Source organism: Roseibium sp. AWQ4_254 (genome assembly GCF_056161025.1).
This window is the reverse complement of the sequence record NZ_JBSWYH010000034.1, coordinates 1-51,862: the sequence shown is the minus strand read 5'-3', so window position 1 is coordinate 51,862 and position 51,862 is coordinate 1. Positions and strand designations below refer to the sequence as shown.

The 51,862-nt window shown below is 59.4% G+C and carries 50 protein-coding genes and 3 tRNA genes; 26 read left to right on the top strand and 27 right to left on the bottom strand.

Going from position 1 to position 51,862, the window contains the following annotated elements:
• Nucleotides 1-274 precede the first annotated feature (274 nt).
• The 4 genes from gpt to ACXAIC_RS21335 all read right to left on the bottom strand — a co-directional run bounded on the left by gpt (nucleotide 275) and on the right by ACXAIC_RS21335 (nucleotide 3,112).
• Complete coding sequence (gene gpt / locus ACXAIC_RS21350) at nucleotides 275-784, bottom strand: xanthine phosphoribosyltransferase (protein ID WP_475185254.1); 510 nt, start codon at nucleotides 782-784, stop codon at nucleotides 275-277.
• Nucleotides 785-797: 13 nt separating this feature from the next.
• Nucleotides 798-1,544: a competence/damage-inducible protein A gene (locus ACXAIC_RS21345; protein ID WP_475185249.1), complete on the bottom strand. Its 747-nt coding sequence runs from the start codon at nucleotides 1,542-1,544 to the stop codon at nucleotides 798-800.
• Between the two features lie 73 nt (nucleotides 1,545-1,617).
• Nucleotides 1,618-2,820, bottom strand: a complete 1,203-nt coding sequence (locus ACXAIC_RS21340; RefSeq protein WP_475185246.1) for an FAD-dependent monooxygenase — start codon at nucleotides 2,818-2,820, stop codon at nucleotides 1,618-1,620.
• 46 nt (nucleotides 2,821-2,866) lie between these two features.
• Nucleotides 2,867-3,112 carry a zinc-finger domain-containing protein gene (locus ACXAIC_RS21335; protein ID WP_475185241.1) on the bottom strand — a complete coding sequence of 82 codons (246 nt, stop codon included), beginning with the start codon at nucleotides 3,110-3,112 and terminating at the stop codon, nucleotides 2,867-2,869.
• A gap of 221 nt (nucleotides 3,113-3,333) precedes the next feature.
• Here ACXAIC_RS21335 and ACXAIC_RS21330 point away from each other — a divergent pair, with 221 nt between their 5' ends.
• Together ACXAIC_RS21330 and ACXAIC_RS21325 are read left to right on the top strand one after the other, a co-directional pair.
• Nucleotides 3,334-4,080, top strand: a complete 747-nt coding sequence (locus ACXAIC_RS21330) for an alpha/beta fold hydrolase (protein ID WP_475185237.1) — start codon at nucleotides 3,334-3,336, stop codon at nucleotides 4,078-4,080.
• 83 nt (nucleotides 4,081-4,163) lie between these two features.
• On the top strand, nucleotides 4,164-5,048 hold the full coding sequence (locus ACXAIC_RS21325; RefSeq protein WP_475185234.1) for an alpha/beta fold hydrolase: 885 nt from the start codon (nucleotides 4,164-4,166) through the stop codon (nucleotides 5,046-5,048).
• A 170-nt stretch (nucleotides 5,049-5,218) separates the two neighbouring features.
• On the opposite strand, the gene ACXAIC_RS21320 is transcribed toward ACXAIC_RS21325, so the two are convergent.
• A complete protein-coding gene (locus ACXAIC_RS21320; protein ID WP_475185228.1) occupies nucleotides 5,219-5,851 on the bottom strand; it encodes an enoyl-CoA hydratase-related protein in 633 nt (210 codons plus the stop codon).
• Nucleotides 5,852-6,181: 330 nt separating this feature from the next.
• Between ACXAIC_RS21320 and cysE the strand changes: the two genes are divergently transcribed.
• Nucleotides 6,182-7,003, top strand: coding sequence for a serine O-acetyltransferase (gene cysE / locus ACXAIC_RS21315; RefSeq protein WP_475185225.1), 822 nt, complete (start codon nucleotides 6,182-6,184; stop codon nucleotides 7,001-7,003).
• Nucleotides 7,004-7,172: 169 nt separating this feature from the next.
• Nucleotides 7,173-7,388: a DUF3126 family protein gene (locus ACXAIC_RS21310; protein WP_475185223.1), complete on the top strand. Its 216-nt coding sequence runs from the start codon at nucleotides 7,173-7,175 to the stop codon at nucleotides 7,386-7,388.
• A gap of 79 nt (nucleotides 7,389-7,467) precedes the next feature.
• Here the strand turns inward: ACXAIC_RS21310 and ACXAIC_RS21305 are convergent, their stop codons facing one another.
• Entirely contained in the window at nucleotides 7,468-8,178 is a 711-nt protein-coding gene (locus tag ACXAIC_RS21305; protein WP_475185219.1) for a hypothetical protein, read from the bottom strand.
• Nucleotides 8,179-8,391: 213 nt separating this feature from the next.
• Here ACXAIC_RS21305 and ACXAIC_RS21300 point away from each other — a divergent pair, with 213 nt between their 5' ends.
• Both ACXAIC_RS21300 and ACXAIC_RS21295 read left to right on the top strand, forming a co-directional pair.
• Entirely contained in the window at nucleotides 8,392-8,718 is a 327-nt protein-coding gene (locus ACXAIC_RS21300; protein ID WP_475185215.1) for a DUF6949 family protein, read from the top strand.
• Between the two features lie 161 nt (nucleotides 8,719-8,879).
• Nucleotides 8,880-9,416: a gamma carbonic anhydrase family protein gene (locus ACXAIC_RS21295; RefSeq protein ID WP_475185210.1), complete on the top strand. Its 537-nt coding sequence runs from the start codon at nucleotides 8,880-8,882 to the stop codon at nucleotides 9,414-9,416.
• A gap of 170 nt (nucleotides 9,417-9,586) precedes the next feature.
• Here ACXAIC_RS21295 and ACXAIC_RS21290 read toward each other — a convergent pair whose 3' ends face one another.
• From ACXAIC_RS21290 to ACXAIC_RS21280, 3 genes are all read right to left on the bottom strand, one after another.
• The gene (locus tag ACXAIC_RS21290) at nucleotides 9,587-10,201 is read right to left on the bottom strand and encodes a transglutaminase-like cysteine peptidase (RefSeq protein ID WP_475185206.1); all 615 of its coding nucleotides are present in this window, start codon (nucleotides 10,199-10,201) and stop codon (nucleotides 9,587-9,589) included.
• A 551-nt stretch (nucleotides 10,202-10,752) separates the two neighbouring features.
• Nucleotides 10,753-11,379, bottom strand: coding sequence for a PilZ domain-containing protein (locus ACXAIC_RS21285; RefSeq protein WP_475185204.1), 627 nt, complete (start codon nucleotides 11,377-11,379; stop codon nucleotides 10,753-10,755).
• Between the two features lie 356 nt (nucleotides 11,380-11,735).
• Nucleotides 11,736-12,380: a PAS domain-containing protein gene (locus ACXAIC_RS21280; RefSeq protein ID WP_475185199.1), complete on the bottom strand. Its 645-nt coding sequence runs from the start codon at nucleotides 12,378-12,380 to the stop codon at nucleotides 11,736-11,738.
• Nucleotides 12,381-13,048: 668 nt separating this feature from the next.
• Between ACXAIC_RS21280 and ACXAIC_RS21275 the strand changes: the two genes are divergently transcribed.
• Nucleotides 13,049-13,831: a rhomboid family intramembrane serine protease gene (locus ACXAIC_RS21275; RefSeq protein WP_475185196.1), complete on the top strand. Its 783-nt coding sequence runs from the start codon at nucleotides 13,049-13,051 to the stop codon at nucleotides 13,829-13,831.
• Nucleotides 13,832-13,957: 126 nt separating this feature from the next.
• Nucleotides 13,958-14,389: a CBS domain-containing protein gene (locus ACXAIC_RS21270; protein ID WP_475185192.1), complete on the top strand. Its 432-nt coding sequence runs from the start codon at nucleotides 13,958-13,960 to the stop codon at nucleotides 14,387-14,389.
• Nucleotides 14,390-14,468: 79 nt separating this feature from the next.
• Here ACXAIC_RS21270 and hisI read toward each other — a convergent pair whose 3' ends face one another.
• Together hisI and folE are read right to left on the bottom strand one after the other, a co-directional pair.
• Entirely contained in the window at nucleotides 14,469-14,921 is a 453-nt protein-coding gene (hisI, locus tag ACXAIC_RS21265; RefSeq protein ID WP_475185188.1) for a phosphoribosyl-AMP cyclohydrolase, read from the bottom strand.
• 46 nt (nucleotides 14,922-14,967) lie between these two features.
• On the bottom strand, nucleotides 14,968-15,603 hold the full coding sequence (gene folE / locus ACXAIC_RS21260; RefSeq protein WP_475185183.1) for a GTP cyclohydrolase I FolE: 636 nt from the start codon (nucleotides 15,601-15,603) through the stop codon (nucleotides 14,968-14,970).
• 283 nt (nucleotides 15,604-15,886) lie between these two features.
• Between folE and ACXAIC_RS21255 the strand changes: the two genes are divergently transcribed.
• The 5 genes from ACXAIC_RS21255 (at nucleotide 15,887) to ACXAIC_RS21235 (ending at nucleotide 21,993) form a co-directional block, all read left to right on the top strand.
• Nucleotides 15,887-16,351, top strand: a complete 465-nt coding sequence (locus ACXAIC_RS21255; protein WP_475185178.1) for an iron-sulfur cluster assembly scaffold protein — start codon at nucleotides 15,887-15,889, stop codon at nucleotides 16,349-16,351.
• A gap of 32 nt (nucleotides 16,352-16,383) precedes the next feature.
• On the top strand, nucleotides 16,384-16,743 hold the full coding sequence (yidD, locus tag ACXAIC_RS21250; RefSeq protein WP_475185173.1) for a membrane protein insertion efficiency factor YidD: 360 nt from the start codon (nucleotides 16,384-16,386) through the stop codon (nucleotides 16,741-16,743).
• A gap of 89 nt (nucleotides 16,744-16,832) precedes the next feature.
• Nucleotides 16,833-18,614, top strand: a complete 1,782-nt coding sequence (locus ACXAIC_RS21245) for a B12-binding domain-containing radical SAM protein (protein ID WP_475185170.1) — start codon at nucleotides 16,833-16,835, stop codon at nucleotides 18,612-18,614.
• A gap of 313 nt (nucleotides 18,615-18,927) precedes the next feature.
• Complete coding sequence (gene thrS / locus ACXAIC_RS21240) at nucleotides 18,928-20,904, top strand: threonine--tRNA ligase (protein ID WP_475185165.1); 1,977 nt, start codon at nucleotides 18,928-18,930, stop codon at nucleotides 20,902-20,904.
• A 240-nt stretch (nucleotides 20,905-21,144) separates the two neighbouring features.
• Entirely contained in the window at nucleotides 21,145-21,993 is an 849-nt protein-coding gene (locus ACXAIC_RS21235; protein WP_475185260.1) for a lysophospholipid acyltransferase family protein, read from the top strand.
• A 79-nt stretch (nucleotides 21,994-22,072) separates the two neighbouring features.
• Here ACXAIC_RS21235 and ACXAIC_RS21230 read toward each other — a convergent pair whose 3' ends face one another.
• Nucleotides 22,073-23,131 carry a hypothetical protein gene (locus ACXAIC_RS21230; protein WP_475185162.1) on the bottom strand — a complete coding sequence of 353 codons (1,059 nt, stop codon included), beginning with the start codon at nucleotides 23,129-23,131 and terminating at the stop codon, nucleotides 22,073-22,075.
• A gap of 379 nt (nucleotides 23,132-23,510) precedes the next feature.
• On the opposite strand from ACXAIC_RS21230, the gene ACXAIC_RS21225 reads away from it, so the two are divergent.
• From ACXAIC_RS21225 to ACXAIC_RS21210, 4 genes are all read left to right on the top strand, one after another.
• Nucleotides 23,511-24,107 carry a nitroreductase family protein gene (locus tag ACXAIC_RS21225; RefSeq protein ID WP_475185158.1) on the top strand — a complete coding sequence of 199 codons (597 nt, stop codon included), beginning with the start codon at nucleotides 23,511-23,513 and terminating at the stop codon, nucleotides 24,105-24,107.
• Between the two features lies 1 nt (nucleotide 24,108).
• Nucleotides 24,109-24,711 carry a flavin reductase family protein gene (locus ACXAIC_RS21220; protein ID WP_475185152.1) on the top strand — a complete coding sequence of 201 codons (603 nt, stop codon included), beginning with the start codon at nucleotides 24,109-24,111 and terminating at the stop codon, nucleotides 24,709-24,711.
• Nucleotides 24,712-25,023: 312 nt separating this feature from the next.
• Nucleotides 25,024-26,325, top strand: coding sequence for a transglycosylase SLT domain-containing protein (locus ACXAIC_RS21215; protein ID WP_475185147.1), 1,302 nt, complete (start codon nucleotides 25,024-25,026; stop codon nucleotides 26,323-26,325).
• Between the two features lie 100 nt (nucleotides 26,326-26,425).
• Complete coding sequence (locus tag ACXAIC_RS21210; RefSeq protein WP_475185141.1) at nucleotides 26,426-27,580, top strand: DUF2336 domain-containing protein; 1,155 nt, start codon at nucleotides 26,426-26,428, stop codon at nucleotides 27,578-27,580.
• Between the two features lie 91 nt (nucleotides 27,581-27,671).
• Here ACXAIC_RS21210 and ACXAIC_RS21205 read toward each other — a convergent pair whose 3' ends face one another.
• The 12 genes from ACXAIC_RS21205 to ACXAIC_RS21150 all read right to left on the bottom strand — a co-directional run bounded on the left by ACXAIC_RS21205 (nucleotide 27,672) and on the right by ACXAIC_RS21150 (nucleotide 41,287).
• A complete protein-coding gene (locus ACXAIC_RS21205) occupies nucleotides 27,672-28,205 on the bottom strand; it encodes an Hpt domain-containing protein (protein ID WP_475185134.1) in 534 nt (177 codons plus the stop codon).
• A 131-nt stretch (nucleotides 28,206-28,336) separates the two neighbouring features.
• On the bottom strand, nucleotides 28,337-29,149 hold the full coding sequence (locus tag ACXAIC_RS21200; RefSeq protein WP_475185127.1) for an NAD kinase: 813 nt from the start codon (nucleotides 29,147-29,149) through the stop codon (nucleotides 28,337-28,339).
• A gap of 145 nt (nucleotides 29,150-29,294) precedes the next feature.
• Nucleotides 29,295-30,074, bottom strand: coding sequence for a trypsin-like serine peptidase (locus ACXAIC_RS21195; RefSeq protein ID WP_475185121.1), 780 nt, complete (start codon nucleotides 30,072-30,074; stop codon nucleotides 29,295-29,297).
• A gap of 139 nt (nucleotides 30,075-30,213) precedes the next feature.
• Nucleotides 30,214-31,737: a sulfatase-like hydrolase/transferase gene (locus ACXAIC_RS21190; protein ID WP_475185116.1), complete on the bottom strand. Its 1,524-nt coding sequence runs from the start codon at nucleotides 31,735-31,737 to the stop codon at nucleotides 30,214-30,216.
• A complete protein-coding gene (phnX, locus tag ACXAIC_RS21185; RefSeq protein WP_475185112.1) occupies nucleotides 31,734-32,516 on the bottom strand; it encodes a phosphonoacetaldehyde hydrolase in 783 nt (260 codons plus the stop codon). The genes ACXAIC_RS21190 and phnX overlap by 4 nt, the downstream gene beginning before the upstream one ends.
• Before the next feature lie 9 nt (nucleotides 32,517-32,525).
• Nucleotides 32,526-33,653: a TIGR03364 family FAD-dependent oxidoreductase gene (locus ACXAIC_RS21180; protein WP_475185106.1), complete on the bottom strand. Its 1,128-nt coding sequence runs from the start codon at nucleotides 33,651-33,653 to the stop codon at nucleotides 32,526-32,528.
• Between the two features lie 12 nt (nucleotides 33,654-33,665).
• Nucleotides 33,666-34,769: an ABC transporter ATP-binding protein gene (locus ACXAIC_RS21175; RefSeq protein WP_475185103.1), complete on the bottom strand. Its 1,104-nt coding sequence runs from the start codon at nucleotides 34,767-34,769 to the stop codon at nucleotides 33,666-33,668.
• Nucleotides 34,766-35,773: an ABC transporter ATP-binding protein gene (locus ACXAIC_RS21170; RefSeq protein ID WP_475185098.1), complete on the bottom strand. Its 1,008-nt coding sequence runs from the start codon at nucleotides 35,771-35,773 to the stop codon at nucleotides 34,766-34,768. Before ACXAIC_RS21170 ends, ACXAIC_RS21175 begins: the two co-directional genes overlap by 4 nt.
• Before the next feature lie 10 nt (nucleotides 35,774-35,783).
• Nucleotides 35,784-36,935, bottom strand: coding sequence for an ABC transporter permease (locus ACXAIC_RS21165; protein WP_475185091.1), 1,152 nt, complete (start codon nucleotides 36,933-36,935; stop codon nucleotides 35,784-35,786).
• A gap of 3 nt (nucleotides 36,936-36,938) precedes the next feature.
• Nucleotides 36,939-37,931 (bottom strand): ABC transporter permease, encoded by a 993-nt coding sequence (locus ACXAIC_RS21160; RefSeq protein WP_475185085.1) that lies wholly within the window; start codon nucleotides 37,929-37,931, stop codon nucleotides 36,939-36,941.
• A gap of 290 nt (nucleotides 37,932-38,221) precedes the next feature.
• Nucleotides 38,222-40,276 carry an ABC transporter substrate-binding protein gene (locus ACXAIC_RS21155; protein ID WP_475185080.1) on the bottom strand — a complete coding sequence of 685 codons (2,055 nt, stop codon included), beginning with the start codon at nucleotides 40,274-40,276 and terminating at the stop codon, nucleotides 38,222-38,224.
• 117 nt (nucleotides 40,277-40,393) lie between these two features.
• Complete coding sequence (locus ACXAIC_RS21150; RefSeq protein ID WP_475185076.1) at nucleotides 40,394-41,287, bottom strand: LysR family transcriptional regulator; 894 nt, start codon at nucleotides 41,285-41,287, stop codon at nucleotides 40,394-40,396.
• Between the two features lie 304 nt (nucleotides 41,288-41,591).
• On the opposite strand from ACXAIC_RS21150, the gene cyoA reads away from it, so the two are divergent.
• The 6 genes from cyoA (at nucleotide 41,592) to ACXAIC_RS21120 (ending at nucleotide 48,709) form a co-directional block, all read left to right on the top strand.
• Nucleotides 41,592-42,509 (top strand): ubiquinol oxidase subunit II, encoded by a 918-nt coding sequence (gene cyoA, locus ACXAIC_RS21145; protein ID WP_475185072.1) that lies wholly within the window; start codon nucleotides 41,592-41,594, stop codon nucleotides 42,507-42,509.
• Nucleotides 42,509-44,551: a cbb3-type cytochrome c oxidase subunit I gene (locus tag ACXAIC_RS21140; RefSeq protein WP_475185068.1), complete on the top strand. Its 2,043-nt coding sequence runs from the start codon at nucleotides 42,509-42,511 to the stop codon at nucleotides 44,549-44,551. The genes cyoA and ACXAIC_RS21140 overlap by 1 nt, the downstream gene beginning before the upstream one ends.
• On the top strand, nucleotides 44,548-45,153 hold the full coding sequence (gene cyoC / locus ACXAIC_RS21135) for a cytochrome o ubiquinol oxidase subunit III (protein WP_475185064.1): 606 nt from the start codon (nucleotides 44,548-44,550) through the stop codon (nucleotides 45,151-45,153). Before ACXAIC_RS21140 ends, cyoC begins: the two co-directional genes overlap by 4 nt.
• A gap of 10 nt (nucleotides 45,154-45,163) precedes the next feature.
• Nucleotides 45,164-45,469: a cytochrome o ubiquinol oxidase subunit IV gene (gene cyoD, locus ACXAIC_RS21130; RefSeq protein ID WP_475185060.1), complete on the top strand. Its 306-nt coding sequence runs from the start codon at nucleotides 45,164-45,166 to the stop codon at nucleotides 45,467-45,469.
• Between the two features lie 120 nt (nucleotides 45,470-45,589).
• On the top strand, nucleotides 45,590-46,606 hold the full coding sequence (gene adhP, locus ACXAIC_RS21125) for an alcohol dehydrogenase AdhP (protein ID WP_475185058.1): 1,017 nt from the start codon (nucleotides 45,590-45,592) through the stop codon (nucleotides 46,604-46,606).
• Between the two features lie 624 nt (nucleotides 46,607-47,230).
• Complete coding sequence (locus ACXAIC_RS21120) at nucleotides 47,231-48,709, top strand: methyl-accepting chemotaxis protein (protein WP_475185052.1); 1,479 nt, start codon at nucleotides 47,231-47,233, stop codon at nucleotides 48,707-48,709.
• A 219-nt stretch (nucleotides 48,710-48,928) separates the two neighbouring features.
• On the opposite strand, the gene ACXAIC_RS21115 is transcribed toward ACXAIC_RS21120, so the two are convergent.
• The 3 genes from ACXAIC_RS21115 to ACXAIC_RS21105 all read right to left on the bottom strand — a co-directional run bounded on the left by ACXAIC_RS21115 (nucleotide 48,929) and on the right by ACXAIC_RS21105 (nucleotide 50,635).
• Entirely contained in the window at nucleotides 48,929-49,288 is a 360-nt protein-coding gene (locus ACXAIC_RS21115) for a hypothetical protein (protein WP_475185050.1), read from the bottom strand.
• Between the two features lie 229 nt (nucleotides 49,289-49,517).
• Nucleotides 49,518-49,593: transfer RNA gene (locus tag ACXAIC_RS21110), tRNA-Thr, on the bottom strand.
• 205 nt (nucleotides 49,594-49,798) lie between these two features.
• Nucleotides 49,799-50,635, bottom strand: coding sequence for a TrmH family RNA methyltransferase (locus ACXAIC_RS21105; protein WP_475185044.1), 837 nt, complete (start codon nucleotides 50,633-50,635; stop codon nucleotides 49,799-49,801).
• 788 nt (nucleotides 50,636-51,423) lie between these two features.
• On the opposite strand from ACXAIC_RS21105, the gene ACXAIC_RS21100 reads away from it, so the two are divergent.
• The 3 genes from ACXAIC_RS21100 to ACXAIC_RS21090 all read left to right on the top strand — a co-directional run.
• Nucleotides 51,424-51,508: transfer RNA gene (locus tag ACXAIC_RS21100), tRNA-Tyr, on the top strand.
• Between the two features lie 22 nt (nucleotides 51,509-51,530).
• Nucleotides 51,531-51,604 (top strand) — tRNA-Gly (locus ACXAIC_RS21095).
• A gap of 170 nt (nucleotides 51,605-51,774) precedes the next feature.
• On the top strand, nucleotides 51,775-51,862 hold an 88-nt coding region (locus tag ACXAIC_RS21090; RefSeq protein ID WP_177938619.1), incomplete at its 3' end, for a GTP-binding protein.

Sequence of the window (51,862 nt, the reverse complement as noted above, 5' to 3'; positions counted from 1 at the left end):
CTGCTGGCAGCGACTTCGAAGACAACCGTGGACCTGGTGAGGAGGCAACAGGGCTTGGGACTTGACTGTGAGGCCGGAATTAGACAACCAACCTGAATAGATAGAAACCCATCTGATGGCGCTGGTCCGGCCCGCCGGACTGCGTTGCGCCGCTTGAACGGCCAAAAAGGCCGTGCTGCGCAACGCGCCTTGCCGGCCAATCCGGACCAGCGCCATCAGATGGGTTTCTATCTATTCAGGTTGGTATCAGAGCAGGCTGGGGGGCTTTGGCGCCTCAGCCGGCCGTGTCGTTTGAGAGCGGTGGCTGGAACTGCCAGCCCATGTCCCAGGGAAAATAGATCCAGGTGTCCTGGGAGACTTCGGTGATGAACGTGTCGACCATCGGAACACCGACCGGCTTGGCATAGACGGTTGCGAAATGCGCCTTGGGCAGCATTTCGCGCACGACCTTCATGGTTTTGCCGGTGTCGACCAGATCATCAATCACCAGGACGCCGCTGCCGTCTCCGTCTTCCAGATCGACCACTTTCGGGTCTATCGGCTTGATGACCTTCAACTGGCCCTGATTTTCATAATCATGATAGGAGGCGATGCACACGGTCTCGATGGTGCGGATGCCCAGTTCCCGGGCCACGATACCGGCTGGAACCAGTCCGCCTCTGGTGATGCAGACGATGGCTTTCCATTCGCCTTCACTGGACAAGCGCCAGGCCAGGGCGCGGGAGTCGCGGTGAAACATGTCCCAGGATACGGGGAACGCTTTGTTTTGTGCGGGATTTTCCATTTTTGTCTCGCTTTTAAGATCCCAGTAGCTCTGCAACGGCTGCAGCCACATCCTGCGCTGTGGCCTTCAATTCGGCTGCGTCGCGGCACCGGATAACAATCTGTGTCGTGAATTTTCCATCGGTTGCATTCGGGTAGGACCCGATGAGGGTGTCCGGATGCGCGTCCTGAATGGCGGCCAGTCTGTCGGCAATCCGGCTTTCCGGCAGTTCCGCCGGTACGGTTTCGGAGAGCATTTTCCGGCCCGTTTTCAGCGTCGGCGCGATGGCGTCCATCATGGCCTGCATGATGGAGGGCACACCGGCCATGACATGCACATTGCCAATCCGGAACCCGGGCGCCTTGGAGACCTTGTTCTCGATCAGGTCCGCGCCTTCGGGAATACGCGCCATACGCTGACGGGCCGGTGTGAACTGTCCCGGAGCATAATGCTGTTCCAGGATTGCAACGGCACGCGGGTCCAGATTAAGCGGTACCTGAAAGGCTGCCGCGATGCTCTCGGCTGTGATGTCATCATGGGTGGGGCCGATCCCGCCGGAGGTGAAGACATAGTCATAGCGGGTGCGCAAGGTGTTGACCGCTGCCACGATGTCGTCCTGATCGTCCGCAACCACCCGGACTTCCTTCAGGTCGATCCCAAGCGCGGTCAGATAATCGGCGGCAAAGCCGACATTCTTGTCCTTGGTCCGGCCGGACAGGATTTCATCGCCGATGACCAGAAACGCAGCGGTTACAACGTCATCTGCCTTCTGTCCGGTCATCGTAGCGCTCCTTGAAAACGGGATGGGGATTGGCTTTATCCCAGCTTTCCGTTCAGCTCAAGCAAAAGAGGGCTCACGCGCCGGGCGTCCAGCCATAAATGTCGTCAAAGCGGGCGGCCAGCTGCTCAGGCGATGACAGGCGCAAAACCGTGTCCCGGGCAAAGGCCATTGGGCCCGAATAATGGAAGACCTTCGCGTTGCGGTGCGAGATCCCCTGCACAAAGCTGGCCCTTGGTTTGCGCTCGCGTTCATAGGCTCTGAGCGCGGAGGCAATGTTGCTGACGTTCCTGGGCAGGTGGCGGGCCAGAATGGCGGCATCTTCAATCGCCATGGCCGCGCCCTGAGCCATGAAGGGCAGCATCGCGTGGGCAGCATCGCCCAGAACGGCCACATGCCCGTGGGACCAGGGGCCCGAGGCGTCCACGCCGCACAGTGCCCATTTCAGCCACTGGTCCGGCGTGTTCAGAAGGTTCCGGACAGCGGCAGGCCAGGCGCGGAAGCTTTTCAAGAGGTCTTCCTTATCCGCCTCAGCGGACCATGTCTCCTCGGCCCAGTCTTCCCTGGCCAGCGCGACAATGTTAAACGCCTGGCCGCCCTTAATCGGGTAATGCACAAGATGGCTGTCCCTGTGCAGCCAGAGGCCGCTGTCCCCATGGAACATCTTGTCCACCTGATCGATGGGCACGGTTGCCCGGTAGGCGGCCAGACCGCTGAAGCGGGCATTGGTGTGTCCGGGGATCTGGCGTCTTGTCTTTGACCAGACCCCATCGGCCCCGATGAGCGCCTTTGCCGGCTGTGTCCGTGTGTCTTTACCCTGCCGGTAGACGCAGACCAGATCGTCATAGGGCGAGGCGGTCAGGTCCTGAACCTCACTTGCCAGCCGGATGCTGATCCTCTCGGTCTCAAGGGCCGTTTCAAGCAATTCCCTTTGCAGATCCGCCCGGTGGATGACCCAGAACGGGTACCCGTGCCGCTCCCTGATATAAGAGCCGAACGCCACCCGGGCGAGTTTCCCTCCCGTATGGCCAGACCAGATCTGCAGATTGTCCGGCGCATAGGCGTGGGGTTCCAGCCTGTCCAGCACGCCGAGCTCCGCCAAAATGGCGCAGGCATTGGGAGAGAGCTGAAGCCCTGCGCCGACTTCCGAGATCTCGTTAGCGCGTTCCAAAAGCAGGATTTCATGTCCCTCATGCGCCAGGGCGAGGGCTGCGGTCAAGCCGCCAATACCGCCCCCGGCAATGACGATGGGGCGGTCGGTCTCAGTGTGGTCAGCCATGAAAGGGCTCTTGCGGGAAGGCTTTTGGGGAGGTCCGGCGTCAGGCTCAAGCCGCTTCCGGGGTCCAGGCGCAATCGTCCGGCGACGATTCCGTGGCCTTCAGGGTTGAGTCGAATTTGTAGAGGGTGGAGCAATACGGGCAGACGATCTCATTTTCCGTCCCCATGTCCAGAAAGATATGTGGATGATCGAACGGAGGCCGTGCGCCGATGCACATGAATTCCCGCGCACCGACCGCGACAGAATCGTGTCCGCTCGTGTTTTGGAAATGCGGGACAACCTGATCCGCCATGGTCTCATACCTCTTTGAGCGAAGGAGAACGGGAAGGCTTTTGCGATAGCAAATTTCGCGCCTGTGATCCATGAGGAAATTGAGCCGCGCCGCCAAATACCCTGCGGTTCTCCGCCGCATGGGCGCCGGCGCTCAGGCTTTTCGGCTTTGCCAAGCCCGGCCAAACCTTTTACTGTGATACAGAACTTATATTCCCTTTACGTAAAGGTTATCTCCTTTCCATGCCATATGCAGACATTGAAGGCGTCAAAATCGCGTATCTCGACGAGGGGCAGGGCGATCCGGTCCTGCTCATTCACGGCTTCGCCTCCAACAAACAGGTCAATTGGGTCAATACCGGCTGGGTCGATCTTCTGGTCAAGGATGGCCGGCGCGTGATTGCACTGGACAATAGGGGGCATGGAGAGAGCCAGGCCTTTCATGACCCGGCCGCCTATGGAGCGCCGGTGATGGCCGAAGATGCACGCGGCTTGCTGGATCATCTGGAAATCGGAACGGCGGATGTCATGGGCTATTCCATGGGTGCCCGGATCTCCGCGTTTCTGACGCTGAACCACCCGGGCCGGGTGCGCAAGGCGGTCTATAGCGGGCTGGGCTATGGCATGATTTCAGGCGTGGGCGATCCAGAGCCGATTGCCGCAGCTCTGGAGGCCGAGCGGCTGCAGGATGTGACGGATCGCACCGGCCGGGCGTTCCGCGCGTTTGCCGAGCAGACCGGCTCCGACCGGCTCGCGCTGGCTGCCTGTATGCGCTCCTCCCGCCAGAAAATCAGCGAAGAGGATGTGGCCCGGATCACGCGGCCGGTTCTGGTGGCGGTCGGCACCAAGGACGATATTGCCGGATCGCCTCAGAAATTGGCCGATCTGATCCCGGGGGCCGAAGTGCTCGACATTCCGGGCCGGGATCACATGGTTGCGGTGGGTGACAAGGTTCACAAACAGGGGGTCCTGGCGTTTTTGAACGCCTGAGGGTCAGCGCTGAAAAGGCCGGGGCGCCTGCCGCGTCCCGGTCCTGCGAAGGAGAGCCTGCGCAGGAGTTTTCGGGAGGGTGCATGGAGCCGAAACGGGTTAATTTTGAAGGGGCGGAACAGAACCGGCTGATTGCGGACCGGTATGGGCAGGGCACGCAGCCGGTGGTTTTGCTCCATGGCGGTGGCCAGACCCGCCATTCCTGGGAGATGGCCGCCCGCCGGATCGCAGCCCTCGGGCATCCCGTCTATGCCATCGACCAGCGCGGTCATGGGGAAAGCAGTTGGGTGCCGTCCGGCAATTACGGGTTTGAAGCCTTTGCGGCGGATCTGTGCGCCGTCACCCGGCAAGTGGTTGCGCTTCACCGGGCAAAGCCGGTTGTTGTCGGTGCGTCTCTTGGCGGGTTTGCCGGGATGCTGGCGGAAGGGCGCCATCAGCCCGGTGGCTTTGCCGCTCTGGTCCTGGTGGACATAACCCCCCGTGTCGACATGGGCGGGGTTGGCAAAATCATCGGCTTCATGGGCGACCGGGTGGAAGAGGGCTTTGCCGATGTGGAAGAGGCTGCCGACGCCATTTCCCGGTATCTGCCGGGCCGGGCCCGGCCAAAGGACCTGTCAGGCCTGACGAAAAACCTGCGTCTGCACGAGGATGGCCGCTACCGCTGGCATTGGGACCCGGCGTTTTTAAAGTCGCGCCAGCACCGGGAGCCGGCCGTTGCCGAGGCGGTGCAGCAAGACCTTCTGGCCGCTGCGGCCCGCCTTGCCCTGCCGGTGATGCTGATCAGGGGGCGGAATTCGGAACTTGTCTCCATGGACCATGTGGAGGAGTTTCTGAGCCTCGTTCCAACGGCGCAGTTCACCGATATTCAGGATGCCGGGCATATGGTTGCGGGAGACCGAAATGATGTGTTTGCGGACGCCGTCGAGACGTTTCTGGCTAGATTGCCTGCCGCTGCTGAAGGGGTCTAGAGAAAGGCGCGTTTCAGTCAATTTTCCTTTCGCTGCCTGTCATCAGAGCTTTCCGCGCAAAAGACACGCTGATTTGAAACCGGATCAGCGTGCCGCGATTTAATTCATTTAAACAATATCTTTTCTCTGATTTTTGAGAAGTAAGTTTAATCTCGGCGGTGGAGCAGCCTTCACTGGCCGGTGAAGACCGGGGGTCTTTTGTCCAGAAAGGCCCGGCAGCCCTCCCGATAGTCAGAGCTGTCAATGCATTGTGTGGCGGCCTCACGGTGCTGGCTGAGATCCTTTTCCGCTGCAGGCCCGCTCAGGTCGTTCACGCAGGCTTTGGCCGCGCGGATGGACAGGGGCGCGTTGGCGCTGATCGCGCCGCACAGGGACTGAAGACGGCTGGCAAGGGTGTCCGGCTCGCTGATCTCGTCAACCAGGCCCATCTGGATGGCTGCCTCAGCGGTGATCCGCCCGGCTGTGAACAAAAGGCGTTTGGCGGCTGAGGGCGACACGGTTTCAAGAAGATCGGACAAGGCTTCAGGCGGATAGGCCAGGCCCAGCCGTGCCGCCGGAATGCCGAAAACGGCCGTCCGTGATGCAAGGCGGATGTCGCAGGCCAGGGCGACGCCAAGCCCACCGCCCAGGCAGGGACCTTCAATGGCCGCAATCACCGGCATGGGCAGAGATTTCAGGGCGGCAAAGGCCTGCACATTGATAGCATCATAGGCCGCGGCTGCGTCCGGGGTTGCCCGGGTGTCCTCAAATTCGGCAATGTCGGCTCCGGCGCAAAAGCTCTCCCCGCCGGAGCCCCTGACCACGCAGACGCGGATCTGCGGATCTGCGGATCTGCAGCGATCTGCGCAGCGAGGCCCGGAAGGCGCTTCCAGGCGGCCAGGGAAAGAGCGTTTTTCCGCTTCGGCGCGTTCAGGATCACTTCGGCAACGGGGCCGGTTTTCCTCAGAAGCGGATTGTCCTGGAGCATATCCGTGTCACCGGACTGGGGCATGGGGGAAAACTTTCGGCTGGTATTAACGTTTCAGCTTTCATAACAGGCCTTCATATCTGATATCAGCAAGTTTTATTTGGGAATGTAAGGCGGTCGTCCTATTTTAGGGAAACGTTTTGACGGCTTGAAAAGGAGACAGGCCATGTCGGCACCGAAGACACAACCCGGTGTGGAGCGCGTTCCGACCCATGATCCGGTCTGGACCAAGCTGCGCGAGGAAGCACAGCAGATGGTGACACAGGAACCGGCACTGTCGTCCTTTGTCTATGAGACCGTTCTCAACCACGACAGTCTGGAAGAGGCGGTGCTGCACAGGCTGGGCGACCGGCTCGGCCGGGATGTCGTCTCGGCCTCGCTGATCCGGCAGACCTATCTTGAGGCTCTGGCCGACGAGCCGGAGCTGGCCAAGATCTTCCGGGTTGATATTGTGGCCGTCTATGATCGTGATCCGGCTTGCTTCCGTTACCTGGAGCCGGTGCTCTATTTCAAGGGATTTCATGGGCTTCAGACCCACCGGCTGGCCCATTGGCTGTGGCGCAAAGGGCGCAAGGATTTTGCCCTTTATCTGCAAAGCCGGGCCTCGGAAGTGTTCCAGATCGATATTCATCCGGCCGTTCCGGTCGGACGCGGCATTTTCATTGACCATGGCACCGGCATTGTTGTTGGCGGCACTGCCGTGATCGGGGATGATGTGTCGATCCTGCAGGGCGTCACGCTTGGCGGCACCGGCAAGGAAGACGGTGACCGGCATCCGAAGATCCGCCATGGTGTTCTGATCGGGGCGGGGGCGAAAGTGCTTGGTAATCTGGAGATCGGCCATTGCTCACGCATCGCCGCCGGTTCCGTTGTGCTGTCCGACGTTCCAGTCAATACCACCGTTGCCGGGGTTCCGGCCAAGATTGTCGGCAAAGCCGGGTGTTCGGAACCGGCCCGCAGCATGAACCAGTTGCTTGGTCAGGAGTGAGGCCTGACCGGCAAATATGTCTTTATTCGGTCAAACCGCGCGCTCCTGCGGCTTTTGCAGGGGCACTGAGGAAGCCGGGGAAAGCCTTCCGAAAGGGTTTTGGCATTTGGGGCTGGTCTTATAGGGTCCGCGCGACTAAATAGCAGACGGCATAGACAAGGAGAGCGCCGTGAACCCTGATGAAATCCGCAAGATCGAAGCTTACTTGCGTTCGAAATTCGAGCTGCAGAGCCTTCAGGTGCGCGCACGTCCGCGCAAGGATGATTCCGCTGAAGTCTATATCGGTGAAGAATTTATCGGTGTGATTTTCCGCGACGATGAGGACGAGGACCTGAGCTGGAATTTCCAGATGGCCATTCTGGAAATCGACCTCGACGACGTCTGAGCCTTAAGGACAGATTGAAAACGCGTCAGGCGGCTTCTTCCGAGGCCGCCTTTTTGCTGTGCGCTGGATTGTGGCTCAGTCAGCTTTTGCGGAACGAGGCGATCTTGTGCAGGACCGCCTTGTCGATGGTCCGCCATTCTGCAAGCAGGGCTTGGTCGAACCGGTATCGGAGTTCTAGCCCGGATGCCAGAACGATGGCCCTGTGGCAGAGTGTCTGTCTGCTGGTCCGGTCTTTCCGGCACCGGGCGATAAAGCCGTTATTGTGCGCAGGGTCATAGACAATCAGATCCCTGTTTCGGGCCCCCTTGCCGGACAGGCGCAGCATTTTCAGTCCGTTCGGTCCGCTCAAGACGCCGCTGCGCGCCAGCCGCCGGTAAAACGGGTCGAGCCGTGCCCGCATGCTTTCCCGCCCGGGGCTGAATTCCAGCTCCACAACAACAGGCAGGGCGGCTTTGCCAGTGGCTTCTGCATCGCTGCCGGGCCCCGCAGGCATCAGATTGGGCCAGGTCATGGCAAGTGTTACTGCTGAGAAGGCGGCACGGTCCTGGAGGACCTTGGCCCTTTGGCGCTCAGTGGACAGATAAGCTGGCGGCAGTTCAAAGGCGGTGCGGCCCACGGTCAGCGAAACAGGACCGTTTCGTTGGCTGGCGGCCGCATAGGCCTGCCAGGAGCTGTTCCAGTGGCTGGTGCGCTCGGCGATATGGGCCGCGCCCAATGCCAGCATGGCCAGGGACAGGATCGTGAACCGGCGGGTGTTGATACTGGTGGTTGGCAGGGACAGGGGGATCATGGCGTCCCCTTCTGCAGCGCAAATGCGCAGAATTGGGACCCGCTGTGCCGAAACGGGACATGTGTTCCGTTCAAGGAGACCCATGAAGACAGCAAATCTGGCGCGAATCTTAAGTTTTTGCCCATTAGCCCATCCGGCACAGTCTTTGCGTAGGACTGTTTAAAGATTGTTAATCACTTTCTCAGTGTGATCGTTAATAAGAGGTTAACAGCCGTGGTCTTCGATCTACTTCTCGTTGGATATATTGCGAGCGCAGGCTTCGTTGCCGCAGGCGTTCTTGGCAGCCTTTACCAGCTTGTCACCAAGCAGCCTCCGAAATTTTCCTTTTCAGGAGAAAACCTTCTGGCGTTTCTGGCCGAAATATTCCTGTGCGTGTTTGCCGGGCCGTTCATCATCATGCGCAATGCTATCCGGGGGCGCCGGATCGAAGGGCGCCCGCTGGGCTGGCTGGTTGCTTCGTCCACGATCGCGGGCATGTGGAGCATGTGTTCCGGCATTCTGGTGATGAATGTCGCTCTGGTTGTTGCCGGATATTCCTGACAGGCACGAGCGTTTTCAGGTCATTAAGGGGGCGTTGCCGGTGGCCTTGGCGGGCAGTGCACCCGTTTTCGTCTGTCAGAACCAAACGAGCGTTTCACCGGGCGGACGGAATGGGTCATCATGGAAGGCAGAATCAAGTCTCCTTGCCATGAGGGATCTCCATGCCGATTTTTTCGCTTGAAGGCCGCAAGGCCGTTTTTCCAGACAGCGGTGCTTTCTGGGTCGCTCCGACTGCCACTTTGATCGGAGATGTCCGGTTGGAAGAAGAGGCAAGTGTCTGGTTCGGAGCGGTTTTGAGAGGGGACAATGAGCCCCTGATCATCGGCGCCCGTTCAAATGTCCAGGATGGCTGCGTCTTTCACACGGATATGGGGTTCCCGCTGACCATCGGGGCTGATTGCACCATCGGGCACAAGGCGATTTTGCACGGCTGCACCATCAAGGCGAATTCCCTGATCGGCATGGGGGCGACGGTGTTGAATGGGGCGGTGATCGGCTCAAACTGCATCATCGGGGCGAACGCCCTTATTCCTGAGGGCAAGGCTATTCCGGACAATTCCCTTGTGGTTGGTGTGCCTGGCAAGGTTGTGCGCAGCCTGCCGCCGGAATCGGCCGAAACGATCCGCAAGTCCGCTGAAGGATATGTGCGCAATTGGCACCGCTACGCTGCTGGGCTGGCAGAGGGTGGCCCGGCTTGAAGGCAGGTCTTCAAAGCTGCCCACCGGAACAGCTCACAGTTCGGGAAAAGTCGGGAACCGGCCCATGCGGGGGGCAGGACCGGTTCCCTGGATCCGGCCGTGGTAGGGATGGGGAGGGTGGGGACGCGACCGGATCGTCCTGACGGCCCCCGAAGGGACCGATCCCTATCCTAGTGGGACACGCTGCTGACAGTTGTAACGCGCGTGTCGGAAATCCCCGTCCACTTGACGGGAGAGGTGGCGGACTGGCGTTTGATGTAGCGGTACGGGGTGGAGTACCAGGGCAGGACCGCCTGAATCTGATTGTCCAGGATCATGTCGCCGAGATCCGTGCGGACCGTCAGGACAGCATGGCCGGAATTTTGAACATCCTTGGCAACGGTGATCAAAAGGGCGCTGCGCGGCCAGCCTGCTTCCATCAGGACACGCTGCTTTTCAAGGACATATTCTTCGCAATCGCCATAACCGTTGACCGGGTAGGTCCAGTGTTCGACCTTGCCGAAGAGATCATCGTCGGTCATCGGACGGATCCGCCGGTTCACTTCCGCGTTGATCGCGATCAACTGGTTCCAGCGGTCTTCGTTCAACTTCACCACCACCGGCTGATACTGGTCATGCGGACAGGCCCAGGCATAGTCGTGGCAGAATTGCTTGTAGCCGATCGGCGCTTTGACAGCTTTATTCATGTCCATGAACCGGCCGGTATCGGCCAAGGCGGACGCAGCTGTGAAAGTGCCGCTTATGGCGATAACTGATGCGAAGAGAAGCTTTTCAAGTAGTTTCATCGTAACGCCCTCCCCAAGGCTGAGGCTACGATGACGTATTGCTTTTTACTTCCTGAAAATCTTCGAAGTAAAAAACTATTTATACTTTAATCTAATTCGATTTTTATTTTAGTAAAATGAAATTCTCTTTTTAGGAAATCTTGAATCGAATTTTCCTAAAATTTTATCGATCCTCTGGAAGGTGTTGACATCATTGCTGAAATGGTTGGTTTGGGGCGCTTTTACAGGTGGCCGCGCAGAGGCCGCTCGGTGGTTTGGGGGGGGGGAATCACGTGGTCTTTGCCGGATTCAAGGGGCAAGAAAAATGCAAGATCAGGCAAAAAAAGAATGGGAATGGGGTGTCTTGAGAAGACTGCGGGAGCGGGCCCCGCTCTCAGGCCGAAACCCGTTGCCGGACGCCATTGTGTCTTTTGACAGAGGTGCTGTTGCTTTCTTTCCTGGCAGCTTTCTGAAGGGGATGCCGGAAGAAGCGTGGCTCAGGCATGGCCGCGTTTAACCGCTCAGGGGCGGGGTCCTGGTGGCTGACTGGAATGGGAAAGAAAGGCGTGATGTCAGGGAGCTGAGATATGCGCCTCGAGCAGCTCGCGGTTCTGGACTGCGGCAAACTCGACCGCGATCCCTCCTTCGATGCGGCGGATCACACGAGCCTGCATCTTGCCGAGCGTGATTGGGGCGCCCATTTCCGGGATGATGTCGGTTGCAAGCGCGGCGCCAGACAGGGACACGTCGATAATGCGGCAGACATGTTCCGACCCGTCGGGCAGAACCATCCGGGTCATCGGGTTCTTCGGCACAAAACGGTCGTGGCGGCGGTCTTCAGGAAGGTTCAGCTCATCCCGGTTGGCAAGCCAGGTCAGTACATTGGCGATTTTGTCCCGCTTGCGCGCGGTGTTGCGAAGCTCCACCGCAAAGCCGCCGTCAATCGCGCGGGAGATGCGGCCTTCCACACGGCTGAGGTGGTCCAGATAAGCAACCACACGTTCACCGACCCGGCCCTCGACGGGCGTGATCATGGCCATGCCGCCCGGGGACATGTCGATCACCTGGCAGGGATATTCCCTCCGGTCTTCCAGCATGAAGCGGCCCAGTATATCCACCTGAACACGCTGGTGTTTCCGGCGGTCCGTGACTTGAAGCGGCTTGCTTCCTTCTGGTGCTGTTGCCAATCCGGCGTCCATGCCTGCTCTATCCAAACAGTGTGTCTCGCACCACCCCTGGCCGAAACCGAATCCCTAACATCTGCGTCCACTCTAGGGAGCTGGGGTTAACGATGTGTAAGAATAGCTGTGCAGAAAAGATCTTTCTGCCACAAAAAAACAGTTTGCACTTTATTGAGGCACAGAAACAGCCAGCATGGCCGGCCCGTTCTACAAAGTGGAACGGCAGAAACGGGATGCTTTGTTTGACGGAAGAAGTTTCACACCGATGAATTTATTACGCGAAAACAAACTCCTAAAGAAAAAAGACCCGGGCGGACCCGGGTCTTTTGTGTGAAGCAAAACGGAGACTTTCAGCGGTGGTCCAGGCTGCTGGTTCAGGCCTTGCCGCCGCTATAGACGGTCAGGTGGCCGACCTTGCGTTCCGCCCCCTGGGGCAGCGGCGGGGTCGGCATGGCCATGCCTTCCGCAGTGTAGCGGGGCAGAACAGGGTTAACCGCTACGCCTGTGTCGGCAAATGCGGGCCGCTCGTCCGGCCAGACCAGACGCAGGCTGGTAATGGACTGGTTCAGGATGGGATGGAGCCCTAGCCAATAGGGTTTGTCCATGGGGGTGCAGCAGCCGAGAATCCGGATGCGGCCTTCGCCCGGCACGTTCAACGGGACCAGAAGCATTTCCATGGGCAGAAGCTGGCCCCGCTCGGTATGGCCGTTCACACCGATCACAGCGGCGGCCGCATCTTCGGAAATGGCAGCGATCAGGCTTTCCAGCGCTTCCCGGTCTTTGGTGCTCCAGCCGCGCAAAAAATTGCGCCCTTTCAGTTCCCGGCAATGGGCCGAGCAGAGCCGCGTGCCGGCCAGGCGGTAGCGGACATCCTGCGGCCCGTTGGTCTCCAGAATGAACGTGTCGCCCAGGAGACCCCGGATTTCGCCGGGGTCAACTTCACTGCGGTTGGGGGCCGGGCGGGCACCGCGCAGGTTGTCCCAGTAAGAATAAAGAGTTTGCGTTACACCATGTTTCATCTTGCTTCGCCTCGTCGCCTTCAAGCGTCCCTTGTTCCGTCTCAAGACAGAAGCTGTATCAATTCGGGACGTTTATCCGTTTCAGCTTCTTTTTGCCCTTAGCAAAGCAGGGGGCGTGCCAACCCCTTGAAGTCACCGGCAGATTAATTTCTGCAGTTTGTTAGGGTTAACGAAAGGTGAGGCTTGTTTTGTTGCGCCTTGGCTGGCAGCTTAACATTCTGTTCACGATGTTTGGGTGGCGCGGGGGCGTCAGACCACTGGGCAGCAGAAGAAAAGGCTGAAACGCCTGATGTGCTGCCTTTTGAGCCCGGATATCACCGGAGGGGACCCGAGACGGACGTGTGGGGACGCGGCTGGAAACCGGGGGGCAAAAGGCGCCGGTATCGCTACGATACCGGCGCTTTTTTTGGAGTATGACGAGTGTGTCCAGACCGACATCCCGGCCGCAGAGAGGGCCGATGATGCGTTCTTCGGTTGGGGGGGAGACAGCTTTCTCTTGTCTTTACGTTCCTGGCTCACCAGTTCTTTTACGAATTGCTCCTTAAAGTGTCCACGCGGGCTGTCTTCCGGCTGTCCACCCTTGTTTTGTCCGATAGCTGGCTTAGAAGAGGGGGACTGTCTGCCGGACCAGAGCGGTCCGGGAGGGGCTGGGAAAAGGCCGAGGGCTCATGAACGTCTATAAATTCGATGAAGAACGCAGCCGGCGTGAGCAGGCCGAAAAACAGCAGGCCCGCAAGCAAAGCGGTCCACCCGCGCTCAATCTGCCGGATGTCATCGTCTGGCTGGGCGGCGTGCTGATTGCCATTCACCTTGTCAGGACCTTCCTGTTGCCGGTGGCTTGGGACAATCAGATCCTGTTCCAGTTTGGCTTCTGGCCGGTGAAATACACGGTTTTCGGCAGTCTGCCCCTGTCTCAAATGGCGTCAAGCCTCTGGGCGTTCCTGACCTATTCGCTGCTTCATGGCGGGGCGGCCCACATTATTTTCAACCTGCTCTGGATGGCGATTTTCGGAAGTGCGGTGGCACGCCGGTTCGGGGCGGCCCGGTTTCTGGTTTTTTCGGCCCTGTGTTCGGTGGGCGGGGCCTTTGCCCATCTGGCCACCCATTGGGGGGAAACCACGCCGATGATCGGCGCGTCGGCGGCCATTTCCGGCCAGATGGCAGCCGCCATCCGCTTTGTCTTTGAGCTGGGAGGGCCGCTCGGTGCGTTCCGCCGGTCAGATCAGGGGGCGTATATGGTTCCCGCGCAGCCCCTTGCGGAATGTTTCCGCAATCAGCAGGTGCTTGTCTTTGTCGCGGTCTGGTTTGGTCTCAATCTCTTTTTCGGCCTGATGAGCGGGCCGGTTGCCGGTCAGCCGGCCAGTGTGGCCTGGCAGGCCCATATCGGCGGCTTTGTCGCAGGCCTCGCCCTGTTTCCCCTCCTGGACCCGGTGCCTCAGCGCAGGCCCTGAGGCGCTGGTATACCAGAGACGCATGCAAGACGTGTTGGGCGGGGAGTTTGCGGCACCGGCTTTTAATGCCATGATGCGGATTGCCCGCAGATGCGGGTTTCATGATGCCATGGGAGGAGTTGGTACATGACCGTTGCAGCCATTTTGCATGGGAAGGGCCACGAGACGATCACAGCGCGCAGCGACACCGTTCTGAGCGATGTGTGCGAAACTTTGGCGAAATACAAGATCGGAGCTGTCGTGGTGTGTTCACCCGACAGAGCCATTGAAGGGATCGTGTCGGAGCGGGATATTGTCCGGGCGATCGGCACCCAGGGGCCGTCTTCCCTGCAACTGCCTGTCTCCAGCGTAATGACGCGGGAGGTGGTCACCTGCAGCGAGACTAACAGTGTCAATGAAGTCATGGCGCGCATGACCCAGGGGCGCTTCCGTCACATGCCGGTGGTGATGGATGACAAGCTGGTCGGGGTCATCTCCATCGGCGATGTGGTGAAACACAAGATCGCCCAGGTCGAACTGGAAGCCGAGCAGATGCGAAATTACATCTCCATGACCTGAGACTCCATGACCTGAGACTTGGACACTTCAGAAATTTTTCTCACGCGCAGGGGCGCTGCCGGGTCCGGCCCTTGGGGCTTTATTGTCCGTAGACCTCAACCGGGTCATAGACTTTTTCCGCTTCGACCCTTTCCAGACGGACGGGGCCGCCGTCCGTGCTGACGACTTTGCGGAAAAAACAGGACCGGTAGCCCACATGGCAGGTGGCGCCGTTTCCGGACACCGAAACTTTCAGGACAATGGCGTCCTGATCGCAATCGGTCAGGATTTCATGCACGGTCTGAACCTGTCCGGAAGTCTCGCCCTTTTTCCAGAAGCCCTTGCGCGAACGGCTCCAGTACCAGGCTTCCCCGGTCTCGATTGTCCGTTTCAAGGCTTCCTCATTCATGTAACCGACCATCAGGACCTCACCGGTGGCGTGATCGGTTACCACGGCCACAATCAATCCGTCCCGGTCATATTTCGGCATCAACAGAGCGCCGGTCTCAACCGCCGCCTTGTCGCCGCGTTCGGAAAGAAGGGGAGTGCACATGGAAAAAAGAGCCCTTGCCTTTGTGTTGGGAGGCAAGGGCGTGGTGTTAGTTGCCCTTGCCGCGCACCAGGGACATGAATTTGGCCTGCTCGGCCGGATCATCCTGGAAAACGCCGGTGAACTGGGTGGTGATCGTGGAGACCCCGGGTTTTTGTACGCCGCGCATGGTCATGCATTGATGCTCAGCTTCGATCATCACGGCAAGGCCGCGCGGCGCAAGCGTATCGTCAATGACCGAAGTGATCTGCGACGTCAAGTTTTCCTGGGTCTGCAACCGCTTGGCATAGATATCCACGACACGCGCAATTTTAGAAAGGCCCACGACCCCGTCTGCCGGATAGTAGGCCACATGCGCTTCGCCGATAAAGGGAAGCATATGATGTTCGCAATGGGAATGGAACGGAATGCCACGCACCAGAACTATATCCTGATAGCCGCCGACATCTTCAAAAGTGCGCTTCAAATGTTTGATTGGATCTTCAAAATATCCGCCATAAAGCTGGCTCAAGGCTTTGACGACCCGCTTTGGGGTCTCAACCAGACCTTCCCGGTCCGGATCATCTCCGGTCCAGGCGAGGAGGGTGCGAACGGCAGCTTCGGCTTCTTCTCGGCTGGGCCTGGTTAATTGATCCGGCGACTTTCTCTCGAACTTCTTTTCAACCGGATTCAGGACAGCATCCATCGGGAACCTCGCAAATTTACCCTTATCACTTGTCATACGGCGCCCGTGTGTGCACAGATCAAGAAGTCCCAGCGCGGAAGCTGGGGACCCTTAACATACTCCACACAAAAAGCGAACGCGCAGTTACGAGGCGAGTGGAACCGGTCTCCGGCCCCTTGGAACGGCCGGATAACGGCTGCGGCACTCTACCCCTTGCGAATTTGCCGTGGCGTCTGATCTATATATAAGAACGCAAAGCGCCATCAATGTGTCGCGCTTCAAAGGCTTTCACGAAGAGGCGAGAATGCTGGACGACATCTATAATGCAAAGATCCTGGAGCTCGCCGGGAACATTCCAAGGATCGGCCGCCTGGAACAGCCGGATGCCACGGCCAAGGCCCACTCGAAACTGTGCGGGTCCACGGTTCAGGTGGATCTGAGCCTGCGCGACGGGGTCGTGAGCGATTTTGCCCATGACGTGAAGGCCTGCGCTTTGGGACAGGCGTCTTCCTCCGTCATGGCCCGCAACGTGATTGGCGCGAGCCCGGACGAATTGCGGCAGGTGCGGGACACAATGCGCGCGATGCTGAAAGAGGGCGGCAGCCCGCCGGAGGGACGGTTCGCGGATTTAAAATATCTGGAGCCGGTACGCGATTATAAGGCGCGTCATGCATCGACGCTGCTCACCTTCGACGCTGTCGTCGACGCCCTGGAGCAGATCGAGGCCAAGGAAAAAGCAAAGGAGAAGGAGGGCGGTGCGGCTGCTTGATCTCTTCAGCCCGCCGGACCTGATGTTGCCCCATGTGTTCCCGCTGCCCGTCAAAGTCTGCCTCTGACAAACCTCTCTCCCTTCCTGGGCGGGGGGCTGTCGCCCTGATCTGGCTGTACCGGCATTCCCTCTCTCTGGTAATGGGCCGGGGCTGCCGCTATGCGCCGAGCTGCTCGGACTATACCGAACAAGCCATCCGCACCTTTGGTTTTTGGGCGGGCGGCTGGATCGGGCTGGCGCGGATCTTGAGATGCAACCCGTTTGGTGCTTCCGGTTTTGACCCGGTCCCGGACACGCTGCCGGAAGGGGCCCGCTGGTACAGGCCCTGGCGCTATGGCCGCTGGACAGGCCGGCACATTCCGGAAAAATTTCGCCTCGACGAGGCCGGTTAAGAGCTTTGGCCCCCTTTTCCGGGTTTTGGTTGACCTAAGGTAAATTGAGTGCGACGGTCCCTCGTTAGCCAGACGGCCGGGGAGGGGACATGGACGCGCACGCATTCCACTTCGTGATGATCAAGCCGACCCATTACGACGATGACGGCTATCCGATCCAATGGCTCAGATCCGCTATTCCGTCGAACACCCTGGCCAGTCTCAACGGGCTGGCGGAAGCGGCCCGGGCGCGCAAGGCGCTTGGGTCTGATGTCCGCGTTCACCTTCACACCTTTGACGAAACCAACAAACGTGTCCCGCCAGCCAGGATCGCGCGGGACATCCGGCGGCGTGGCGGCAAGGCTCTGATTGCGCTGGTCGGGGTGCAATCGAACCAGTTTCCCAGAGCAGCAGATCTCGCCCGCCAATTCCTGCGCGAGGGGCTGCCCACAGCCATGGGCGGGTTCCATGTGTCCGGTTGCATCTCCATGCTGGAGCAAATGCCTGAGGAGATGGTGGCGCTACAGGCCGAGGGCGTCAGCTATTTTGCCGGAGAAGCGGAAGACCGCCGGCTTGACCAGGTTTTCCGGGATGCTTGGGCCGATGACCTGAAACCACTCTACAATTTCATGGCAGATCTGCCGTCGCTGGAAGGGGAGCCGACTCCGATCCTGCCAACGCACCATATCCGGTTTACTGCAGGATCGCATTCCAGCTTTGATCTGGGGCGGGGCTGTCCGTTCCAATGTTCTTTCTGCACAATCATCAATGTGCAGGGGCGCAAGAGCCGGTTCCGCTCCGCAGACGATCTGGAGCAGATCATCCGGGACAACTACAGCCAGGGCATCAACCGGTTTTTCATTACGGACGACAACTTCGCCCGCAATCGGGAATGGGAACCCCTCTTTGACCGGCTGATTGCTCTGCGCGAAGGGGAAAAATTCGACATCAAATTCATCATTCAGGTGGATACGCTGTGCCACCGGATCGAAAATTTCATTGAAAAGGCCACCCGGGCCGGGGTGAACCGGGTGTTTATTGGCCTTGAAAACATCAATCCCGACAATCTCCTGGCGGCCAAGAAACGGCAGAACAAGATCACCGAGTACCGGGAGATGCTGCAGAAATGGCGGGCGCATGGGGCAACCACCTATGCGGGCTACATTATCGGCTTTCCGGGGGATACCAAGGAATCGGTCCTGCGCGACGTCGAAATCATCAAGTCAGAATTGCCCCTCGATCTCCTGGAATTCTTCTACCTGACCCCTTTGCCTGGTTCCGAGGACCACAAGGTCTTGCTGTCGAAAGGCGCCTGGATGGACCCGGACCTCAACAAATATGATCTCAACCATCGGGTTTCTCATCATCCAAAGATGAGCGATGCGGAATGGGAGGAAGCCTATCGGGAGGCCTGGGAGAGCTATTATTCGGAGGCTCATATCGAAACACTGCTGCGCCGGGCCGCCGCGCATAAGAAGGGCCGCCCTGGCAACAAGCTGTTCCTGATGATGTGGTTCAAGCTGATGGTCCAGCACGAAGGTGTCCATCCCCTGGAAGGTGGTTATTTCCGCCTGAAATTCAGGACAGACCGGCGCAGCGGCCTTCCGGTGGAAGGGGTCTTTGCCTTCTATTCAAGATATGTGCGCGAGATCGCCGCCAAACATTGGGCCTATCTGTCCGCGGCCTTTCGGGCCTACCGGATCTACCGGACCGTGAAAGCCTCTCCTGCGCGCTATGCCTATTCCGATCTTGCTATCAAGGAGATGGCCAAGGAGAGCGAGGACGCTCTTGCCATGATCCAGGAAACGCGCGGTGGGGTGGAAGCTGCTGCAAAGACCGCGCGGGATGCGTCCCTTGTCCGGGGTGCCAAGGACAGGGCGGCCGCGTCTTAAAACGATTCTATCCGGGTGCTGTGCCTGTCTCCTCAAAGGGAGAGGCCGCCACCGGGGCCGGGTGAGGGCTATAGGCGGTCGTTTGGCAAATTGCGCTGCCGATTGCTCAAGAAAGATGCGGCCCACGGACTCCTTGGCAAAACGTCTTTGGTGTGACCGGCAATTGTTGCATGCGGGCGCCGCCCCGCCCTTCATACGCTGGTCACGAGGGCGTAAGGGTTGCCGTTTCCCGCCGAATACCCTATCAGCAGGCGGTCCATAGCCAATGAACAGCTTACCTGCCTTGTCTGCAGGAGTGAGCAGGAGACAGACGATGATTCAACTGACTTTCCCCGACAATTCCGTGCGCGAATACGAGGCTGGCACCACCGGCCTTGCCGTTGCCGAAGGCATTTCCAAGTCGCTGGCCAAAAAGGCCGTGGCGATGACGCTGGACGGGGAGCTGCAAGATCTCACCGATCCGATCAAGACCAGCCACAAGATTGAGATCGTCACCCGGGACGATCCGCGCGCTCTGGAGCTTATCCGCCACGACGCTGCGCATGTGATGGCTGAAGCCGTGCAGGAATTGTGGCCAGGCACCCAGGTCACCATTGGTCCGGTGATCGAGAACGGTTTTTATTACGACTTCAAGCGCGTCCATCCGGACAGCGGCGGCGACTGGCCGTTCACGCCGGAAGAACTGCCGGCGATCGAGAAGAAGATGCGTGAGATCATTGGCCGTGGCGCACAATTCACTAAGGAATTGTGGAGCCGAGAAGAGGCCAAGACCTATTTTGCCGCAAAAGGCGAAACCTACAAGGTCGAGCTGGTCGACGCGATCCCGGAAGATCAGGACCTGAAGATCTACAAGCAGGGCCAGTGGCTCGACCTGTGCCGGGGGCCGCATATGGTCTCCACCAGGCAGATCGGTGATGCCTTCAAGCTGATGAAGGTGGCCGGCGCCTATTGGCGCGGGGATTCCAACAACGAGATGCTAACCCGCATCTATGCGACCGCCTGGCAGAATGAAAAAGATCTGAAAGCCTATCTCCATATGCTGGAAGAGGCGGAAAAGCGCGATCACCGCAAGCTGGGCCGGGAGATGGACCTTTTCCATTTCCAGGAAGAGGGGCCGGGGGTTGTCTTCTGGCACCCAAAGGGCTGGGACATGTTCCAGAACCTGATTGCCTATAAGCGGCGGCGCCTGAAGGACGACTATAAGGAAGTGAACGCACCGCAGGTGCTGCACACGTCCTTGTGGGAGACTTCCGGCCACTGGACCTGGTACAAGGAGAACATGTTCTCCGTTCAATGTGCTGACCCGGAGGCGGAAGACGACCGGGTTTATGCACTCAAGCCGATGAACTGTCCCGGCCATGTTCAGATCTTCAAGCATGGTCTTAAAAGTTACCGGGATCTTCCTATGCGCCTTGCCGAATTCGGGATGGTGCACCGCTATGAGCCCTCCGGCGCTCTTCATGGTCTGATGCGCGTGCGCGGCTTCACCCAGGACGATGCCCATGTCTTTTGCACCGAAGAGCAGCTTGCCGAGGAATGCCTGAAGATCAATGAGCTGATCCTGTCGGTCTACAAGGATTTCGGCTTTGACGAGGTGGTGGTCAAACTCTCCACCCGGCCGGAAAAACGGGTCGGGTCCGACGAGATGTGGGACCATGCCGAGGCGGTCATGGGCGATGTGCTCAAGCAGATTGAAGCTGAGTCCGGCGGGCGGGTCAAAACGGACATCTTGCCGGGCGAGGGCGCGTTTTACGGGCCGAAATTCGAATACACCCTGCGCGACGCCATCGGCCGGGAGTGGCAATGCGGCACGACCCAGGTTGATTTCGCCCTCCCGGAACGGTTCGGCGCGTTCTATGTCGACAAGGACGGGGAAAAGAAGACCCCGGTTATGGTCCACCGGGCCATTTGCGGTTCGATGGAGCGGTTCCTCGGCATTCTCATTGAGAACTTTGCCGGGCATTTTCCGCTCTGGTTCTCACCGCTCCAGATCGTGGTGGCCACCATCACCTCCGAGGCGGATGCGTATGGTCAGGAAGTGGCTGATCTTTTGAAGTCCAAGGGGCTGAAGGTGGAAACGGATTTCCGCAATGAGAAGATCAACTACAAGGTTCGCGAGCATTCGCTGGCCAAGGTTCCGGTGATCATCGTTTGTGGAATGCGCGAAGCGGAAGAACGCACGGTGAATGTGCGCCGCCTGGGCTCCAAGAACCAGACTGCGATGGGGCTGGACGAGGCCGTGGCCGGGTTCGTTGAAGAAGCGACACCGCCGGATCTGAAAGCCGATTGAGCTTGACCGGCTTGCCTTTTGTGGTCTGAAATCAGAGATTTCATCGCCAAGGACAAGACACTGCCAATCTGGATGAGCGAGACGCGTTTTAAGCAAGCGTCAACGATGCCGGTAAGCGGAAAAACTGACATCTTGCACATTGTCCTTACGTTAGGGCAATGTGCCGTCACATTCTTGTAATATCGTGTCTGGTATTGGGGTGGTCATTTACCCAAAGTCAGTGAAGAGACGATGGCGACCGTGGATCACGCAGAATTCAGCTATGCCAATCCGGACCATCCGCCGATCAAGCGGTGGACGATCAGGGCAATTGAGGGTCTGTCCGGCCGCAAGAAATTGCTGGACCATTATCAGGTGTGGAAACACACGATGGTGGGCACGTCGGACTATATCTGGAACGATCTGCTCGGGCTGATCAATCTGAATGTCTCGGTTGAAGCCGGGGAGTGGCCGCCCAGGAACCTGCCGGACGGTCCCCTGGTGCTGATCGCCAACCATCCCTATGGCATTGGCGATGGTCTGGCGATCCTGGCCCTGGCGGAACAGCTAAAACGCCCTTTCAAAATCCTGATCAACAATGAATTGCTGAAAGTGCCCGAAGTGCGGCCCTTTTCTCTGCCGGTTGATTTTGAGGAAACCAAGGACGCGCTGAAAACCAATATACGCACCCGCAAGGAAGCCTTGCAGCTGCTGCAGGAGGGGACGACGATCATCGTGTTTCCGGGCGGCGGCGTGGCAACGGCGGCCAAGCCCTTTGGCCGCGCGGAAGAGCTGCCCTGGAAAACCTTCACGGCGAAGATGATCCGGGCCTCCCGGGCGACGGTGCTGCCGCTTTATTTTCACGGCCAGAATTCCTGGGTGTTCCATCTGGTCAGCAAATATTCCCTGACCTTGCGGCTGGCGCTGCTTGTGCGCGAGTTCCGCCGCATTCTGGGCTCCGTGATCACAGCCCGGGCCGGGCAGGCGATCCCCTTTGAAACCCTCTCCGGTTTCAAGGATCAGAAGGAAATCATGGATTTTCTGCAAACGCGGGTCATGGAAATGGCCCCGGCCGAACCGGCCAAGCGCTTGCTCGCACGGCGGAGCTGACCTTCTACATAGCGTAATTCGGGCGTTCTTTGTCTTTGCCAGAATGCAACGGCGTGGTGGCGTCCAGCTCTTTGATGGATCAGTCGGTGGCGGCTGTTTCCTGGGTTGCCAATTCACTCGTAGCGGTCACGACTTCCACTTCCCGGTCCTGACCGGGCACCACCTCGAATGTGTACAGATACGTGCGCCCGTTGTTGCGCGCCAAAGCCTCGTATTCCCCGGCAGCCAGAACAAAATCCGGGAAGGCGCCTGTGGCTTCGACCACCACGTGACCTCCGGCGCTCAACACCGACCAGGTGGTGTTTGCAATCGCTTCACCGCCCCGTTCGTTGACAAGTTTCAAGGTGATGTCCGCGGCCTTGTGCAGGATTGTGGCCTCGGTCAGCTTGCCGGGAAGCACCTGAACATCGGCGCGGATGACTGCGTTCACATCCCCGTAGTGGCTGACAATGTGATAGGTGTCCGCGCCCAGACGCACGATGGCACCGGGCTTGAGACCGCCAATGATTTTGTGCCGTTCGCCGCGTTCGTTGAACGTACGGTCATAGACATCGAAGGTCACCAGCTTGCTGTCGATGCTCTGGCCATCCTGAAGCGTGGCGCCGAACTTGATGCCGCCCGCATTCAAGGTGAGCATTTTCGACTGGACTTCCTTGCCGATGACAATCCGGTTGGTGGCCTGGGCATAACCGTAAGATGTGTGGATCAGATAGGCCCCCGGGTCCAGGCGGAATTCCGCGTCGCCACCTTTGGACGTGGCGACCAGATCCAGGCGTCCATTGGCATTCGGGGTTTCCGAATAGATGCGCCAGACCAGACCGTCATTCAGCGGAGCGCTGTCTGGTGTCAGTTTGGCCATAAGATAGAGCGCGCCCTGGTCCAGACCTTCGCTCACGCCGGTCATGGCCGAATGGGCCGGAGCGTAGGGAAGGGGAGTGTCGGCAAAAAGCGGCTCGGGCTCCCGGTCCAGCAGATTGAGGATCTCGTCCGGATTGGCCGGTGCGTCAGGATGCGGCTTGGAGGGCGGTGGCATGGGCGCTTCAACGGTTGCAGCCTGTTCCGTGTCGGCCTGCGCTGCAAAGGTCTGCGTGAAGAGCAACGGCGCAGCAACACCAAGAACAGCTGTAAGACGCTTCAAAAGGCTAAGAGTTCTCTTGCCGTTGGTAATCGATCCTGCTTCCAACATGCCCACTTCATTGTCTATCTGGCCGCCAGAAGTCGCGGCGACCCGTCTTTTACACCAAATCGGTAGCGGGCGATACAAGCGTGTCGCGCTTTGCCACCAGCAAATGCAACCCGGCAGTCCGGTGCCCCGTTTCTTCGCAAAACCGGTATGTTTGCGGTGGGGCGAAACGGAAAAGCCCGTTCCTGTATGGACCTGAAAATCGGGCAAATTCAAGACAACTTTTCCGGTTCTACTGGCCGAGAAAGAAGGAACCGGCCCTCCGCCGTTGACAATTCAGGGCAATCAATTAGGTCCTTTGAGACAAAAGCCCCGCATGCAAGAGTGAATATTCATGTCAAATTTCAGCCCCCGGTCGCAGGAAACGCTTGCGTTCCTGCAAAAACGGCGTTCGCATCCGTCTGTTACCATGACTGGCCCCGGGCCGGACAAGGATCAGGTGGACGAGATCCTGACGATTGCGGCCCGGGTGCCCGATCACGGCAAGCTGGCCCCCTGGCGGTTTGTCCTTTACCCGCAAGAGCAGGGAGAGGCGATTGGCGAAAAGCTTGCCGCGCTCTATGAAGACAGGAACGGGCCGCTTGACAGCGATCAGAGGCACAAAGAGCTGACCCGGTTCACGCGAGCCCCGTTGGTCATCGGGGTTGTGAGCACTGCGGCTGACCATGCCAAGATCCCGCTCTGGGAGCAGGAACTGTCCGCCGGAGCGGTCTGTATGAACCTGGTTACGGCGGCGGCCGCAAGCGGATTTGCCTCCCAATGGCTGACTGAATGGTACGCCTTCGACACGGAGGCGGCGGCCTTTCTTGGGGCGGAAGACGGTGAGCGCTTTGCCGGCTTTGTCCATATCGGGACCCCGAGCCAGGCGCCGGTGGAGCGGCCCAGACCCGATCTGGCGGATCTTGTGAGCATCTTCGGGGAGCCGCGCTGACATGTTCTATGACACTGACGCCAATGATCACGGACTGTCCCACAATCCGTTCAAGGCCATCGTGACCCCGCGGCCCATCGGCTGGATTTCCTCGGTTGATGCGCAAGGCCGTCCCAACCTTGCTCCTTACAGTTTCTTCAATGCGGTCGGTGACCGGCCGCCGATCGTCATGTTTGCCTCCTCCGGTTACAAGGACAGCGTGTCCAATGTGGAGGCGACTGGGGAATTCGTCTGTAACATGGCGAGCTTTGATCTCAAGGAGGAGATGAATGTCTCCTCGGCGGCCGTCCCCCATGAGACGAGCGAGTTCGAATTGTCCGGGCTTGAGATGGCGCCGGGCCGGCTGGTGAATGTGCCGCGTGTTGCCAGGGCGGTGACGGCGCTGGAATGCAAACATCTGCAAACCATGCGGCTTGCGGATTTAGGCGGTGCGCAGACCCAGTCCTGGGTCGTGTTCGGCCAGGTTGTCGGCATTCACATTGATGACAGCATTCTGGTGGACGGCATGGTCGATGTGACCCGCTTCAAACCTCTGTCCCGTCTCGGCTATATGGATTATGCGGCAGTGAGCGAAGTGTTTCAGATGAAGCGGCCTGAAGTCTGACGCGTTGCGCCTTCCGGGGGACCGGCCACCGGGCGGGCTCCCCTGAGCCCGTTTCGGCCTTCAGGCGACTTGACAGGATTTTTGTGTGTTTCGGTCTCGGTTTTTCAGATTGATTTTTCCCAAGAAAAGTCCCGGAACCTTTGGGATTTCCACTTTTTCCGCTTTGGCCCTTGTCAAGAATTCGGGCAAGGAAGATTAAATCGGTGCCCAGGGCCCTCCAAATGGCGTCGGCTGTGGGCTGTTAAGGATTTGTTAACTATTAAAGCGCGAAATTAACCAAGTGATAACCAGTTCCGTCGAGGAGATAGGGGCATGCGTGTTGCCGACACACCCTCGATCGCGTCTCGGATCGAGCTTGCATTTCAGTCAGCGAGTAACTCAACAGGAACGTCTTTTGACTACCTGGTGAAAACGGCTGCCCGGGAATCTTCCTTCAATCCGGCGGCAAAGGCCAAGACGTCGAGTGCGACGGGATTGTTCCAGTTCATTGAATCCACCTGGCTGGAGACAATGAAAGAGGCGGGGCCCCGGCACGGGCTTGAGAAATATTCCGACCAGATTCAGCGCAGCAAGAGCGGCAAATTCTACGTCAAGGACGCCCAGATGCGGCAGGAGATCCTGGATCTGCGCAAGGATCCGGAAATCTCGTCCATGATGGCGGGCGCCTTGACCCAGAAAAACGCCAACTACCTGGAGCGCAGGATCGGCCGGGAGCCGACCGATGGTGAGCTTTACATGGCCCACTTCCTTGGGGCACATGGCGCCAGCCGTCTGATCGATGCCACCAATGCCAATCCCGATATGCGTGCCGACAAGATGTTTTCTGCCCAGGCGCGGGCCAACAAGCCGATCTTTTATGAAAGAAACGGCAAGGCCCGGTCCATGCAGGAGGTCTATGAGGTCATCGTTTCAAAGCATGATGCGGTGTTGAGAATAGCCTCTGCCGGAAACAGCAAGGATCTGCGCAGTTCGGGCGAACTTCTCAACGTGGCGGCCTTGCCGTCTTCTAAGCCGCTTCATGCCATTCAGGGTATTGATCAGGAAGAGTTCGATCATCTGGCAGGCGATCCTGCGGCAGCCTTTGCCATGCGCTCCAAGCCTCTGTCTCCGGGCCAGATTGCCGCGGCTGCGTCCGGTTTGCCAGGGGTAAATGAGATTGCGCTGGCGGAAACCAGCGTGCCCCTGCCGCAAAGACGCCCGGATCAGAGCACGGAGGCAGCCGGGCCTGGTGAGCCGGCGCCGGTGACCGTGGCGGCTGCAAACCAGCCTGAACCGCAGGATCCGCGTGAAGCGGCCATCAATGGCACTGCTCCCGACACGCCGAGGGCCGCGTCCCGGGTTGTGTCAGCATTTCAGGCTGCAGAAACTGCCAACCCGTTCGAAGCCTTGTTCCGAAATGATCAAGGGTCCTCGGATGCCGGTATGAATCCGCGCTTTGCCTCTGCCTTTGCAGCGGTGGAAGAGGCAGCCCTGTTTGGCACCTTGTTCGGCGCGTCCAACCAGGTGGCGGCACAGGAGCTGGCTCTTGCAGATCAGGGCGGTCCGCTCGATCTGACACGGTTTTTGCGGCTGAAGGCAGAGGAAGAGCAGAAGGATCTCCTGCCGCCAGCCTGATCACTTTTATAAACGGGTATCGGCAAAATTATAGTGAACCGATCGTTAAGTCTTTGCTGTCAGACTGGTTTCAGTTTCTTGAAACAGACAGATTGCCGCCATGACCGGACACGACCTTTTGCATGTGACCCACGACGATGATCGGGAGCAGGATATTCTTTCCGCGAAGGAAATCGCAGAAAGATGCCTGGCCGCCGAAGACGGCAGTGAGGAAAGGGTGACCATGGCTGCGGCGTTGACGGTTCTTCTGGACGATCCCAGCCGGGGCGTGCGAAAGGCGATTGCCAGGGTTTTGGCCAAAAGCGCCTATGCGCCCGGACATGTGGTCCGCTGTCTGGCGAGTGATGTCGACGAGGTCGCCGTGCCGGTCCTGTCATCATCCCCGATTTTGAGCGAAGCGGAACTGGTCGACCTTCTGGCGCAAGGCAATGATGCGGTTCAAGCGGCAATCGCCGGACGGGCCGATCTCCCGGCTTCGGTCAGTGCCGCTCTGTGCGAGGTCGGCAGCGAAAGTGCCTGCCGCGCCTTGCTGGCCAATGGCTCGGCGCAGGTGCTGCAATCCTCTCTTTTGCGGCTTGCACAACGGTTCGAAGACCGCCCGGACATTTGCGACCAGTTGCTCAAGACCCGCGATCTGCCGCTGTCCAACCGCTATGAACTCTTGATGCGGTTGGCGGAAAGCCTGGACGACCATCCGCTGGTTCTGGAACGGGTGCCGGAAAACCAGCGCCATACTTTCCTGAGTGATGCGGAGGACAAGGTGGTTCTGCGTCTGGCGCTTGAGGCCAGCGAAGCCGAGCTGCCGGAGTTTGTTGAACATCTGCGCGCCCGGGGCAAGTTGAACACCCGCTTGCTGCTGCGCTCTGTCTGCTGCGGGCGATTGCGGTTCTTTGCTGCTGCGCTTGCCAATCTGGGTCAGGTGCCGCTGCCGCGCTTGTGCAAATTGCTCATGACTGTGCGCCGCTCCGCGCTTCAGGCCATCCTGCGCAAGGCTGGACTGCCGTTGCGCGCACATCAGGCGTTCCTTCTGGCAATCGATATTGCCCGTCAGGCTGATGCGGATTTTACCTATGATCTGGCATTGGATGAAGCCCGGCTTCTGACCGAGACCCTCCTGGAAGAGATGCAGGATGGTGCGCTTGGGGCCGATGAGGATGTCGCGGCCTTCCTTCGCCGCTTCGCCATAGAGGTGGCCCGGCTGGAGGCGCGCCTCTTGGTGAAAAACGGAACCTTGCAGGTCACCAAAGCTGCTTAGAGCCTCGTGCGATCAGTCTGCACCATTTGATGCTGGAAAGCAGATCCTTCGGCAAGGCGCTTTGCGCAGCGCGATGCGGCAGGTGCTGCCGTCAGGCGTCGTCGTCAGATGGTGGCGGAAACTGTTTCAAATAGTCTTCCGAAACGCTTTCAAGACTTTCAAGAAGCTCCACACCGGTCTTGTTGCCGTCATCCTTGGCGCCTTCCATGACCATGGCCCGGATGGCTTCCACATAGCGTTCGGCCAGTTCCAGCGGCAGTTTGTCGGCAGAAGGAACGGTTTCGATCAGATGGCAGAACCCTGCGGCGACCTGGCCGACCAGCGGAAAGCCAAGCGTCAGGGCCTGGCCCTTGATATTGTGGGCTGCCTGGAACAGGGGCGCCAGTGTGTCTTCAGAAAGGCCCTCGCTCTGGAGACAGTCCCAGGCACTCAATAAGTCCTTGGTTTCGTTATCCATCCAGTTGCCGAAATGGCTTGAAAGGCGTTCCAGGGCCGCTTCCGCCGCCTTGACTGGATCGAACTTCTTGGCTTCCCGGGGCGTGAGAACACGGACTTTCCTGCGCAGATCGTCAGGCGGGGTCAAGACTTCGTATTCCTGTTCCGGATCCTGAACGGTTTCGGCCATGGGTGGTTTTGTCTCCGTGGGCAGCAGACCTTAAAGGGTGTTGCGGACAGTATGATGGTACAGCCTTAACAGGCTGTTGCCATTGCCGCTCTTCACCGGATCTTTGCCTCGCGGCGCAGGGCCCGAGGCAGTCAGTACCGGAACATCTCGCTCAGGATACGCTCATCCCAGTCATGATCGGCATCGAACATGATCACCCCCTGGATGTCCTGCGCTTCGCAGACGGAGACCCGGGTGACATTGCGGATTTCCTTGTGGTCTGCAGAAGCGCTGACCGGGCGTTTGTAGGAGGCCAGAATGTCGATATCAACAGTCGCGTGGTTGGGCAGCAGGGCGCCGCGCCAGCGCCGGGGCCGGAAGGCACTGATGGGCGTCAGCGCCAGAAGCTGGGCGGTGATCGGCAGTATCGGGCCGTGGGCGGACAGGTTATAGGCGGTGCTGCCGGCCGGTGTCGCCACGATGATGCCGTCGCAGACAAGCTCGTCCAGCCTGGTCTTGCCGTCGACGGACACCATGAGCTGCGCGGCCTGGGAGGTCTGGCGCAAAAGAGAAACCTCGTTGATGGCCAGCGCCGTGTGACGGGTGCCGCTTTCATCCAGCGCAGTCATCTTAAGTGGCCGGATGGTGGTGGTGTCGGCTTTGGCAAGCCGTTCGGGCAGGTCGTCTTCCCGGTATTCGTTCATGAGAAAGCCGACCGAACCCCGGTTCATGCCATAGATCGGCGTGCCCCCAGCCATATGCTCGTGCAGGGTCTGCAGCATCAGGCCATCCCCGCCCAGGGCCACGATCACGTCGGCGGATTCTGCTGCCACGTTGCCATAGCGGGCGGACAGGGCGAGGAGCGCGCTTTGAGCCTCTTCCGTGTCGCTGGCGACAAAGGCCAGCTTGTCGGTCGCAACAGGGCGGGGATCAGCAGATGTCACGGAGATCGCAGCTTGGTTCATGGGGCACTGGGGTCACTTGTTGTCTGGCCGCTGAAAAGAATTGTCACGGCATCGCCATGCGTCTCAAGCAGCGCATGCCCTGTCGGAAGATGGACCTCTACCATAGCGGGATTTGCGCTTGCGAGCAGTGCTTTTTTCTGAAGGACTACTTTTCCGGTTTCTGCCGTGGGAGCCCGGCAGGCTTTGGCAGGTCTGGTGCGGTGGTTTCTGCCGCCTGATCGCAAGAGGCGGTCTTGATCAAGTCCTGCCATTCGGAAAACGGAACGACAACCGAGCGTTCGTCATTGATCTTGGCAGACATGACGGCGGCCACCCGGGGGCCGAAGATCGTGTTGACCATGAGCGGGCCGCCGGAGGCTCCGGTTTCCGTATTGCAATCGGTGATCCAGACATCGGATTGGCTGCCGAGAACGGAACAGGAGGACACGACGGTTGGCAGATAGGGCCGGCTGCGCCGGTAGCCAACGGACAGAAAGCGGCTGGTGGAGGGTACGCGTTTTGATTCTTCGGGCGTCAGCGCAGGCAGGGGAAACAGCGTGCTCGGTTCCTTCAGGATTATCAGGCCGATGTCAGAGCGCAATTCACTGATTTTCGGCCGCCGGCGGGGAATATAGCTGTCAAGGGTGAGCAGGCATTGCGCTTCCAGGCGGGCGGCATATTCATCCCGCCGGACCCCGGCAATGAAAAGGACCTCCTCGGCGGGCAGTTTCTTTTTTGTCTTGGACGAGACGATGCAATGGGCGGCGGTGAGCACCTTGTTGGGGGCAATCAGAGTACCCGTGCAGCTGGAGACGGATTTATACCCGGCCCGGTTCACCCGGCCGATGGAGTGCCAAGGATAGTCCGTGCTGTCGATAACCTTGAGCTCGGCCTTTGCAGCGGCAGCTGCAGTAGGGGACGCCAGCGCGAGGATTGCGCAAAACATCAGCCAAGCCAATATGTTGAGTGTTGATCCGGCTGAAACCTGGTTGGCCTTGCCATCCCGCATTGCGTCTTGCCCTTATGTCTCGCAGTCCTTGGCGCCTTGCACGTGCACGAAGGGGCCGGACCCGGTGCGAAGCGGTCTATTGGCTATAATAGTCCCAGACCATCGTTCTTGCGAGTGTCTCGTCATTGTGCCGAAGGCGGGTGGAAAGCAGCGCCTCGGCCTGCTGAAGAGCGACGTCCGGCGGGGCTGAGGGCACGTGGCCGAACCCGTGCGGGTCTGAGCGGCCGGACAGCAGGTTGGGCAGCCCGGAAAAATGGACATAGTGCCAGTCCTCAGTCAGCCGGGAGATAAGGGCGGGAGCCGTGTCCGGCGCCGTTCCCGGGAGCGTTTCTGGCCCCAGACCGGGAAAGAGATGGGGCCAGCGCCGGATCAGCTCCCGGAAGTCATATTCCCACAGAGCCGCGTCCCGCCATTTGAGAGGGGGTTGCCCTTTCAGGAACGGCATCAACGTGCTGCCATCGGGGGCGTGCTGCGGATCGAGATCCAGAAGATCGAGCAGCGTCGCGAAAATGTCGACAGCGGACGTGTAGGCGGTAACGCGATTGCCTTCAAGGCCCCCGGGCAGGCGGATCATCAGCGGGATATGATAGCTCTGACGAAAATAGCCGCCTTTGCCCAGCATCCAGTGATCGCCCATCATTTCCGCATGGTCGGAGGTAAAGATGACCATCGTGTCCGGGAAGGCTGTCAGTGCTTCGAAGATCCGGCCGAGCTGGGCATCGACTTCCGTGATCATGCCGTAATAAAGCGCGCGGATGCGGGCCAGATCCCGCCGGCTTAGATCCCGGACAAGACCGTCAGCGCCTGGAATGTGGCTGGCGAGCTGCTGATACGCCTGAAGCGCGGCGATCAGGGGATGAGCCGCAGCTTCCAGGTCAGGGGTATCGGCCCCGGCAAAGTCCGGACCGCTGTCCGGGTCATAGAGCTTGTTATAGGGCTCCGGCACCGCCATGGGCGGATGGGGCCGCAGAAACGAAATATGGGCCATGAAGGGGGCCCCTTCCGTCTCTCTTTCTGCGAGCCAGTCCAGAAAGGCATTGGTCAGGAAGGCGGTCTGGGTTTCATCGCTCGCATAGCGCGGTGCGTTCAGCGAGATCCTTTCACCCTTTTCCGGGGCCACATGATGAATGCTGTCAAAATGGGACGGGTCGTGGCCTCTCGAGGCAAGCCAGGAAAGCCATGGCTTGTCGTCTTCCGGCAGGCTCTGTCGCACGTCAAAGCCCGGTAAAACACCCTCATAGGTCTGAAGCGCCGGATCGGCAGGATCGTGCAGCCGCGGGTCCGGTGAAGTGTCCGTATAGCCGAAGAGGGTTGGCCGGTAGCCGGCCCTCCGGGCGGCGCGGGCAAGGTTGTCGAACCGGTCATCCAGCGGTGCGCCGTTCCAGACGACCCGGTGGTTCATCTGGTAAAGGCCGGTATAGAGGCAGGCGCGGGCAGGCGAGCAGGGTGCGGTGCCTGCATAATGCTGTTCGAATACCGTTGCGGTTCTGCCAAACGCATCCAGATGGGGCGTTTTCACTACGGGATGGCCTAGGCTGCCGATACAGTCTCCACGCCACTGGTCGGCGGTGATGAGGAGAATATTCGGGCGTCGGGTCATCTCGCCTCCAGTTTTTCGATCAGGGCCGGAAGATCGGCCACCGTGTCTATCACATGGTCGGCCCCGGCCTGTTTTAGCTTTTCTGTGGCAAAGGCGCGCAAGGCGTCGATTTCATCAGAGGTGAGGGCTTCCAGCTCCTGCGGTGTCTTGCCCGCATAATTGCCGGACAGGGCAAGGCCCACTGTCACACAGCCTGCGGCGACGCCTTCGGCAATGCCTGGTTCCGTGTCATCCACCTTGATGACCGCCTGGGGCGGATAGACCACCAGATCGACAAAACACTTATACATGCCAAGCGGGCCGGGGCGGCCTTCCGGCAGATCGTCGGCACAGACCAGATTGTCCGGTGCATAGCCCTGGCGTGCCGCCTTCGGCAGTACCCGCTCCATGATCGAACGGGTGTAGCCCGTGGTTGACCCAATCTTGAGGCCCTTGTCCCGGAGGGTTTTGACCATGCTGGCAGCGCCCGGCACCAGGTCGGCGAAATCGGCGACGACCTCCTCGTTCATGGGAACGAAGACCTCATAGACCCTGTCCACATCCGCGTCAGCCGGAGCTGCGCCATATTTGGCGGCCCATTGGGCGGCAATGTCCGGGTCGTTCATCATGTCGCGGATGTGATCCCATTTCGGCTTGCCCATGGGACCTCTGGCCTGATCGATGGTGGCCGTGATGCCAAACGTTCCGAAGGCCTTGACGAAGACCCCCATTGGCGCAAAGGACCCGAAATCGATCATCGTACCGGCCCAGTCGAAAACGACCGCTTTGAATTTGCTCATAATTTTTCCTCAGGCATACAGATTGGCAATGGTTTCCTCACCAATGGCAAAGGCGGTTGAGGCGCCGCAGCCGGCCGTCACCATGACAACCCGTGTGGCATCGTCCGGCGCATCGGTCAGGCGCCAGCGGTCCGGGGCCGAGGCATAGGTGCCGATCCAGGTTTCCGAGACCTCGTAGGCGCCCAGATCGAGCAAGGTGTTCATCTCGGTCAGGATCAGATCGTTCACGCCCTTTTCGATAAAGGGGTCCGGGGTCGGGTCATAATGGTGGCTGTCGCCCACCACGAGGCTGCCATCGGCCGACTGGACCACGATCAGGTGAATGCCGTTCTCCCGGTATGCGCGCATGTCCCGGTCGAGCCGGGCCTTCAGGGCCTCGGCTTCAGGTAGTTCTGCATAGCCGAGATAGCGGGCCAGGCCGAGATCGGACATGACGGCTGTGCCAAGCGCAGTCTTCTTTTCCGGTGTGACCCGGAGCATCTGCAATTTGCAGCGGGAAACGTCATAGGAGGCGATGCGGCCGCTGAAAAGGGTTGTGCCGTCATCGCCCGGACAGACGACCACAGTGTCCGCATGCACAGGCCCGCGCGAGGTTTCAAGCTTTGGCGTGTCGACCGCATTCACGCTTGTCTGCCACAGGAAGTCGACCCCGTGGGCTGCTTCCAGCCAATTGGCGATCTGGGGCAGAGCGTCTTTGGATTCCACCCGCACCTCCAGGGGCGAATAAAGCGCACTTGAAATGGTGTTCGGGCGCAGGCAAGGCACTTTTTCGGCAGCTTCGCTGGCCGTCAGCTGGCGGCATTCGGCGCCCATCTCGGTTTTCAAAAAGGCGTTTATCACGGCCTCCGATTCCGGCAGCCGGGCGGTCATGGTCAGGCCTTCCTGCAACAGCTCGATCTCGGCGGCCTTTGCCACGTCGCCCCAGATAGAGCGGCTGCGCGCAGCCATGGTCCAGCAGTCACCGGCCTGCTGGCCTGTCACGGTCACAAAGCCGAAATTGCGGATAGAGGCGCCGTTCGCGACACTGTCGCGCTCGATCACAACAACCTTCTTGCCGCGTTTGACGGCGGCCAGCGCATGTGCGAGGCCGACGATCCCGGCGCCGACAACGGCGAGATCATAGGATGTCTGTCTCATACGGGACGTCTCTCAGGCTTTTAGTTTTGGTCTTGAGAAGTCAAAGTCTTCGGTAAAGTGGCAAGCCACAAAATGCTCTTCCGATACCTCCCGCCACTCTGGTGGCTCTGCGGAGCAGCGCTCTTTGGCAAAGGGGCAGCGGCTATGGAAACGGCATCCGGCAGGGGCGTCCAGGGGATTGGGGATTTCCCCCTGAAGCCGGATCGGGTTGAACTCCACGTCCGGATCGGCCTGGGGGATCGCGGATAAGAGCGCGTGGGTGTAGGGGTGCTTGGGGTCGAAAAACAGTTTTTCGGTTGGAGCATATTCCACAAATTTGCCCACATACATTACCGCCACCCGGTGGCTCATCTGGGCCACGACCGACAGATCGTGCGCGATGAACAGGAAGGCCACATGCATCTCTTCCTGCAGATCTTTCAATAGGTTGACGATTTCCGCCTGGATCGAAACGTCAAGAGCAGATACGCTTTCATCGCAGACGACAAAATCGGGCTTTGAGACGAGCGCGCGGGCGATGCAGATGCGCTGGCGCTGACCGCCGGAAAAGGCGTGTGGAAAGCGGCGCAGATGTTCCAGGTTGAGCTTGCAGCGTCCTGCAATCTCGCGCACCCGCGCATCGATGGCCTCCCGGTCCTTCATCATGCCGGAGGCAATCAGGGGTTCTGCAATTATGTCGCGCACGGTCATGCGCGGGTTGAGGGACGAATAAGGGTCCTGGAACACCAGACTCATCTTGGAGCGGAACAGGCGCAGCCGGTCCGCCGCCAGGGTCGACAGCTGCACCTTGCCTTCAGAAAAGACCATGTTCATGTGCTGGCGGAATTTGCGCAGCTCTTCGCCCTCCGCATGGGCAACGTCAATGTCCTGACCGGCCGTGTGAAAGATCACATCCCCGTCCGTCGGATCAATGGCCCGCAGGATGGCCCGCCCGACCGTGGTCTTGCCGGACCCGGATTCTCCCACAAGACCGACGGTCTCGCCCCGCCGGATCTCAAAGGAGACGCCATCGACGGCCCGGAGCTGGCGGGTCTCTGAGGAAAACAGCTTCTTCTTGCGGACGGGAAACCGGACTTCCAGGTCCTTGACCTCAATAAGAACGTTGTCCGTGCTCATGCTGCGCTCCTTCCCTGCTCGGGCTGCTGGTAGAGCCAGCAGCGCACCGACCGTTCCGGACCGGAGGGGGGCTCCGGGGGTGCGTTCACGTCACAGGTGCCGGAAACCGCATCCGGGCAACGGGTGTGGAAGGGGCAGCCGGACGGGCGCTCTGTGGGGCTCGGAATGTCACCGGGGACCGGAGAGAGCCGGTCATGCAGGGTATCGAGGCTCGGGATCGCCTTGAGCAGCCCCTGAGTGTAGGGGTGCTGGGGCCGCCGGATGATGTCCCGGGTCGGGCCGCGCTCGACAATGGTGCCCAGATACATCACCGCCACCTCGTCTGCGATCTGGGCAATCACGCCCAGATCGTGGGTGATGAAAATCATGGACATTCCCAGATCCCGCTGCAGGGCGCGCATCAGGTCCAGCACCTGGGCCTGAATGGTCACGTCAAGGGCTGTTGTCGGCTCGTCGGCAATCAGAAGCGCAGGGCCGGCGGAAAGGGCAAGGGCAATCATTGCCCGCTGGCGCATGCCACCGGACATTTCGTGGGGAAACTGGTCCACCCGCTCGGACGGATTGGAAATGCCGACCTTGTCCAGCATTTCCACTGCCAGATCCCGGGCCATGCGGCGGCTGCAGTTCCGGTGCAGTCGGATGGCCTCCATCATCTGATTGCCGATGGTATAGACGGGGGAAAAGCTGGCCATGGGTTCCTGGAAGATCATGCCGATTTCCCCGCCGCGCAATTGCTGCAGGGCGCGGGAATTCCGCTTGATCTTGTGGATCCCGATCTCCTTGCCATCCTTGGCCCTGTAAGTGATCCGTGTGTCTTCCGACAGGCTGGCATTTCCGGGCAGAAGCTGCATGAGCGCCTTGGTGGAAATCGACTTGCCCGAGCCGCTTTCCCCGACAATCCCGAGGGTCTTTCCGGCTTCCACCGAAAAGCTGACGCCCTGAACCGGGGTGATACGGCCTTCATCCGTGTCGAAGGAAATGGAGAGGTTTTCAACGGTCAGCATGGTATGCTCCTCACTTCGCATCGCTATAGGGATCGGCCGCATCGCGCAGGCCGTCGCCGATCACGGTAAAGGCCAGCACCGCGACCACCACAAAGACGGCGGGAATGAACAGCCAGGGGGTCTGTTCGATCACCCGCACCGATTGGGCCTGCTGCAGCAGGACGCCCCAGGAGACGGTTGGCGGGCGCAGGCCAAGGCCGACAAAGGACAGGGCCGTTTCGGAGAGGATCATGTAGGGGAAGGAAATCACCAGATCGACGATGATGAAGCTGGTGAAGCTGGGCAGCATATGCTGGCCGATGATCCGTCCGGGCCGCGCCCCGGCCAGCCGGGCGGCGACCACATAATCTTCGCCCCGGATCGACAGGAGCTGGGAGCGGATGCGCCGGGCCAGGGTTGGCCAGCCGAACAGGCCAAGGATCAGTGTCATGGCGAAATAAACCTGGGTGGTCGACCATTCCTTCGGCATTGCGGCGGCCAGACCCATGTAGAGCGGAATGATCGGCACGACACGCACGACTTCGGTCACCCGCTGGATGACGTTGTCGGTCAGGCCGCCCGCATAGCCGGCAATGCCGCCGATCATCAGCGCCAGCACAAAGGAGATCAGGACGCCAATCACCCCAATGGAGAGCGAGGTGCGCGTGGCATACATGGTCCGGGAAAACACATCCCGGCCGAGATCATCGGTGCCCCAAAGATGTAGTTTGGCATTTGGGTCCGACAGGCCGAAGAGGTGGATATTGGAGGGAATGAGCCCCAGAATCCGGGTATGTTCACCCTGCACGAAGACCTGCAGATAGACCCTTTTGTCCGGGTCCGGCACGGAAATGGCACGCAAGGTTACCGGATCGCGCTTGGTGCTGACCCCATGAATGAAGGGCACGGCGGAACAGCCGTTCTGGTCGCAAAAGAGTGGGATCTGCGGGGCGCCATCAATGTATTTTGCATCCCGGGTGGTCGGGCCATAGGGGGCCACAAATTCGGCGAAGAGACCGAGTACGGCCATCAGGGCCAGAATGAAACTGGCCACCATCGCGGCCCTGTGGCGGCGGAAGCGCCACCAGATCAGGGTCCATTGGGAGGCTGAATAATATTTCAGTCGGCGCTGGCGTTCTTTTTCTTCGGCTTTGCCGAGCGGCTTGGCGGTCGCGTCCGTCATCGGTCAGGCCCCCAGTTTGATGCGCGGATCAAGCCACGCCAGAAGCAGGTCGGATACGAAATTCATGAAGACAATCACGAAGGTCAGAAGCAGAAGGATCGCGCCCGCGACATACATGTCCAGATCCAGATAGGCCCGCAGCAGCAGCTCGCCGAGTTCGGTCAGGCCGAGCACGGCCGCCACGATGGGCAGTTCCGAAAAGATGCGGTTCACGTCAAATCCGATCGTGGAGACAATGGGGTTGATGGCGAGCCTGGCCGGATATTTGAGCAGCAGCTTGCCTTCCGGAACGCCCCGGGCCCGGGCGGCTGTCACCGACAGGCGGTTCAATTCGTCGGACATGGTCGCGCGCATGGTCTGGATCTGATAGGCAACCGCCGACCAGGCCAGCACCACCGCCGGAAGCCACAGATGTTTGACCAGGTCCCAGAGCTTGGCCAGCGACCAGGGGGCGTCCTGATACGGGGCGGAAAAAAGCCCGCCAATATCGGCCCCGAACCATTTGTTGGCGAAATAAAGCAGGATCAGCGCCAGCAGGAAATTCGGCAGGGCCAGTCCAAGATAGGAAAAGACAGTCAATCCGTAATCCAGGGACGAGCCGCGCTTTACGGCCGCAAAGATGCCGACCGGAATGGAGATGGCGTAGGTCAGAAGCAGGGTGGTCAGGAGAATGCCAAGGGTCAGCCAGGCCTTGTCGCCGATCACCTTGACCACCGAGGTTTCAAAGGCAAAGGCCTGCCCGAAATCCCCGTGTAGGACGATGTTGCCGATCCAGTCGAAATAGCGCAGCACCATCGGCTTATCGAGGCCGAGATCGGCCCGGATGGCCTGGACATCCGCTTCAGTGACCGTGACACCGGTTCCGGAGAACTTCCGGAAGGCATAGCGGTCCGCATAGTCGCCGGGCGGAATTTCCATGATGATGAAGACCATTACGGAAACAAGCGCCATGGTGATGACCATGCCCAAAAAGCGCTCAAGCGTGAACCGAAGCATATGCCCTCTCCATCCTGGCAGCCCGGTACCGAGTGACCAGCGCCGAGTGACCAGTGCCGAATGCCCAGTGACTGGCGGTGGTGCCGGTTGCCTTTGCTGACAAACATCTTCTTGAGCGCCTGTCGAACCCTGCCTTCAAGGAAGCGCCCCTGCCGGAAACGGACTTGTGCGGTTCCCTTCCGGATTGGGGGATCGGGCAACAAGTCGCGTTTGAGTGTCTCCGGCAGACAGCCGGATCTGCTCACAAAGGGCCGGGACAGTGTGGCTGCCCCGGCACCCGGGTCAAAGGATTACTGTTCCAGCGACCACTGCTGCGGACGATACGGATAGGTCCAGTAGAAGTCGTAGGTCTTGGCTTTGATTGGCTGCACGTTTTTCAGGGTATTGTGGTACATGAAGGGCGCAACGATATCGCCGACGGTGCCGATCTTCAGCAGGTTGTCGACATGGATCTGGGCGATTTCCTGGCCCAGGCGGTTGCTTTCTTCAGAGCCCAATTCAACCTGAATGAACTTTTCCGACAAATCCCAGAGCTTCTTGATGTCCGCAGGCGGCTCGGTGCCTTCCTTGCCGCCGGATTCTTTCCAGGCGGCCCAGCCGAAGCCGGTGCCCGGGTTGAAATAATCACCGAAGGGCGGGATGAAGGCGGTCACATCCTGGGAGACGGTCGGACCGGCGTTGCCGTCATATTTCCAGGTGGTGACATCCAGGTCGTTGTTGTTCCCGGCTGCGCGGTATTCGTCCGAAGTCACTTCCTTCAGGTCGACGCGGACCCCGGCAGCGGACCAGTAGTCGCGCACCAGTTCCATCATCTTCACCGGAACACCCTGGCTGGAATAGACCAGACGGACCACCAGCGGCTTGCCGTCCGGACGCTCCAGCGTGCCGTCGCCATCTTCGTCCTTCAGGCCGATCTCTGCGAGCAGCGCCTTGGCGCCGTCCAGATCAAAAGCGATGTCCTTGTTCAGCATCTCATCGGTGATGAATGACACGGTCTTCGGCTCGGCCGGGACGCCCTGCATCGGCTTGCCCTGGCCCAGATAGACGATCTCGTTGATCTCGTCCCGGTTCATGGCAATGGACATGGCCCTGTTGAAGCGGATGTCGGAGAACAGCTTTGCCAGAACCGGATCCTTGTGGGTGCGGTTGAAGGAGAAGAAGACATTCTCGCCAAAGGTCGGGGCGAAGGAGACGGTGTAGTTGCCCTTGGCTTCGTTTTCCTTCAGGAGCGGAAAATCTTCCAGGAAAACAGCCTGCTGCTTCCAGTCGACTTCACCATTCATGATTTTCAGGTTCTGGACTTCCTTGTCGCCGATATAGGTCTCGGAGATCTCGGAAATATAGGGGAGCTGGTTTCCGGCCGTGTCCACCATGTGGAAATAGGGATTGGCGACCAGCTTGCGGCCTTCGGAGGTTTCCTCAACCACAATGTGGCTCTCCAGTGTCGGCACGACGGCGCGGCCGATCTTGGCCGCCTTGTCGCTGTCTTTCAGGAGCGGGGAGGGAACGTCTTTCCAGTCGGAACCGCCATAGTAGAAATCAACGGCAGCGGCTGCAGTCTCAAAGCCGTAGTCCTTGGCCAGCTTCTCAGCGTCCTTATTGTATTTCGGCATGAACTGGCTGAGGAAATGCTTCGGCTGGAACGGTTGGCCGTAGTCCACGGCAAATCGGTTCAGAATGCCTGGGGTCGGCACAGGGAAGGTGAATTTCACCGTGGCCGGATCAACGGCTTCCACTTTGACCGGCTCTCCGGCAAACAGCCAGCGCCCCGGGGTCTTTTCGTAGACAGCCGGGTTCAGGATGATGTCATTGTACCAGAAGGCAACGTCTTCGGCGGTGAAGGGCTCGCCGTCAGACCATTTGTGGCCTTCTCGCAGCTTGAAGGTCAGCTCGGTATAGTCATCGTTCCAGGTCCAGGACTTGGCGACATTGGGCACGACCGTCTGCAGGTCATCGGAATAGCGCACAAGATTGACGTGGCGCACGGACAGAAGGTCGGATGTGCCCGATTCCGTGCCCTTGGAGATGCCTTTCAGCACGCCGCCATAGGTGCCGATCTTCTGGTACGGGGCCACCACCAGCGGTTCGGCCGGCAGGCGCTCGGACACATCGGCCAGAGCCACATTGCCGAGGATCTTGCCATTCAGGTCGCCAATGGCCGGATTCTGGGCAAAGGCGAGGCTGCAGGAGGCTTTTTCCTCGAACTCGGCCAGTTCGAACTGTTCCGGATAGGCCGGAGTGAGGCCCTGCATGTCTGCAACAGTCACGCTAGGGCAGTTAGCCATGGCAGGGGAGGCCAGAACGGCCAGCGCTGCGCCGGACAGAAGAAGGGATTTGAAGGTCATTTTGGGCTCCTCGACGGGAAAATATGCGATGCCCTAGAAACGCCTGTTTCTTAACAGTTTGATGAAATACCAAAATGTATAATTTTAATCTATAGAATCCTGTCTGACATGAAAGTGTCAAACGCCGCGCAGGCTGTGGCGGAATGCCTCGACGGACGCGACTTTTTCCATGTCCTTCTGCCAGACAACAAAATGGTTTGCGGTCAGGCTCGGGTCGTCGATCTGAACCGCTACGCAGCCATCGCGCTCCGCGATTTCTGCTTCCATGGCGATTCCGACGCCGACACCGGAGCGGATCAGGGTGGCAAGGGCCCCCCATGAGCCAAGCGCCAGAACGGTTTTCGGTTTGACGCCTGCCACGGTGGCCGACGCCTCGAAAATCCGGCGCGTACCGGACGAGCTTTCCCGCTGAAGCAGGGAGAGGCCGGCGACATCCTCCCAGGTGACTGTGTCTTTGCCCCTGAGGGGGTGCTCTGGCGGGGCGGCGATGACGATACGTGTCTGGATCAGCAATTCCCCGTCAAGCCCGGCCGGGATTTCCCGTGCAGTGACAAACCCAATATCGATCTCGCCCGCCTCGAACAGATCCAGAATATCCTGGGTGGCCAGGGCACGGGCCTCAATTGCCACATCGGGATGTTTGGCCATGAAGGCGGAGATCCGGGGGATCGCCAGCTGATAGGTGGAATAGCCGATCCGCAACTGGCCGGACACGAGCGCCCGGTTGCGGTTCAGCTCGGTTTCCAGATCGGCGGTCAGCGCCAGCACGGCCCGGATCTTGGGCAGCAGGCCTTCCAGGGCCGGAGTGGGGGCAACGGAATAGCCGGACTTGGCCAGCAGCTTGGTCTTGTAGCGGCTTTCAAGGCCCTGGATGTGATTGGAGATGGAGGGCTGGGAGACGCCAATTTCCTTGGCAGCGGCTGAAAAAGAGCCGGTGCGGATCACCGCTTCCAGCGCCCGCAACTGCCCCAGGCTCAAATGGCTCTGACTGCGCGGTTTCAATCGTTCCATCGGTGACCGGTCTGTTCTTGAGGCTTCATCAGGGCGTTGCGGCGCCGTATCCTAGGCGGCTCAACCGCCGATTTCCACTGCGTGCCGTCCGTGTTTGGCAGAAGTGTCTGTTCCCTAGCGTAACTTTTTGAGGTGGCAGCCCTTTCAAACAGGACTGTGCTCCGCTAGGCTTTCTGTTGGTTGAAGATCGAAGCACCGCAAACCGTCGCGTTGATAGCGCTTGTTGGGGCAGACCGGAAGCGGAAACATATCCGCCCGGTGGCCGGTGTGCTGAGGTCTTGCACGGGGGAGCAATGTTGATCTGATGCGCAGGTTCATCTACCCGCTTCGTCACAGATCCGGCCCGGCGCTGCGTGCTGCAGGGCCTGTGCTGCTGCTTTCCGGCTGCGGGCTCTCCACAGCACCGATTGTCAACCCGGGCGGGCCGGTGGCGCTTGCCGAACGCGATCTGCTCTTCACTGCGTTCTGGATCATGATGATTGTCGCCGTGCCGGCCATCCTGCTGACGCTGGTATTTGCCTGGCGCTACCGCCAGTCGAACCATACGGCCACCTATACGCCCGGCTGGGGCGGGTCCTGGACCATCGAGACCGTGATCTGGCTGGTGCCTGCGGCAATCATTGTCGTTCTGGGCACGCTCGTGTGGGAGAGCACCCACAAGCTCGATCCCTACAAGCCGGTTGCCTCGGACAAACCCGCTTTCAAGGTACAGGCGGTCGCGCTCGACTGGAAATGGCTGTTTCTCTATCCCGAACTCGGCCTTGCCAGCGTCAATGAGCTTGCCTTTCCCGCTGATCGGCCCCTAACCATTGAAATCACCTCCGACACGGTGATGAATTCCCTGATGATCCCGGCGCTGGGCGGCCAGATCTATGCCATGGCGGGCATGCGCTCAGAACTTAATCTGCTGGCGGACGGGCCCGGCATTTTTGCCGGGCGCAACACCATGTATTCCGGAGACGGGTTTGCCGATCAGCATTTCAAAGCCCATGCACTCGGCCCGGACGGGTTCAAGCTGTGGCGGGCAAAAGTGTCGTCGACGGCTCAGGTGCTGGATGCCCGGGCCTATCTGGCGCTGCACAAGCCAAGCGTTGCCGATCCGGTGACCTATTACGGGTCCTTCGAACCAGGGCTGTTTGAGATCATCCTGCGCAAATACGCGCCGGTTGTCGGTCCTTACGAGAGTGAAGCGGCCGAACTGATCTGCCGGGGGGCTGCGTGATGCTGGGACGTCTGACGGTGGAGGCCATTCCGCTTTATTCCTGGGTTGCTATGGGCGGAGCCGGGGTGACGGTTGGCGGCGGGCTCGCGGTCTTTTTGCTGATTACCTATTTGCGCGCCTGGAAGCATCTGTGGACGGACTGGCTGACCAGCGTCGACCACAAGAAAATCGGCATCATGTATGTGGTGCTGGCCCTGGTGATGCTAGTGCGCGGATTTGTCGATGCGCTGATGATGCGCGCCCAGCAGGCATTTGCGCTCAACAATGACGGCTATCTGCCGCCGGAGCATTTCGAGCAGATCTTCTCCTCCCACGGCACCATCATGATCTTTTTCGTGGCCATGCCGTTCCTGACCGGCCTGATCAACATCATCGTGCCCCAGCAGATCGGCGCCCGGGACGTGGCCTTCCCGTTCTTGAATTCCGTCAGTTTGTGGATGACCGCCGCCGGGGCGGGGCTGGTGCTGATCTCGCTGGTGATCGGCAAATTCTCCACCGCCGGGTGGACCGGCTATCCGCCCTATTCAGGCATTGAATACAGTCCGGGCGTCGGCGTCGATTACTGGCTGTGGGCGCTGATTGTCAGCGGCATCGGCAGCACCGCGTCGGGGATCAATTTCATCGTCACGATCATCAAGAACCGCTGTCCTGGCATGACCTATATGCGCATGCCGATGTTCACCTGGACGGCCCTTTGCATCTCCATCCTGATCGCCTTTGCCTTTCCGGCCCTGACTGTGGTGGCGGTCCAGCTGACCCTGGACCGGAGCCTCGGCTTTCATTTCTTCACCAACGGGGATGGCGGCAACATGATGCTGTTTGCCAACCTCCTTTGGATCTGGGGGCATCCGGAGGTCTATATCCTCATCCTGCCCGCTTTCGGCATCTTCTCCGAGGTGGTCGCCACCTTTTCGCGCAAACGGCTGTTCGGCTATGTCTCCCTGGTCTATGCGACTGCCTGTATCGCCCTTCTGTCTTTTACCGTCTGGCTGCATCACTTCTTCACCATGGGCTCGTCCGCCAATGTGAATGCGGTGTTCGGTATTGCGACCATGATCATTGCCGTGCCGACGGGCGTGAAGATCTTCGACTGGCTGTTTACCATGTACCGGGGACGGATCGAGTTTCACCCAGCCATGGTGTTCACCATCGGCTTCATGGTGACCTTCGTGATCGGTGGTGTGACCGGGGTTCTACTGGCCCTGCCGCCGGCAGATTATCTGATGCACAATTCCACCTTCCTGGTGGCCCATTTCCACAATATGCTCATTCCGGGTGCCCTTTTTGGCTATTTTGCCGGGCTGAATTACTGGTTTCCCAAGGCCTTCGGCTTCAAGCTGGACGCCAAATGGGGCCTGCGCTCGTTCTGGTTCTGGATCATCGGTTTCTATCTGGCCTTCATGCCGCTTTATGTGCTCGGCTTCATGGGGATGAGCCGGCGCATGGAGCACTATGCAGATCCGGCCTGGCAGCCTTATCTGATTGTTGCGGCGCTGGGGGCAGTCTGCGTTCTGTGTGGCATCATCTGCATTGCGGTGCAGCTATACGTGTCTGCCAGGGCCTGGGGCTCGGCCCGGGATGTGACCGGCGACCCGTGGAACGGGCGCACCCTGGAATGGGCGACAGCGTCTCCTCCCGCTCCCTATAACTTTGCGGTTCTGCCGCATGTGCACGAAATCGATGCCTTTTACGACATGAAGCTGCAGGGCACCGCCTACCGGCCTCCGCACGCCTATGAGGCCATCGTGATGCCAAAGAGCAGCGCTCTGGGGCCTTTGCTGGGTGGCCTGTCTTTTGTGCTCGGCTTTGCCATGGTCTGGTATATCTGGTGGCTGGCCGGGCTGGCGTTTCTGGGATGCCTTGTGTGCATTGGTTTTCGCGCCTGTGATGATGACACGGAGTTTGTGCTCCCGGCCGAGGAGGTGGCCAGGCTGGAGGCGGAACGGTTCTCCCGGTTCGGTCCGGCGGACCACCACGACATGCGGGCGTTTCAGCCCATCGGGGCCGCTTCCGGCGCTCCTCTGGCAGGGAGGGCAGGATGAGCGCCACGGCCGGGTCTGAAACGCTTCTTCAACATGAGGAACAGAAGGCGCTGGAGGCGCGGGACTTTGGCTTCTGGGTCTATCTGATGACCGACGCCATTCTTTTTGCCCTGCTATTTGCCTCTTATGTGGTTCTTTCGGGCAATTCAGCGGCCGGACCGGCGGCGCGGCAGCTGTTTGATCTCGCCCACACGGCCGGGGAGACGGTGCTGCTGTTGCTCTCCAGCCTGACCTTCGGGATTGCCTCGATAGCGATGGCCGCAGGCAAGGCGGAGCGGGTGGTGGTGTGGCTTGTGATCACCCTCAGTCTCGGCCTCGGTTTTCTGGCGATGGAGCTTTGGGAATTTCACGGCATGATCGCACAAGGGGCGGGGCCTGGCACCAGTGGCTTTCTGTCCGCCTTCTTCACCCTGGTCGGCACCCATGGCCTGCATGTGGCCTTCGGCGCGATTGGTATCGGCGTGATGATTGGGCAGGTTCTGGTCAAGGGGCTGACGCTGCCGGTGCGCTCCCGTCTGTTCCGGCTGGGGCTTTTCTGGCACTTTCTCGACATTGTCTGGATCGGGATCTTCTCGGTGGTCTATCTGCCGGGGGTGATGTAGGAGACGCACGATGGATCCATCCGCCCAGCCCAGCCTCTCCACCTATCTGACCGGGTTCGTGCTCGCCGCCCTTTTGACGGCAATCCCCTTTGGTCTTGTCTGGGGCGGGCTTTTGACGGGAGTGGCCGTTTATGGGGTCATAGCTGCGGCGGCCCTATTGCAGGTGCTGGTGCATCTGGTGTTCTTTCTGCATCTCAATGTGAGATCGACTCCGGGAGAAAACCTGTTCTTTCTCGGGTTTGCGGCGGTGCTGATCCTCATCATGCTCGGCGGCAGCCTCTGGATCATGTTCGACCTGCATCACCGGATGATGTGAATGGCGCCCGTCCTGGCCTCTTCCTGCCCTTGAAAGTCAAAACTCTTGCGTTTGATCAATGACGGGCGCAACCGTTCGTGCGAGCACGGGCCTGTCTTGTAGCAGGCATAGGAAAAGCTCATGTCAAAGATGAAAGCTGCCGTTGTGCGGGCCTTCGGGGACCCGCTCGACCTGTGCGAAGTCGACAAGCCTGAGGTGAAGGACGGCAAGATCGTCGTCAAGGTGATGGCCTCGGGCGTGTGCCATACGGATCTGCATGCCGCAAATGGCGACTGGCCAGTCAAACCCAATCCGCCTTTCATTCCGGGCCATGAGGGCGTCGGGGTGGTTGCTGAGGTTGGTGCCGGGGTGACATCGGTGAAGGAAGGAGACCGGGTCGGGATACCCTGGCTCCATTCGGCCTGTGGTCATTGCAAACACTGCATGGGTGGCTGGGAGACCCTGTGCACGGACCAGCAGAACACCGGCTACAGCGTCAATGGCGGCTTTGCCGATTATGTGCTCGCCGATCCGGACTATGTCGGTCATCTTCCCGACGGGCTGGAGTTTGCTCCGGCCGCGCCGGTCCTGTGTGCGGGTGTGACCGTCTATAAAGGTCTCAAGGAAACCGAGGCCCGTCCGGGGCAAACGGTGGTGATCTCCGGCATTGGCGGCCTCGGTCACATGGCCGTTCAATATGCCAAGGCCATGGGGCTCCATGTGATTGCGGTCGATATTTCCAGGGACAAGCTTGATCTGGCCAGCTCTCTTGGGGCGGACAAGGTCATCAATGCACTTGAAACCGACCCGGTAGCTGAAGTTCAGGCAGGCGGTGGTGCCGAAGGGGTTCTGGTCACCGCCGTTGCGGGCAAGTCCTTTGAACAGGGTGTCGGGATGCTGGCCCGTGGCGGCACCATGAGCCTTGTTGGTCTGCCGCCGGAGGACTTTCCGCTGTCGATCTTCGACACGGTGCTGAACGGCAAGACAATCCGCGGGTCTATTGTCGGCACCCGCCTTGATCTGGCCGAGTCGCTGCAATTTGCCGCAGAAGGCAAGGTGGCCGCCCATTATTCGGAAGAGACGCTGGCGGATGTGAACAGTATTTTCGACCGGATGAAGGCAGGCGCCATTGACGGGCGGATCGTGATGGCGATCTAGAGGGCATCGTGCGCTAAGTCTGCACCATTTGATGCTGGAAAGCAGTTCCTTCGGCAAGGCGCTTTGCGCAGCGGGATGCGGTGTATCGCGCAAGCGAGGCAACGCTGCCTATGGGCTGCGTTCCATCACCCGAGGGGCCGGTCTGCTTTGCCCGCTGACATCGTTGGATCGCACTTTTGGTGGGAAACACCAGGGCGCGCGATCCGCCTCCTCAGCAGACAAAGCAGATCCGGTCAAATCGCGCAGACGTGTCGCACGATGCTCTTGGGGCCGCGGCCGGGGCCGGAAGTGGTGGTGGTCTGGTCTTCATCTGCGCTGCTGCTGTTTCCGGCCCAGTTCTGCAGGCGCGAATCTGGGGCATATTCGAGCAAAGCGCCGGTTTTGGTTTGACGAAGTGGGGTGCGTTTTACTTGAATTGATTTAATTTTAAATTGTAAAAATTTCCTATAAATTCTGTAAAAATACGTAGTGTAGTGAATTTATTTTCAATCTAGGGTATTATTTGTATCGTTTTTTGTTTTTTTATTTTTATCTGTTTAGTTATGCGCTCGTAAGTCAATATTAAGTCTTTTTTTTTAAGGTTAGACCCTACGGAATATCGTGATGTTAGGGGGACCCGCCGCCATGAAGCTTGCAAAGCCGGCGATTTCAACACTTGTAACGACCGCCACCAAGCAATTGATGGCCAATGTGATGATTGCAGATAGCGACTACAATATCGCCTATCTGAATGATTCGCTCATTGAGCTTCTGAAAGAGGCTGAACCGGATATCCGCCAGAAATTCCCGGATTTCCGGGCGACCGAGCTTATCGGCAAATCGATTGATATCTTCCACAAGAACCCGGCCCACCAGCGTGGCCTGCTGTCGTCCCTGACATCCGTGCACAGGGCGACCATCCAGATCGGTGACAGGAGTTTTGACCTGATCGCCAGCCACATCAACAAGGGCGGCAAGAGGATTGGCACTGTGGTTGAGTGGGGCGATGCGGCCGAGCGGCTGCAGAACCTGGAATACGGGGCCAAGATCGAGGCGCTTGGCAGGTCCCAGGCGGTCATCGAGTTTACTCCGGACGGCACCATTTTGGATGCCAATGACAATTTCCTGAACGCGCTCGGGTATTCGCTTGCGGAGGTGCGTGGCCAGCATCACCGGATCTTTGTGGACCGGGACTTTGCAGCCTCCGGCGACTATGTCCGGTTCTGGGAAGAGCTTGCGGCAGGCAATTATCAGGGTGGGGAATTCAAGCGGATCAACAAGTCCGGCGGAGAGATCTGGATCCAGGCGGTCTATAACCCGATCTTCAATGAGCAGGGCGAGCCTTATAAGGTGGTGAAATTCGCGACCGACATCACCGCGCAAGTGGAAGAACGCCGGCGGCGCGTGGATGTACAGGCCACGATCGACAAGGATCTGCAGGCAATTACCACCTCTCTGTCAGAAACGGCTCAGCAGGCAACCACCTCCGCAGATGCCTCTGCCCAGACCTCTGCCAGCGTGCAGACGGTGGCAGCGGCAACGGAAGAACTGGTGGCCTCCATTCAGGAAATCAGCCGTCAGGTGCAAACCGCCCAGAGCGTGTCTGCCGAGGCGGTGTCGGAGGCAGGCAAGTCCAGCGAGATCATGTCTGGCCTGTCGGAAGACGCCAAGACCATCGGCAATGTCATTGATTTGATCGACAGCATCGCCAACCAGACCAACCTTCTGGCGCTCAACGCCACAATCGAGGCAGCACGGGCCGGGGAGGCGGGCAAGGGCTTTGCGGTGGTTGCCTCGGAGGTCAAGAGCCTTGCCTCCCAGACCAGCAAGGCAACAGAGGAGATTTCGGCCCAGATCGTCAACATGCAGGCGACGACGGATCAGGCGGTGCAGGCGATTGAGTCGATCATGGGCATCATCAGTCAGGTCAGTGAGATCTCGGCCAGCATCTCTTCCAGCGTGGAAGAGCAGAATGCGGTGACGCAGGAGATTTCCAGCAATATGCAGACCGCTTCCGAAGGGGCGGAACTGGTGGCCTCCAACATCAAGTCGATTTCCAACTCCACTGCCGAAATCGACGCTGCGGCCCACAAGGTCCGCGAAGCCTCCCGCTCCGTGGCTTAAGGGCCGCCGCCGCGCCGGGGCCGGTGCAAGGCTGCTTGGGAATCGAACCCGTCCGCCGTTCCGGCGGGCGGTTTTTCTTTTGTTAGAGGCATCGCGTTCCGTCAGCTTCCCGTCTTACGGCCTGAAATCAGAGCGATAACCGCAAAGAGAACACAGATCGCCTTCACATAAGTGCGGCACACCCTGGGGAATCTGATCCCGGACAGGCGAAGCGGATTTTCAGGATGCTTTCACCAGCCGCTGCCAGGCGGTTTCATCAGCCGCTTTCAGTTTTGCCAGAGCTGCTTCCGCTTCGGTCTGCAGCGTGTCCTTGTTCCTGTCTTTGACGGCTTCAATCTCCTCGACCAGCCTGTCAATGTCCGGCAGGGGCGTGGCTGTGGCTGTCGACAGGGTCTGAAGGGCTTCGAGGATCTTGCCAAGCTGTTTGCCGTAACTGGCCACATCGGTCTGGATCTTCTGTTCCAGCTCGATATTGCCCTTGATCTCCGGCGACAAAAACCGCGGAACGATTTCCTGGGTGACATTCCCGGAAAATGGGGCCTTGAAAATCGGGGCCCAGACGTCAAATGGATTGGTCACACTCGCGTTCCTTTCACATCGAGAGGGGGAACGGCGCAAATCGCCCGTGTCTGGAAAGGCTTTGCGCTTCCCGGTCCAGAGTGTGAAGTTTACCATAAGCGAAGGGGCTTGCGGTGCTCCGGCCAAGCTGCGGTCTGCTGGAATTTTCAGCAACACCCTGACGAACCGCAACGTGCTTGTTGGCGCATAAGCGTAAGATGAGGAAAATATCAAAAAATCAGGGAGTTCATGGTGCCGGCAGCAGGATTCGAACCCGCGACCCCGAGATTACAAATCACGTGCTCTACCAGCTGAGCTATACCGGCGCCGGGAAAGGCTTCTACCAGATTGCGGCCGCTTGTCCATGCCCTGAAGACGTTTTTTGGGGCAAGACGGCTAAAAAACCGCCAAGCCCCTCAGACCCTTTGAAAAATTGCATTGCCTCTGTGGATAATCCGGGCAGGGGGCGGTGGTGACGCATGGGCGGAGATCATTGAAGCCCGAGTACGGAGCAATTGACCCTTTGGCGTGTCAGAGGCCCATCTTCATGCGCGCCACATATAAGGACAGCACTGCCGCGTTGGAGACGTTCAAAGAGCGGATCTCACCGGGCATGTCGAGCCGGGCCAGCAGGCCGCAGGCCTCGCGCACCCCCTGGCGGACGCCTTTGCCCTCAGAGCCAAGCACCAGAACCGTCTTGTCCGTGAACTGCGTGTCTTCAAGGCTGGCCGGACCGTCGCTGTCCAGCGCGATGGCGCCGAAGCCCTGGGTTTTCATTTCGGTGACAAAGCGGGCCATGTTCTTCACCCGCACATGTTTGATCATGTCGAGCGCACCAGAGGCGGATTTGGCAAGCACCGGGCCTTCTTCCGGAGCGTGGCGTTCGGTGGTTACCACCGCATCCGCGTCAAGAGCCACGGCCGAGCGCAGGATTGCACCCACATTATGGGGGTCTGTCACCTGGTCCAGGGCCAGAACCAGCCGGGCGCCTTTCAGTTCTTCCACCCCATAGGCGGGCAGGGGATCGGCCTCCAGAATCATGCCCTGGTGGACTGCGTCCTTGGTCACCATCCTGCCGAGGGCCCTTGGCATCAGGGTCTCCACCGGCACATCTATGGCAACACTGCGCTCCGACAGCCGGTTCTGCGCGTTTTCGGTTGCATAAAGCTTCAGCCGCTTGCGGTCGGGATTGGCAAAGGCGGCTTCAACCGTGTGCAGCCCATAAAGAAGGACGGGGCCTTCGGGCGGAAGGCCCGGGCGGCGCGGGCCCGGCTTGCCGCCTGCCTTTTTGGAAAAGCGGGCGCCGGACGGCGTGCCGGAGCGGGATCTGGCCGGTTTTGGCCGGTCCGAATTTGAATTCTGCGTCATGGGGCAGCTCTAGCGCCAAACCGGGGCCAGGGGAAGGGGGCAGCCGTCTGCCGTATCGTTTCATAGGCCAGATCACGCAGTCCTCTTGGAAGATTGAGGGTCCGAAGGGGCATCTCATCAGGGGGCGGCGGTTGTTGCGTCCTGTTATGCTCATGGATCTGTCTTGGCGCTCGCACCGTCCGGGCCGCCGCGCCGGGACCTTTGAGCGGCGGCGCTCTATATCCGCTGCCGTGGGTGGTGTCGCATCCCGTGCGGGGCGGCGCAGGTGGGAGGCTTCGCTGAATGGACTTTCCTGTTTCTTGGAAGAAGGGCGAGGTCTCGCATCAAAAAGGGGCTGAGCTTTCATGCTGGCGGTCTGTCGTTCAGGCGGGCGCTCGGCTCCATTTGCGGCTCTGACACGGCCTTCGCTTCGGTACAAGAACCAGGAAGGGACTGTTTTTTCAAAGGTGTGACACTTTCAGGCGACCCCTATGGGGACGCCAGGCAGGCGCGCCAAGTTGTCCACAGGTACAGCGTTAAGCTGGGGCCATGAACGGGAAAAGGGGCGGGAAACCGTGACATCGGGCCCTGGGGAAGGCACTCTCGTGCAGACGGCAAGCAAGGCATTCTCGAGCGTTCGGAGCAGGTGTTTCGAACGTCATCCTGATTTTGTGCATTTCTTTGCAAAATCAGCGTTGACACGGCAGGGCCGCATCTGCATAACACGCGCCACGGGATTGCTCGCCCCTTCCGGGCGGGCTCTCCGGTAAAAGCCATCCTGATCGCTTCGGCGTGAAGCAGGACGAGATGGAGGAGTGCCCGAGTGGCTAAAGGGGACGGACTGTAAATCCGTTGGCTATGCCTACGTTGGTTCGAATCCAACCTCCTCCACCATCGTTCCTGGTTCTCTCGTTGTGCGGGTGTAGCTCAATGGTAGAGCAGCAGCCTTCCAAGCTGACGACGAGGGTTCGATTCCCTTCACCCGCTCCATCATGGGGCTAACCGGAGTGTCCGGAACGGAAGGCTCTTTCGCCCGGAAATCCTGAAAAATAGTTCTACGGGAAGCAATTCGTCGCTCGCGGATCTGTCCAAGGCGCCGGAGAGTGGCCCGACTCGAGCCTATATCGACCGAACCGAGTATTGGACAGAGAGCGACGCCGATGGCGAAGGAAAAATTTGAGCGCACGAAGCCGCACGTTAACATTGGCACGATTGGCCACGTTGACCATGGCAAGACGACGCTGACAG

What these genes read in the sequence shown, in the direction of transcription:
- ACXAIC_RS21225 (WP_475185158.1), top strand. Translation starts at nt 23,511, where the DNA reads ATGTCAAATTTCAGCCCCCGGTCGCAGGAAACGCTTGCGTTCCTGCAA.
- folE (WP_475185183.1), bottom strand. Translation starts at nt 15,603, where the DNA reads ATGGATGCTGTCCTGAATCCGGTTGAAAAGAAGTTCGAGAGAAAGTCG.
- ACXAIC_RS21220 (WP_475185152.1), top strand. Translation starts at nt 24,109, where the DNA reads ATGTTCTATGACACTGACGCCAATGATCACGGACTGTCCCACAATCCG.
- ACXAIC_RS21285 (WP_475185204.1), bottom strand. Translation starts at nt 11,379, where the DNA reads ATGGACGCCGGATTGGCAACAGCACCAGAAGGAAGCAAGCCGCTTCAA.
- ACXAIC_RS21160 (WP_475185085.1), bottom strand. Translation starts at nt 37,931, where the DNA reads ATGCTTCGGTTCACGCTTGAGCGCTTTTTGGGCATGGTCATCACCATG.
- ACXAIC_RS21205 (WP_475185134.1), bottom strand. Translation starts at nt 28,205, where the DNA reads ATGGCCGAAACCGTTCAGGATCCGGAACAGGAATACGAAGTCTTGACC.
- adhP (WP_475185058.1), top strand. Translation starts at nt 45,590, where the DNA reads ATGTCAAAGATGAAAGCTGCCGTTGTGCGGGCCTTCGGGGACCCGCTC.
- phnX (WP_475185112.1), bottom strand. Translation starts at nt 32,516, where the DNA reads ATGAGCAAATTCAAAGCGGTCGTTTTCGACTGGGCCGGTACGATGATC.
- ACXAIC_RS21215 (WP_475185147.1), top strand. Translation starts at nt 25,024, where the DNA reads ATGCGTGTTGCCGACACACCCTCGATCGCGTCTCGGATCGAGCTTGCA.
- ACXAIC_RS21345 (WP_475185249.1), bottom strand. Translation starts at nt 1,544, where the DNA reads ATGACCGGACAGAAGGCAGATGACGTTGTAACCGCTGCGTTTCTGGTC.
- ACXAIC_RS21255 (WP_475185178.1), top strand. Translation starts at nt 15,887, where the DNA reads ATGCTGGACGACATCTATAATGCAAAGATCCTGGAGCTCGCCGGGAAC.
- cysE (WP_475185225.1), top strand. Translation starts at nt 6,182, where the DNA reads ATGTCGGCACCGAAGACACAACCCGGTGTGGAGCGCGTTCCGACCCAT.
- hisI (WP_475185188.1), bottom strand. Translation starts at nt 14,921, where the DNA reads ATGTGCACTCCCCTTCTTTCCGAACGCGGCGACAAGGCGGCGGTTGAG.
- ACXAIC_RS21245 (WP_475185170.1), top strand. Translation starts at nt 16,833, where the DNA reads ATGGACGCGCACGCATTCCACTTCGTGATGATCAAGCCGACCCATTAC.
- cyoC (WP_475185064.1), top strand. Translation starts at nt 44,548, where the DNA reads ATGAGCGCCACGGCCGGGTCTGAAACGCTTCTTCAACATGAGGAACAG.
- yidD (WP_475185173.1), top strand. Translation starts at nt 16,384, where the DNA reads ATGTGTTCCCGCTGCCCGTCAAAGTCTGCCTCTGACAAACCTCTCTCC.
- ACXAIC_RS21340 (WP_475185246.1), bottom strand. Translation starts at nt 2,820, where the DNA reads ATGGCTGACCACACTGAGACCGACCGCCCCATCGTCATTGCCGGGGGC.
- ACXAIC_RS21190 (WP_475185116.1), bottom strand. Translation starts at nt 31,737, where the DNA reads ATGACCCGACGCCCGAATATTCTCCTCATCACCGCCGACCAGTGGCGT.
- ACXAIC_RS21290 (WP_475185206.1), bottom strand. Translation starts at nt 10,201, where the DNA reads ATGAAACTACTTGAAAAGCTTCTCTTCGCATCAGTTATCGCCATAAGC.
- ACXAIC_RS21210 (WP_475185141.1), top strand. Translation starts at nt 26,426, where the DNA reads ATGACCGGACACGACCTTTTGCATGTGACCCACGACGATGATCGGGAG.
- ACXAIC_RS21305 (WP_475185219.1), bottom strand. Translation starts at nt 8,178, where the DNA reads ATGATCCCCCTGTCCCTGCCAACCACCAGTATCAACACCCGCCGGTTC.
- ACXAIC_RS21295 (WP_475185210.1), top strand. Translation starts at nt 8,880, where the DNA reads ATGCCGATTTTTTCGCTTGAAGGCCGCAAGGCCGTTTTTCCAGACAGC.
- cyoA (WP_475185072.1), top strand. Translation starts at nt 41,592, where the DNA reads ATGCGCAGGTTCATCTACCCGCTTCGTCACAGATCCGGCCCGGCGCTG.
- ACXAIC_RS21170 (WP_475185098.1), bottom strand. Translation starts at nt 35,773, where the DNA reads ATGCTGACCGTTGAAAACCTCTCCATTTCCTTCGACACGGATGAAGGC.
- ACXAIC_RS21175 (WP_475185103.1), bottom strand. Translation starts at nt 34,769, where the DNA reads ATGAGCACGGACAACGTTCTTATTGAGGTCAAGGACCTGGAAGTCCGG.
- ACXAIC_RS21275 (WP_475185196.1), top strand. Translation starts at nt 13,049, where the DNA reads ATGAACGTCTATAAATTCGATGAAGAACGCAGCCGGCGTGAGCAGGCC.
- cyoD (WP_475185060.1), top strand. Translation starts at nt 45,164, where the DNA reads ATGGATCCATCCGCCCAGCCCAGCCTCTCCACCTATCTGACCGGGTTC.
- ACXAIC_RS21150 (WP_475185076.1), bottom strand. Translation starts at nt 41,287, where the DNA reads ATGGAACGATTGAAACCGCGCAGTCAGAGCCATTTGAGCCTGGGGCAG.
- ACXAIC_RS21105 (WP_475185044.1), bottom strand. Translation starts at nt 50,635, where the DNA reads ATGACGCAGAATTCAAATTCGGACCGGCCAAAACCGGCCAGATCCCGC.
- ACXAIC_RS21120 (WP_475185052.1), top strand. Translation starts at nt 47,231, where the DNA reads ATGAAGCTTGCAAAGCCGGCGATTTCAACACTTGTAACGACCGCCACC.
- ACXAIC_RS21165 (WP_475185091.1), bottom strand. Translation starts at nt 36,935, where the DNA reads ATGACGGACGCGACCGCCAAGCCGCTCGGCAAAGCCGAAGAAAAAGAA.
- ACXAIC_RS21330 (WP_475185237.1), top strand. Translation starts at nt 3,334, where the DNA reads ATGCCATATGCAGACATTGAAGGCGTCAAAATCGCGTATCTCGACGAG.
- ACXAIC_RS21325 (WP_475185234.1), top strand. Translation starts at nt 4,164, where the DNA reads ATGGAGCCGAAACGGGTTAATTTTGAAGGGGCGGAACAGAACCGGCTG.
- ACXAIC_RS21195 (WP_475185121.1), bottom strand. Translation starts at nt 30,074, where the DNA reads ATGTTTTGCGCAATCCTCGCGCTGGCGTCCCCTACTGCAGCTGCCGCT.
- ACXAIC_RS21335 (WP_475185241.1), bottom strand. Translation starts at nt 3,112, where the DNA reads ATGGCGGATCAGGTTGTCCCGCATTTCCAAAACACGAGCGGACACGAT.
- ACXAIC_RS21180 (WP_475185106.1), bottom strand. Translation starts at nt 33,653, where the DNA reads ATGAGACAGACATCCTATGATCTCGCCGTTGTCGGCGCCGGGATCGTC.
- thrS (WP_475185165.1), top strand. Translation starts at nt 18,928, where the DNA reads ATGATTCAACTGACTTTCCCCGACAATTCCGTGCGCGAATACGAGGCT.
- ACXAIC_RS21280 (WP_475185199.1), bottom strand. Translation starts at nt 12,380, where the DNA reads ATGAAACATGGTGTAACGCAAACTCTTTATTCTTACTGGGACAACCTG.
- ACXAIC_RS21140 (WP_475185068.1), top strand. Translation starts at nt 42,509, where the DNA reads ATGCTGGGACGTCTGACGGTGGAGGCCATTCCGCTTTATTCCTGGGTT.
- ACXAIC_RS21155 (WP_475185080.1), bottom strand. Translation starts at nt 40,276, where the DNA reads ATGACCTTCAAATCCCTTCTTCTGTCCGGCGCAGCGCTGGCCGTTCTG.
- ACXAIC_RS21270 (WP_475185192.1), top strand. Translation starts at nt 13,958, where the DNA reads ATGACCGTTGCAGCCATTTTGCATGGGAAGGGCCACGAGACGATCACA.
- gpt (WP_475185254.1), bottom strand. Translation starts at nt 784, where the DNA reads ATGGAAAATCCCGCACAAAACAAAGCGTTCCCCGTATCCTGGGACATG.
- ACXAIC_RS21200 (WP_475185127.1), bottom strand. Translation starts at nt 29,149, where the DNA reads ATGAACCAAGCTGCGATCTCCGTGACATCTGCTGATCCCCGCCCTGTT.